Origin of the sequence: Neoalteromonas facilis (assembly GCF_002807665.1) — a bacterium.
GTDB classification, from domain to species: domain Bacteria; phylum Pseudomonadota; class Gammaproteobacteria; order Enterobacterales; family Alteromonadaceae; genus Alteromonas_E; species Alteromonas_E facilis.
Genome location: NZ_PEAY01000003.1, coordinates 346,029 through 403,572, shown reverse-complemented (window position 1 = coordinate 403,572; position 57,544 = coordinate 346,029). Strand labels below are relative to the sequence as shown.

The 57,544-nt window shown below is 46.1% G+C and carries 59 protein-coding genes and 1 other RNA gene (2 of these 60 only partly in view); 23 read left to right on the top strand and 37 right to left on the bottom strand.

Features of this window, described 5'->3' with window-relative positions:
- From gcvP to gcvT, 3 genes are all read right to left on the bottom strand, one after another.
- On the bottom strand, positions 1-44 hold the beginning of the coding sequence (gene gcvP, locus CSH93_RS10200; protein ID WP_100643134.1) for an aminomethyl-transferring glycine dehydrogenase. 2,860 nt of this gene lie to the left of the window's left edge; only the first 44 of its 2,904 coding nucleotides appear in the window; the start codon lies at positions 42-44; its stop codon lies off the left edge, out of view.
- A gap of 86 nt (positions 45-130) precedes the next feature.
- Entirely contained in the window at positions 131-520 is a 390-nt protein-coding gene (gcvH, locus tag CSH93_RS10195) for a glycine cleavage system protein GcvH (RefSeq protein ID WP_100643133.1), read from the bottom strand.
- 20 nt (positions 521-540) lie between these two features.
- Complete coding sequence (gcvT, locus tag CSH93_RS10190) at positions 541-1,629, bottom strand: glycine cleavage system aminomethyltransferase GcvT (protein WP_100643132.1); 1,089 nt, start codon at positions 1,627-1,629, stop codon at positions 541-543.
- 135 nt (positions 1,630-1,764) lie between these two features.
- On the opposite strand from gcvT, the gene CSH93_RS10185 reads away from it, so the two are divergent.
- Both CSH93_RS10185 and CSH93_RS10180 read left to right on the top strand, forming a co-directional pair.
- Positions 1,765-2,631, top strand: a complete 867-nt coding sequence (locus CSH93_RS10185) for a LysR family transcriptional regulator (RefSeq protein WP_100643131.1) — start codon at positions 1,765-1,767, stop codon at positions 2,629-2,631.
- 92 nt (positions 2,632-2,723) lie between these two features.
- A complete protein-coding gene (locus CSH93_RS10180) occupies positions 2,724-3,068 on the top strand; it encodes a hypothetical protein (protein WP_240615567.1) in 345 nt (114 codons plus the stop codon).
- A gap of 33 nt (positions 3,069-3,101) precedes the next feature.
- Here CSH93_RS10180 and CSH93_RS10175 read toward each other — a convergent pair whose 3' ends face one another.
- Entirely contained in the window at positions 3,102-4,193 is a 1,092-nt protein-coding gene (locus tag CSH93_RS10175; RefSeq protein WP_100643130.1) for an alkaline phosphatase D family protein, read from the bottom strand.
- Positions 4,194-4,239: 46 nt separating this feature from the next.
- Complete coding sequence (locus CSH93_RS10170; RefSeq protein WP_100643129.1) at positions 4,240-4,593, bottom strand: carboxymuconolactone decarboxylase family protein; 354 nt, start codon at positions 4,591-4,593, stop codon at positions 4,240-4,242.
- Positions 4,594-4,718: 125 nt separating this feature from the next.
- Here CSH93_RS10170 and CSH93_RS10165 point away from each other — a divergent pair, with 125 nt between their 5' ends.
- The 3 genes from CSH93_RS10165 (at position 4,719) to CSH93_RS10155 (ending at position 6,981) form a co-directional block, all read left to right on the top strand.
- The gene (locus tag CSH93_RS10165; RefSeq protein ID WP_100643388.1) at positions 4,719-5,000 is read left to right on the top strand and encodes an ArsR/SmtB family transcription factor; all 282 of its coding nucleotides are present in this window, start codon (positions 4,719-4,721) and stop codon (positions 4,998-5,000) included.
- A gap of 25 nt (positions 5,001-5,025) precedes the next feature.
- Complete coding sequence (locus CSH93_RS10160; protein WP_100643128.1) at positions 5,026-5,343, top strand: rhodanese-like domain-containing protein; 318 nt, start codon at positions 5,026-5,028, stop codon at positions 5,341-5,343.
- A gap of 78 nt (positions 5,344-5,421) precedes the next feature.
- A complete protein-coding gene (locus CSH93_RS10155; protein WP_100643127.1) occupies positions 5,422-6,981 on the top strand; it encodes an amidohydrolase family protein in 1,560 nt (519 codons plus the stop codon).
- Here the strand turns inward: CSH93_RS10155 and CSH93_RS10150 are convergent.
- Genes CSH93_RS10150 through CSH93_RS10135 form a run of 4 tightly spaced genes read right to left on the bottom strand, consistent with a single transcriptional unit; the run spans position 6,978 to position 11,301 of the window.
- A complete protein-coding gene (locus tag CSH93_RS10150) occupies positions 6,978-8,174 on the bottom strand; it encodes an FAD-dependent monooxygenase (protein WP_240615566.1) in 1,197 nt (398 codons plus the stop codon). The genes CSH93_RS10155 and CSH93_RS10150 overlap by 4 nt on opposite strands.
- Positions 8,140-9,417, bottom strand: coding sequence for an FAD-dependent monooxygenase (locus CSH93_RS10145; protein WP_164078342.1), 1,278 nt, complete (start codon positions 9,415-9,417; stop codon positions 8,140-8,142). The genes CSH93_RS10150 and CSH93_RS10145 overlap by 35 nt, the downstream gene beginning before the upstream one ends.
- Positions 9,410-10,726: a Xaa-Pro aminopeptidase gene (pepP, locus tag CSH93_RS10140; protein WP_100643124.1), complete on the bottom strand. Its 1,317-nt coding sequence runs from the start codon at positions 10,724-10,726 to the stop codon at positions 9,410-9,412. The genes CSH93_RS10145 and pepP overlap by 8 nt, the downstream gene beginning before the upstream one ends.
- Positions 10,727-10,737: 11 nt before the next feature.
- Positions 10,738-11,301 (bottom strand): UPF0149 family protein, encoded by a 564-nt coding sequence (locus tag CSH93_RS10135; protein WP_100643123.1) that lies wholly within the window; start codon positions 11,299-11,301, stop codon positions 10,738-10,740.
- 133 nt (positions 11,302-11,434) lie between these two features.
- Here CSH93_RS10135 and ssrS point away from each other — a divergent pair.
- The 6 genes from ssrS to serA all read left to right on the top strand — a co-directional run bounded on the left by ssrS (position 11,435) and on the right by serA (position 16,171).
- Positions 11,435-11,615: non-coding RNA, 6S RNA (ssrS, locus tag CSH93_RS10130), on the top strand.
- A gap of 21 nt (positions 11,616-11,636) precedes the next feature.
- A complete protein-coding gene (locus tag CSH93_RS10125) occupies positions 11,637-12,530 on the top strand; it encodes a ribokinase (RefSeq protein ID WP_100643122.1) in 894 nt (297 codons plus the stop codon).
- 22 nt (positions 12,531-12,552) lie between these two features.
- The gene (locus CSH93_RS10120) at positions 12,553-13,494 is read left to right on the top strand and encodes a nucleoside hydrolase (RefSeq protein ID WP_100643121.1); all 942 of its coding nucleotides are present in this window, start codon (positions 12,553-12,555) and stop codon (positions 13,492-13,494) included.
- A 4-nt stretch (positions 13,495-13,498) separates the two neighbouring features.
- Positions 13,499-14,083, top strand: a complete 585-nt coding sequence (locus CSH93_RS10115; protein WP_164078341.1) for a 5-formyltetrahydrofolate cyclo-ligase — start codon at positions 13,499-13,501, stop codon at positions 14,081-14,083.
- A 99-nt stretch (positions 14,084-14,182) separates the two neighbouring features.
- Positions 14,183-14,839 (top strand): ribose-5-phosphate isomerase RpiA, encoded by a 657-nt coding sequence (gene rpiA, locus CSH93_RS10110; RefSeq protein ID WP_100643119.1) that lies wholly within the window; start codon positions 14,183-14,185, stop codon positions 14,837-14,839.
- A 102-nt stretch (positions 14,840-14,941) separates the two neighbouring features.
- Positions 14,942-16,171, top strand: a complete 1,230-nt coding sequence (gene serA, locus CSH93_RS10105) for a phosphoglycerate dehydrogenase (protein ID WP_100643118.1) — start codon at positions 14,942-14,944, stop codon at positions 16,169-16,171.
- Between the two features lie 122 nt (positions 16,172-16,293).
- Here serA and CSH93_RS10100 read toward each other — a convergent pair whose 3' ends face one another.
- The 4 genes from CSH93_RS10100 to CSH93_RS10085 form a co-directional block, all read right to left on the bottom strand.
- The gene (locus tag CSH93_RS10100) at positions 16,294-17,028 is read right to left on the bottom strand and encodes a DUF481 domain-containing protein (RefSeq protein ID WP_100643117.1); all 735 of its coding nucleotides are present in this window, start codon (positions 17,026-17,028) and stop codon (positions 16,294-16,296) included.
- A gap of 73 nt (positions 17,029-17,101) precedes the next feature.
- The gene (locus tag CSH93_RS10095) at positions 17,102-17,908 is read right to left on the bottom strand and encodes a DUF481 domain-containing protein (RefSeq protein WP_100643116.1); all 807 of its coding nucleotides are present in this window, start codon (positions 17,906-17,908) and stop codon (positions 17,102-17,104) included.
- A gap of 13 nt (positions 17,909-17,921) precedes the next feature.
- Positions 17,922-18,749 carry an HDOD domain-containing protein gene (locus CSH93_RS10090; RefSeq protein WP_100643387.1) on the bottom strand — a complete coding sequence of 276 codons (828 nt, stop codon included), beginning with the start codon at positions 18,747-18,749 and terminating at the stop codon, positions 17,922-17,924.
- 104 nt (positions 18,750-18,853) lie between these two features.
- On the bottom strand, positions 18,854-19,138 hold the full coding sequence (locus tag CSH93_RS10085; RefSeq protein ID WP_100643115.1) for a DUF1289 domain-containing protein: 285 nt from the start codon (positions 19,136-19,138) through the stop codon (positions 18,854-18,856).
- 244 nt (positions 19,139-19,382) lie between these two features.
- On the opposite strand from CSH93_RS10085, the gene CSH93_RS10080 reads away from it, so the two are divergent.
- Together CSH93_RS10080 and CSH93_RS10075 are read left to right on the top strand one after the other, a co-directional pair.
- Positions 19,383-19,799, top strand: a complete 417-nt coding sequence (locus CSH93_RS10080) for a hypothetical protein (RefSeq protein WP_100643114.1) — start codon at positions 19,383-19,385, stop codon at positions 19,797-19,799.
- Positions 19,796-20,002 carry a helix-turn-helix transcriptional regulator gene (locus tag CSH93_RS10075; RefSeq protein WP_100643113.1) on the top strand — a complete coding sequence of 69 codons (207 nt, stop codon included), beginning with the start codon at positions 19,796-19,798 and terminating at the stop codon, positions 20,000-20,002. Before CSH93_RS10080 ends, CSH93_RS10075 begins: the two co-directional genes overlap by 4 nt.
- Positions 20,003-20,101: 99 nt before the next feature.
- Here CSH93_RS10075 and lpdA read toward each other — a convergent pair whose 3' ends face one another.
- The 6 genes from lpdA to ampD all read right to left on the bottom strand — a co-directional run bounded on the left by lpdA (position 20,102) and on the right by ampD (position 28,799).
- Positions 20,102-21,523: a dihydrolipoyl dehydrogenase gene (lpdA, locus tag CSH93_RS10070; protein ID WP_100643112.1), complete on the bottom strand. Its 1,422-nt coding sequence runs from the start codon at positions 21,521-21,523 to the stop codon at positions 20,102-20,104.
- A 132-nt stretch (positions 21,524-21,655) separates the two neighbouring features.
- A complete protein-coding gene (gene aceF / locus CSH93_RS10065) occupies positions 21,656-23,605 on the bottom strand; it encodes a dihydrolipoyllysine-residue acetyltransferase (protein ID WP_100643111.1) in 1,950 nt (649 codons plus the stop codon).
- Between the two features lie 20 nt (positions 23,606-23,625).
- Positions 23,626-26,298, bottom strand: coding sequence for a pyruvate dehydrogenase (acetyl-transferring), homodimeric type (aceE, locus tag CSH93_RS10060; protein ID WP_100643110.1), 2,673 nt, complete (start codon positions 26,296-26,298; stop codon positions 23,626-23,628).
- A gap of 87 nt (positions 26,299-26,385) precedes the next feature.
- A complete protein-coding gene (locus tag CSH93_RS10055) occupies positions 26,386-27,132 on the bottom strand; it encodes a GntR family transcriptional regulator (protein ID WP_100643109.1) in 747 nt (248 codons plus the stop codon).
- A gap of 248 nt (positions 27,133-27,380) precedes the next feature.
- Positions 27,381-28,253 (bottom strand): beta-lactamase regulator AmpE, encoded by an 873-nt coding sequence (gene ampE / locus CSH93_RS10050; RefSeq protein ID WP_100643108.1) that lies wholly within the window; start codon positions 28,251-28,253, stop codon positions 27,381-27,383.
- A 3-nt stretch (positions 28,254-28,256) separates the two neighbouring features.
- On the bottom strand, positions 28,257-28,799 hold the full coding sequence (gene ampD, locus CSH93_RS10045; protein ID WP_100643107.1) for a 1,6-anhydro-N-acetylmuramyl-L-alanine amidase AmpD: 543 nt from the start codon (positions 28,797-28,799) through the stop codon (positions 28,257-28,259).
- A gap of 56 nt (positions 28,800-28,855) precedes the next feature.
- Between ampD and CSH93_RS10040 the strand changes: the two genes are divergently transcribed.
- The 10 genes from CSH93_RS10040 (at position 28,856) to CSH93_RS09995 (ending at position 36,202) form a co-directional block, all read left to right on the top strand.
- Entirely contained in the window at positions 28,856-29,383 is a 528-nt protein-coding gene (locus CSH93_RS10040) for a retropepsin-like aspartic protease family protein (RefSeq protein ID WP_240615565.1), read from the top strand.
- 40 nt (positions 29,384-29,423) lie between these two features.
- On the top strand, positions 29,424-30,296 hold the full coding sequence (gene nadC, locus CSH93_RS10035; protein WP_100643106.1) for a carboxylating nicotinate-nucleotide diphosphorylase: 873 nt from the start codon (positions 29,424-29,426) through the stop codon (positions 30,294-30,296).
- A gap of 180 nt (positions 30,297-30,476) precedes the next feature.
- Complete coding sequence (locus CSH93_RS10030) at positions 30,477-30,884, top strand: pilin (RefSeq protein ID WP_205663274.1); 408 nt, start codon at positions 30,477-30,479, stop codon at positions 30,882-30,884.
- 108 nt (positions 30,885-30,992) lie between these two features.
- Entirely contained in the window at positions 30,993-32,201 is a 1,209-nt protein-coding gene (locus CSH93_RS10025) for a type II secretion system F family protein (protein WP_100643104.1), read from the top strand.
- A gap of 44 nt (positions 32,202-32,245) precedes the next feature.
- Complete coding sequence (locus CSH93_RS10020) at positions 32,246-33,133, top strand: prepilin peptidase (RefSeq protein WP_100643103.1); 888 nt, start codon at positions 32,246-32,248, stop codon at positions 33,131-33,133.
- Positions 33,130-33,744, top strand: a complete 615-nt coding sequence (coaE, locus tag CSH93_RS10015; RefSeq protein ID WP_100643102.1) for a dephospho-CoA kinase — start codon at positions 33,130-33,132, stop codon at positions 33,742-33,744. The genes CSH93_RS10020 and coaE overlap by 4 nt, the downstream gene beginning before the upstream one ends.
- 51 nt (positions 33,745-33,795) lie before the next feature.
- The gene (zapD, locus tag CSH93_RS10010; RefSeq protein WP_100643101.1) at positions 33,796-34,548 is read left to right on the top strand and encodes a cell division protein ZapD; all 753 of its coding nucleotides are present in this window, start codon (positions 33,796-33,798) and stop codon (positions 34,546-34,548) included.
- Positions 34,548-34,775 (top strand): DNA gyrase inhibitor YacG, encoded by a 228-nt coding sequence (gene yacG / locus CSH93_RS10005; RefSeq protein ID WP_100643100.1) that lies wholly within the window; start codon positions 34,548-34,550, stop codon positions 34,773-34,775. Before zapD ends, yacG begins: the two co-directional genes overlap by 1 nt.
- Positions 34,776-34,783: 8 nt before the next feature.
- A complete protein-coding gene (locus tag CSH93_RS10000; RefSeq protein WP_100643099.1) occupies positions 34,784-35,659 on the top strand; it encodes an aspartoacylase in 876 nt (291 codons plus the stop codon).
- Positions 35,660-35,743: 84 nt separating this feature from the next.
- Positions 35,744-36,202, top strand: coding sequence for a pilus assembly FimT family protein (locus tag CSH93_RS09995; RefSeq protein WP_240615564.1), 459 nt, complete (start codon positions 35,744-35,746; stop codon positions 36,200-36,202).
- Here the strand turns inward: CSH93_RS09995 and mutT are convergent.
- The 18 genes from mutT to rsmH all read right to left on the bottom strand — a co-directional run.
- Complete coding sequence (mutT, locus tag CSH93_RS09990) at positions 36,199-36,606, bottom strand: 8-oxo-dGTP diphosphatase MutT (RefSeq protein ID WP_100643098.1); 408 nt, start codon at positions 36,604-36,606, stop codon at positions 36,199-36,201. The two genes, CSH93_RS09995 and mutT, sit on opposite strands and share 4 nt — an antisense overlap.
- 12 nt (positions 36,607-36,618) lie before the next feature.
- The gene (gene secA, locus CSH93_RS09985) at positions 36,619-39,318 is read right to left on the bottom strand and encodes a preprotein translocase subunit SecA (RefSeq protein WP_100643097.1); all 2,700 of its coding nucleotides are present in this window, start codon (positions 39,316-39,318) and stop codon (positions 36,619-36,621) included.
- 119 nt (positions 39,319-39,437) lie between these two features.
- Positions 39,438-40,331, bottom strand: a complete 894-nt coding sequence (locus tag CSH93_RS09980) for a M23 family metallopeptidase (RefSeq protein ID WP_100643096.1) — start codon at positions 40,329-40,331, stop codon at positions 39,438-39,440.
- A gap of 178 nt (positions 40,332-40,509) precedes the next feature.
- The gene (gene lpxC, locus CSH93_RS09975; protein ID WP_100643095.1) at positions 40,510-41,421 is read right to left on the bottom strand and encodes a UDP-3-O-acyl-N-acetylglucosamine deacetylase; all 912 of its coding nucleotides are present in this window, start codon (positions 41,419-41,421) and stop codon (positions 40,510-40,512) included.
- 99 nt (positions 41,422-41,520) lie between these two features.
- Positions 41,521-42,678, bottom strand: coding sequence for a cell division protein FtsZ (ftsZ, locus tag CSH93_RS09970; protein ID WP_100643094.1), 1,158 nt, complete (start codon positions 42,676-42,678; stop codon positions 41,521-41,523).
- Positions 42,679-42,768: 90 nt separating this feature from the next.
- The gene (ftsA, locus tag CSH93_RS09965) at positions 42,769-43,998 is read right to left on the bottom strand and encodes a cell division protein FtsA (protein ID WP_100643093.1); all 1,230 of its coding nucleotides are present in this window, start codon (positions 43,996-43,998) and stop codon (positions 42,769-42,771) included.
- 2 nt (positions 43,999-44,000) lie between these two features.
- Positions 44,001-44,735, bottom strand: a complete 735-nt coding sequence (locus CSH93_RS09960) for a cell division protein FtsQ/DivIB (RefSeq protein ID WP_100643092.1) — start codon at positions 44,733-44,735, stop codon at positions 44,001-44,003.
- The gene (locus CSH93_RS09955; protein ID WP_100643091.1) at positions 44,732-45,691 is read right to left on the bottom strand and encodes a D-alanine--D-alanine ligase; all 960 of its coding nucleotides are present in this window, start codon (positions 45,689-45,691) and stop codon (positions 44,732-44,734) included. Before CSH93_RS09955 ends, CSH93_RS09960 begins: the two co-directional genes overlap by 4 nt.
- Positions 45,688-47,127, bottom strand: coding sequence for a UDP-N-acetylmuramate--L-alanine ligase (gene murC, locus CSH93_RS09950; protein ID WP_100643385.1), 1,440 nt, complete (start codon positions 47,125-47,127; stop codon positions 45,688-45,690). The genes CSH93_RS09955 and murC overlap by 4 nt, the downstream gene beginning before the upstream one ends.
- A 5-nt stretch (positions 47,128-47,132) precedes the next feature.
- The gene (gene murG / locus CSH93_RS09945; protein WP_100643090.1) at positions 47,133-48,266 is read right to left on the bottom strand and encodes an undecaprenyldiphospho-muramoylpentapeptide beta-N-acetylglucosaminyltransferase; all 1,134 of its coding nucleotides are present in this window, start codon (positions 48,264-48,266) and stop codon (positions 47,133-47,135) included.
- On the bottom strand, positions 48,259-49,506 hold the full coding sequence (ftsW, locus tag CSH93_RS09940) for a cell division protein FtsW (RefSeq protein ID WP_100643384.1): 1,248 nt from the start codon (positions 49,504-49,506) through the stop codon (positions 48,259-48,261). Before ftsW ends, murG begins: the two co-directional genes overlap by 8 nt.
- A complete protein-coding gene (murD, locus tag CSH93_RS09935; RefSeq protein ID WP_100643089.1) occupies positions 49,506-50,816 on the bottom strand; it encodes a UDP-N-acetylmuramoyl-L-alanine--D-glutamate ligase in 1,311 nt (436 codons plus the stop codon). The genes ftsW and murD overlap by 1 nt, the downstream gene beginning before the upstream one ends.
- 13 nt (positions 50,817-50,829) lie before the next feature.
- Positions 50,830-51,912, bottom strand: a complete 1,083-nt coding sequence (gene mraY / locus CSH93_RS09930; protein WP_100643088.1) for a phospho-N-acetylmuramoyl-pentapeptide-transferase — start codon at positions 51,910-51,912, stop codon at positions 50,830-50,832.
- On the bottom strand, positions 51,906-53,309 hold the full coding sequence (murF, locus tag CSH93_RS09925) for a UDP-N-acetylmuramoyl-tripeptide--D-alanyl-D-alanine ligase (RefSeq protein WP_100643087.1): 1,404 nt from the start codon (positions 53,307-53,309) through the stop codon (positions 51,906-51,908). Before murF ends, mraY begins: the two co-directional genes overlap by 7 nt.
- Positions 53,306-54,838, bottom strand: a complete 1,533-nt coding sequence (locus CSH93_RS09920) for a UDP-N-acetylmuramoyl-L-alanyl-D-glutamate--2,6-diaminopimelate ligase (protein ID WP_100643086.1) — start codon at positions 54,836-54,838, stop codon at positions 53,306-53,308. Before CSH93_RS09920 ends, murF begins: the two co-directional genes overlap by 4 nt.
- Positions 54,828-56,636, bottom strand: coding sequence for a peptidoglycan D,D-transpeptidase FtsI family protein (locus tag CSH93_RS09915; protein WP_100643085.1), 1,809 nt, complete (start codon positions 56,634-56,636; stop codon positions 54,828-54,830). Before CSH93_RS09915 ends, CSH93_RS09920 begins: the two co-directional genes overlap by 11 nt.
- Entirely contained in the window at positions 56,633-56,953 is a 321-nt protein-coding gene (gene ftsL / locus CSH93_RS09910) for a cell division protein FtsL (protein ID WP_100643084.1), read from the bottom strand. The genes CSH93_RS09915 and ftsL overlap by 4 nt, the downstream gene beginning before the upstream one ends.
- Positions 56,950-57,544: the 3' portion of a 16S rRNA (cytosine(1402)-N(4))-methyltransferase RsmH gene (rsmH, locus tag CSH93_RS09905; protein WP_100643083.1), read on the bottom strand. Its footprint extends 344 nt past the window's final position; 595 of the gene's 939 nt are visible here — the last part of the coding sequence; its start codon lies off the right edge, out of view; the stop codon is at positions 56,950-56,952. Before rsmH ends, ftsL begins: the two co-directional genes overlap by 4 nt.

Genomic DNA, 57,544 nt, shown 5'->3' with positions numbered 1-57,544 from the left:
TGAGGTTGCTCTAGTTGAGCCAAGGTCTGTGTAGTGTTTGACATAGTCTGGTACTGGTTTTAACTCGCAATGGATAAAAACGCACCGCGTACATACGCGGTGCCATTAATAAGAATGATGAGACAATCGATCAATCGTCTTCGATGCTGGCTTCATAACCTTCAGCATCCAACAGTGATTCAACTTCACTGGCGTCTTCCGCTTTAATTTTGAACATCCAACCGTCACCAAATGGGTCTGAATTCACCAATTCAGGTGAATCTTCTAACTCTTCATTTACCGCAACGATTTCACCACTGATCGGCGCGTATACATCAGAAGCCGCTTTAACTGATTCAGCGACAACAATGTCATCACCCGTGCTGACTTCATCGCCCACATCCGGTAGTTCAACAAACACCATGTCACCTAATAGGTCTTGGGCATGCTCTGTAATACCAACAGTAAATACACCGTCACGTTCTGGGCGAACCCACTCATGAGTAGCGGTATAACGAAGCTCTTTTGGAATGTTGCTCATAATCGTTCCTGCTTTGAATTTTAGTTATCAGTTAAAACACTTTTGCCATTGCGAACAAAACTGGGTTTCACTACATTTACTGTAACCCACTTTTTACGCATTTCCACTTCAACGGTGTCACCCACAGTTGCAGGAACACGCGCCATCGCAATTGAATGTCCAAGGGTTGGTGAAAACGTTCCCGAGGTAATTACACCTTCGCCAGCATCACAACGCACTGCTAAACCGCTGCGTAATACACCTTTCTCTTTCATGACCAAGCCTACAAGCTTGTCTGTACCTTGCGCTTTTTGTTGCTCTAGCGCTTTACGACCCACGAAATCTCGGTCTTCAGGCTCCCAAGTAATGGTCCAGCCCATGTTAGCCGCCAGTGGTGATACGGTTTCATCCATATCTTGACCGTATAGGTTCATACCCGCTTCAAGGCGCAAGGTATCACGAGCACCAAGACCACAAGGTTTAACGCCGGCATCTAACAATTGTTGCCACAGCGACACAGCATCTGTCTTATTAACGATGATTTCATAGCCGGCTTCGCCGGTGTATCCGGTTGTGGCGATGAATAAATCTTCTGCTTGCACGCCAAAAAACGGCTTCATCCCCGCAACCGCTTCTTTTTGAGCCGTTGAGAATACCTGCTGCGCCTTTTCTTTAGCGTTCGGCCCTTGAACCGCAATCATGGCAAATTCATCACGCGCATTGATACTCACATCGAACCCTTCAGCCTGCTTGTTCAACCAGTTCATGTCTTTTTCGCGGGTTGCTGAGTTAACCACTACGCGGTAGTTGGTTTCATCAAAATGATAAACAATCAAATCATCGACAACGCCACCCTCTTCATTCAGCATGCCCGAATAAAGTGCTTTGCCTTTTACCGTCAATTTCGCCACATCATTTGCCAACAAATGACGCAGATAGGCTTTTGCATCTTTGCCTTGTACGTCCACAATGGTCATGTGCGAAACGTCAAACATTCCTGCATCCTGCCTGACAGCGTGATGTTCTTCGATTTGCGAGCCGTAATTGATGGGCATATCCCAGCCAAAGAAATCGACCATTTTGGCACCTAGGTCGCAGTGAGCTTGGTAAAGCGCAGTTTGCTTATTCATGGTTAGCGTTGTTTGTCTGTTAGTTTGAATGATTACTGAGTATAGAAAGCGGATCTGCGACAAACAAATTTGAAATTTAAATCAATACATTTATATTTCTTATAACTTAAGCAAAACTCATTTAATAATATAATCATGAAACAGCTCTCAATGGATGCTTTACGTACCTTCGTCACAATTATTAACCAAGGAGGGTTTGCCAGAGCTGGCGATGTATTGGGGCGTTCACAGCCAGCAATCAGTTTACAGATCAAAAAGTTAGAATCGCAATTGGATCTCAAACTGTTTAGTAAGGTAGGACAACGTTATCAGCCGACCAATAGCGGCAATTGGCTATATAAGAAGGCTACTGAAATACTCGCATTGAATGATGAAGTGTTTCGTTTCAGTGACCAAGATCCGCTCAGAGGCCGCATGCGCTTGGGTATTCCCAGTGAGTTTGCTTCTATATTGCTGCCATCGATTATTGGTGAATTTTCCGCGCAATACCCCGATGTAGCATTGGAGGTCACATCTTCGTTGAGTAAAAACTTACTCAGTCAACAACAGCGAGATGCCTTCGATGTCGTATTAGCGCTCACCGACGATACGATGGCAGAAAAAGCCGATTATCATGTGCAAGATGAACTGGTATGGATCGGCACTCGCGGGCAACAACCGGATCAAGCACAAATTTCATTGGTATTAGCCCCTGAAGGCTGCATCTACCGAAGCCGTGTGATTGAGCGATTAAAACAACAAACCGTTCCGTGGCGCATAACCTACACCAACGCTGATTTAAGTGGTCTTAGTGCGGCGATGGCACAGGGGATGGGCATTACCGCATTGGCGAGGCGCAGTGTGCCGAGAAACCTCAGTGTGATACAAAAGCCTAATTTGCCGAATCTAGGCCGCGTCAATATTTGCCTGTTCGATTTCGCTAAACAACGAGAGCAAGCCAACCAAGCTGCAATCAGCCGAACATTAGTGCAATTTATCGCGGGTCGACTGCCACGATCTTGAAAAACTTGAGAAATTTGTAAACTGGCGTAAGCTGGGATTGTTGGAGTTGTATATCGGCTATGGATTGGTCCTTTCACTTAACAGGAATAATTATGACGTTTAAACACACACTATCAAAAACAGCTTGTTTAGCAGCTATTGTTGGATTGGGTTTTGTTGGTAACGCAACTGCAGATGACCACGAAGAAACTTATTCAACTGAAGCATACTGCCTATTACAAAAGGAAAATGTTGATCCGCGTTATATAGAAGCATACGCTGATCGCCTTGGTTTGGTGCCTTCTCGCAAAACCTGTCGTTCATTTCTAGAATTTGCAGAATCTGTAACACCTAAGGCTTGGGACTACCCACAAGGCCGTCCATACCCGGGCAGTGTGATCCGTCTAACTAAAGATCAAATTGAGAAAATTAAAGCTGCTAAAAACAGCGACAAATAATTATCTCTTGCACCGCGCACTGTCGGTGCGCGGTTACTCTCTTAAGCTTCCTAATCGAACCGATTGCTGATTTAACGCATTCCCTTCAATATCAAAAGCCGTCATCGTGATAGTGGTATCGCCAACCGGCGTTTGCCAATCAATTTTCACTGTTCCAAAATTTGCCTGACGGTGAACGCTTCCCTTCCTGAAGCTATTTACCTCATTGACCTCATTGTACTCATCGGTTAAACCACTCGCGGTAAAGTCCCACATTGGATACGGCACAGCACTACCCAATTGCCCTGCATCGACCGACACTTCGGTTAAATGCCGGTCACCACTAAGAAATATCACACCACTGGCATCCGTTTCATCAATCAGCTTAAATAACTTCTCGCGTTCATGCGGCATATTGCCCCAGGTTTCCCATGCATGTTCATAGGCTACAACCTGCACACTGCTGATGATAAAACGAAGATCAGCGGGTTGGCGCAGTTGCACTTCCAACCAACGCCACTGTTGTTCACCTAACATAGAGCGAGAGGTATCTGAGGTTGGTAAGAAAGGGCCCTTATTGGGCGGTCGGCCGTCGTCGCGTTTATCAATTCGGTCACGGTGATAACGGGTATCAAGCATGATCACCTGAACACGACGGACCTCATCAGCAAAGACGCGGGTGTTATAAACACCGGCCCGCTGACGTATGGGAGCATCCTCGGCAAAGTCAAAAAATGCCATAAACGCCTGTTGACTGGCATCCTTTAGAAGAAACTCTTTACCGCCATCATTTAAGCCAAAATCGTGGTCATCCCAGGTCGCCATAATTGGAACCTTGCGCCTAAACGCGTCAAACTCTGAATGAGCGGCTAACCGTTGATAGGCTGCAGTAATAAGTGCTGGATCCGATATGGAAACCGAATGTGATTCCCCCTGCTCATCAATCCAAGCATCCGCATACACATTGTCACCAATAAACAAAAACAGTTCGGGCTCTGTGTCAGCGATAGAGTTCCAAATCGGTTGGGGTTGTCGGTCTTTGGCACAAGAGCCTACGGCAAAGTGAGTAAGGCCCTTAGGCCAGTGGGGTTCAGCAAGCACATTACAAGTACTCAGTATGCTCACGAGTGCTACAACAAGGCGCATAGTATGACTCCCACGTTGGGCCTAAGACGAAAAAATATGGTTTATATTAGCCGTTCTTCAATTCACTAAATTGTTCAAAAGCCAACATTGCATCAGCAGCATACATCAATGAAGGACCACCGCCCATGTAAATCGCCATACCTAAAGTTTCTTCTATTTCTTCTCTGGTCGCGCCTAAATCCACCAAGGCTTTGACATGAAATCCAATACAGCCATCACAGCGAGTGGAAATACCGATCGCAAGCGCGATCAGTTCTTTGGTTTTTTTATCCAATACTCCATCGGCAGTGGCAGCTTTTGCCATTGCCGAAAAACCTTGCATGGTATCGCTGATATCTGAACGCAATGCCTTCAGGTTTGATGATATGCGATGTGTAATGTCTGGATAAGATTTGCTCACGGATATACCCTCTTTTAATTTAGTACTTGTCGATTCAAACAACTAACACTATATTAGTTAAATCTAATATAAATTCAATAATTTCGATTCTAAACGCTATGTTATTTGCAGAAAAGTCTGATGCTATGATTGACAATACACAACAAGCTGAACGCTTATTGAAGGTATTGGCCAATCAACATCGCTTAAGAATTTTATGCTGTTTGCTACAAGGCGAAAAAACAGCCGGAGAACTTGAGGAAGCTTCAGACTTGGCGCAGTCAGCCGCCTCACAGCATTTAGCCAAGTTACGTAAAGAAGGGATCGTACATTGTCAACGTCGAGGACAAAAGGTGTATTATCAACTGGTCAACATAGAGGCTCATGCGATTTTAACCACCTTGTACCTTGCCTACTGCAAAGAATAAGCAACATCTAATACAGGAGATAACCATGCAGGTTGAAAACGTATCAGTGGATACCGTAAAAGAATGGGTGGACAACGGTGACGCCATCCTTATTGATGTCAGAGAACCTAACGAATTTAAGCAAGTCCACATTCCGGGTGCCACTTTGCTACCTTTAGGCAGTATCACGGCCAGTGACTTACCTAATGTAGACGAAAAAATTGTTATCTATTGCCTCAAGGGCGGAAGAGGCAGCCAAGCCTGTGTAAAAGTCGCAACGGAAGGCAAGGCAACTGTATTCAATCTTGAAGGTGGCATCGAAGCGTGGGTTAAGGCTGGGTTACCCGTCAATCAAGACGCGTAATTCGAATTAGAGTTTCACACCTAGGCGAACGCTATTGTTGTGGTAAGGTATAGCCACCTTAACATTGCAGGGTCGCTCATGAAATCCACAGCAATAGCATTAGTCACTTTATTTTTTTCACTGTCAGCCATTTGCGCACCGGGAGCCTCAGCGCCTGAGCGCGATGGGGATGAAGGCAAAGGTCCTTATTCTCAACTGATCCTTCGCGGCGCTACCGTTATCACAGGTGAAGGTGCTCCGCCACAAGGGCCGGTTGATATCGTCATCGAAAACGATCGCATAGTCGATATTGTCAGTGTTGGTCACCCAGGCGTGCCAGTAGTCGCCAGCCGTCCAGCACTTGCCAAAGGCGGTGTCGAAGTGGATGTTTCCGGACACTATGTGCTACCTGGCTTTATTGACATGCACGGCCATATTGGTGGTTCAGCCGATAATATCCCCGCAGAGTACGTATTTAAACTATGGTTAGCGCATGGCATCACCACTGTGCGCGAGCCCGGCAGTTTTAATGGTCTCGATTGGGTGATGGATCATGTTAAACGCAGCGAACAAAATAGCATTGTCGCGCCCCGCATCATTCCTTATCTTGGCTTTGGTATGGGATATGACAAGCCCATTTCTACCGCTAAACGGGCCCGTGATTGGATCAAATTTGCAGCCAAGAAAGGCGCAAAGGGCGTCAAATTTTTTGGCGCATCGCCCGACATTATGCGTGCAGCGCTTGATGAAGCGCAGAAGCAATCGATAGGCACTATGATGCACCATGCACAATTGAATGTGATGAGCATGAATGCGCTTGATTCAGCACAGCTCGGTCTAACGACCATGGAACATTGGTATGGGTTACCTGAGGCATTGTTCGATGATGAAATCATTCAAGACTATCCGGTTGATTATAACTATAACGATGAACAACACCGTTTTGCCGAAGCTGGCCGGTTGTGGCTGCAAGCGGCAGAGCCGGGAAGTGAAAAGTGGAATAGCGTTCGCGATGAACTTATCTCACTCGATTTTACCATTAATCCAACCATGACCATTTATGAAGCCAGCCGTGACCTGATGCGAGAGCGCTTCGCAGAATGGCATGATGAATATACTCTGCCAACTCTGTGGGACTTCTTTACTCCTAGCCGCTATGCGCACGGCTCGTATTGGTTTGATTGGACGACGCAGCACGAGATTGATTGGAAACACAACTTCCAGCGCTGGATGAGCTTTCTCAACGATTATAAAAATCATGGGGGCCGTGTCACTACAGGATCGGATTCTGGTTATATTTATAAAATCTATGGCTTCGGCTACGTGCGCGAACTGGAACTCTTGCAAGAAGCCGGCTTCCACCCGCTGGAAGTGATCCAAGCTGCCACATTAAATGGTGCAGAAGCCCTAGGTTTAGACGCTGATATTGGATCTATCCGGATCGGTAAAAAAGCTGACTTCGTTGTGGTAAAAGAAAACCCACTGCAGAACTTCAAAGTGTTGTACGGTACAGGGCATTTTAAACTCAATGAGCACAATGAACCGATACAAACAAACGGCGTCGTGTATACCGTGAAAGACGGCATAGTCTATGATGCACAACAACTACTATCGGATGTAAGAACAATGGTAGAACAGGCCAAGCAGGCAGAAAACTAAGCGCCCATTGCTTGTTGTATTAGCATACGTTTGGCTGTGGGTAACTTATCCGCAGCCGACATGCCCAAACCCCGTACCAGCTTTTGCAGCGGATCATTGCCAGCAAACAGACGTTTAAAGCCTTCCATGGTTGCAATCATTTTCACTGCTTCACTTTTACGTGCTCGTTCAAAATGCCTTAATGGCTGTATCTTGCCCAGTTGGGACTTATCCAGATTTTTTAACGCTTGTGCAAGCGCTATGCTGTCTTGAAAGCCTAGGTTGACACCCTGCCCCGCCAGTGGGTGGATGGTATGAGCAGCATCGCCAATGACGACTGCGCGGTGAGACACCCATTTACGCACATAGCGCATGGTAAGCGGTATACACATGCGCTTATTTAGCAATTCACATGTGCCGAGCTGCATATCCAATGTCGTCGCTAGCTGCTGACAAAAAATGTCATCCGTCAACGCCATCAACATGTCAGCACGGGATGTGTCTTGCGACCACACAATAGAGCACTGATGCGGATCGTTTAACGGCAGAAAAGCCAATGGACCAAACGCCGTAAACGCCTGCCGAGCAGTTTTCTGATGGGGTAATTGCGTATGTATGGTTGCCACAATAGCGCTGTGATCATAGTGCCAATGCGTCATGGGCAACTGCAATGTGCGTCTAACCACAGACTGCGCGCCGTCAGCACCAACAACCAACGCTGTTGAGATCACATCACCGTCTTGTGAAGTCAATACCGCACAAGGTTCCGTTATGTTGATCGTAGATAATGCAAAGTTGTCAATAATGCGCACATTTGATTGCTGACTGACAACACTAAGCAAGGCATTAATGATATTTTGATTTTCAACTATGGTTCCGAGAACATCATGTGATGTTTCCGTTGCTGCGAAATGAATGTTCGCAAAGCTATCTTTTTCCCACACGTGCATGTCGGTATAACCACACGTGCGCAACAGATCGACATGTGGCCATGCGCCTACCTCATCGAGCATTTGCTGCGATGCAATATTGAGTGCCGACACCCGACTATCTGCAACAGTAGGAAGCGATCTAGCGATAGGATCGCGATTGATCAACGCAATTGATAAGCCGCTATCGGATAATTGTGCTGCGAGGGCTAAGCCAACCATGCCCGCCCCGACAATAGTAATATCGGCACTAATCAAAACGATACCCCATCGCGCGACGCGCAAAGGCCTGTTTCATTGGTGACATCATATTCATAGCGGTTAAACCTATGTTCCGCCCAACTACGAATGGCCAGTATAAATTGGAAAAGCAACGAACCAATGTGTCGGTACTGTTCATGATCAGTTTTCTATCTGCATCCCGTTTGTCTGCGTAGCTACTCATACAGCGCCAATCTGCAAGCTGTTCACTTGGTGTTTCATTTAATATCGACACCAGATCCATTACATCTCGCAGACCTAAATTAAATCCTTGGCCTGCAATTGGATGCAACGTTTGCGCAGCGTTACCAATCACCACGCTGCGGTGCTGATGTACTGTTTCACTGTAGCGTAGGCTTAAAGGATAACTGTCACGTTTACCAACGCGAATACAACGCCCATGATGATGCCCAACCATCCCCTCAAGTTCACGCCTAAAAAATGTTTCATCATTCATTAAGCGTTGATTGTAGTCGCTGTTTTGTCTATCTACCGTCCAAACAAGCGAGTAGTAACCACCACTTTTATCATCGGTTTCTGAGAACTCTAGCGGTAACAGCGCAACCGGCCCCTGTGCAGTAAATCGCTCATAGGCCCAATGCTCATGCGGTTGGTTAAACACCACATTGGCTATGATCGCATCTTGTCCATAATCTTGATGATGGTCGCAAAAACCTAACTGTGACTTAAATGGCGAACGCCCCCCATCCGCTAACACGAGCAGCTTCGTTTGCAAGGTCTCACCAGTGTTTAAACTCAGTGAGTGTCCCTGCTCATGGCTAACAATAGAACTGATCTCAGATGGGCAATACAACGACACACGTCCATCGTTGCTATCAATATTGTGTTCTAAAGCCTGTAACAGATTGCGACCGAGTAACTGCAGTGGCGCAACAACACCGAGGTGATCAGTAGCAAAATCATCGGCACTGAGGAAGCATTTACCCGCAAATCCTCGATCTGACACCTGAATATGTTCAATGCTGCAGCAATTTACACGCGTGAGTGTGTGCGGAATATCAGAGACCAAATCGAGCAAATAACTAAACGTCGTCGCACCTAGTGCTAAACTACGACTATCAAATGCAGGATGACTGTCATGCTTAATAGCATGCGGTTCAATCAATGCTACCGATAAATCGGTATATTTATGCAATGCCAGCGCAAGAGACACGCCCACAATGCCAGCCCCGACAATTGTTACATCTACGCGGGGTACATTATGCTGAACGTCACTGTGTTGCTGTAATGAGCGCGTTTTAGCCACGTTGAATAAGCGCCTCAATGTCTTTTATAGTTTTGGGCACACCGCTTGTTAAGACTTCATGCCCACCGTCTGTGATGACGATATTATCTTCGATGCGTATGCCAATACCTTGATATTGATCAGGCACTTGTGTTGTTGGGCCGAAATAAAGTCCTGGCTCAACTGTCAGCACCATACCGGGTGTAAGCGGTCGGTCGCTACCTTGGATTTTATAATCGCCCACATCATGCACATCTAGCCCTAGATAATGGCCAAGGCCATGCATAAAATAGGCTTGATAAGCCTTTTCTTGGATCAATGTATCTCGCTCACCGTGTAAAATTCCAAGCGATATCAACCCGTCTACAAGCACGTTTAAACACGCTGTCATTGCGGCTGATAGCGTGCTTCCTGGCACCAGCTTTTGCATCGCGGCAAGCTGCGCATCCAACACAATCTGGTAAACCTCGGCTTGGGCCTCAGTAAACTTGCCGTTGACCGGAAAGGTTCGGGTAATATCAGCCGCATAACCGCCGTATTCAGCACCTGCGTCGATTAACACTAAATCTCCTGGCGTAAGCGGGTCGGAATTTTCGGTATAGTGCAAAATGCACGCGTTTTCACCACTGCCAACAATCGTATTGTACGCTGCGTGCCGCGCACCGTTATGGGCAAACTCATGTAATATAGCGGCTTCTAGTTGATACTCGTATTTGAATTTAGTGACTTCACGCATCGCACGGCAATGTGCGTCAACGCTGATGTCAGCAGCTTTGCGCATTAACGTTAATTCTTCTGCCTGCTTGAACAAGCGCATCTCGTGCAGTAGTGGTCGTACGTCAACAATATGTTTAGGCGCTATTTTACTTTGCTTTGGCGCTTGTCGCAGTTTTGCCAAGACTTCCAGAACCATTTCATCCGCTTGGTCATTATGACCCAAGGCAAAATACAAATAATCATGACCATCGACTAAATCATGTAATGCCCATGGTAACTGCTCAAGCGTGCAACTATCATCAAAAAGAAACTGTTCTCTCGCTACATCAGGCCCTACTCTGCGTCCATGCCATATTTCGGCCAACTCTTCCTTTTCCAGACACGCTATCAGACTAAACTCGCCCTCAAAAGCCTGACTGTTCGAGAGCAATAACCACGCATCAGGCTCGTGAAAACCGCTTAAATACCAGAAGTCGCTATCCTGACGAAACAAGTACTCTGTATCGTTGCTGCGTGTTTTAAGATGGGCTGCTGGGACTACACATACGCTGTTATCAGGTAACTGTTCTAATAACCGACGTCGTCTTTGCGCAAATACACCTTTATCCAACATTGCTTTCTCGCTTAATGAACCGTTGGCGGTGCCTGGCTATCATCCAATGGCGAATGACCCAACTCACTAAAGCACAACATGGTGGAAACCCGAATATACTCCTGTACTTCAAAGAGCGCTTTCTCCGACTCTTCGTCTTCAGTCATCGCATCTTCAAGTTTGACGATTTCAGCAAAATCTTCCAACGCTTCTTTCACATCGGCAGAGCAATTGGTTAGGTCGTTTTGGTGTAAGCCAAACCCTGTCATAAAGCCTTGTACATAGTTGATCAAAGCCGAGCCTCTTTCGTTAATTGGCGCCGCATCATCAGGCAGCATTAAGGTGAGCGCGAAGTCTCCGTCTACCATTTGCTGACTCGTTTTATCAAATAACGTTTGTAGTGCGTCTGCTACTTCAGGTGCCATCGGCTCGCCTGCGTTAAACATATCCGCGATGGCTGGCTGCCATTCTCTATCACTCAGAGACATACCACCAGCCATCATGCCACACAGGATACCTTGCAGCTCTGCCGCATCGGCTGTCACGTTATTACGCCCCAACAGTGCCGACAAGGTTTCATAATTTAATTCGTTCAAGAAGCTTCACCCAGCTATAAATTTCCTTGATATGCTAGCAAAAATTTCATCTAACTGCCCATCAGAAATATGATCTACTTCCTACTTATGGGCGTTTGCGATACCCTATCACGTCGGATATTGATTCAATCAATGTCTCCTGGAGTATTTGCCAGTTCATTCATGTCCCTGGCCGATGCTTTTTACCAAGGAAGTTGATTCCACTGCTTTTGTGCAAGCTCGGCTCGGATCGAGAAGCCTGCGGCAGTGATGACACTTCCGCCCTGAACTTTCGGTTCACGGGCGAAAATGAACAGCGGTACTTTGGGAGACGCCATTCAGTTAACAGGAAAAAAATGGCTGTTATTAATTTTGGTTCGATCAACATTGATCACGTATATCAGGTTGATCACTTTGTTCAGCCCGGTGAGACTTTAGCTTCTCATCACTATCAACAGTTGTTAGGTGGAAAAGGGGCTAATCAATCTATTGCACTAGCGAAAGCGGGTGCTGAAGTTAAACATGTAGGGCGCATTAACAATAATGACGCGCACATCAAGCAAACGCTGATCAAGCACGGCATCGATTGCAAACATGTTCAATGTACTGATACGCCTTCAGGCCACGCGATTATTCAGGTAACACCATCGGGCGAAAACGCCATCGTGTTGTTTGGCGGTGCTAACCAAGAGCTTGATAGCAAGACGGTGATGGCCGCCTTAGATAGCGTCAAGTCGACCGATTGGGTACTCACTCAGAATGAAACGTCAGCTATCGAAGATGCCTTACAACAAGCAAAAGAAAAAGGCTTGAAAGTCGCTTTTAACCCTGCCCCAATGACAGAGTCAGTAAAGTCTTTGCCATTAAACTGTATCGACTTACTTATAGTGAATGAAGTAGAGGCTGCTGAATTTGCTGGCACTAGCGACATGGCTGAGATGGAAGCATACTTCCATGAACACTGGCAACATGGTGAGGTTATCATCACATTGGGCAAGCAAGGCGTGGTTATGCTCAGAAAAGGGCAGAAAATTGAAGTCCCCGCGTTTGTAGTGGATGCAATTGACACGACAGCAGCAGGCGATACCTTCATCGGCTATTTCTTAGCAGCTTATGCCGGCCATAGCGACGCCAAACAAGCATTAACAAGAGGCTGTGCAGCATCCGCATTAGCAGTCACCGTCGAAGGTGCGGCACAATCAATTCCTGATGTAGAAAAAGTAAATCGTTTTCTAGCAAAACATAGCTAGGTTTTAACACTGGACACACACAATGGCAGAAAAAATAATTCTAGATACGGACCCGGGTATTGATGATGCAATGGCAATCTTCTTTGCATTTCAATCTGCGGACATAGAAGTACTTGGTTTAACCACAGTTTTCGGTAACGTGCCTGTTACCATGGCGGCAAGAAACGCCGTCACGTTATGTGATTTGGCCGGTCAAGATATCCCGGTAACGCAAGGTGTTGGTATGCCATGGGTAGGACCAGAATCGACCTATGCGCATTTCGTGCACGGTGACGATGGATTCGGCAATATCCAATTCCCAGCATCCGATAAGCCGCTTGATCCGCGCAGCTCTGCACAGTTTATCGTAGACACAGTACGCGCAAACCCAGGCGAAGTAACCCTTGTCGCAATAGGACCGTTAGGAAACCTTGCTTTGGCTCTGCGTCTTGATCCGGAATTACCGAAACTGGTCAAAAGCGTCAAGATCATGGGCGGCGCAGCCTTTGTTCGCGGTAACGTTACACCAGTAGCAGAAGCAAATATCTGGAATGATGCATTTGCGGCCGATATTGTGTTCTCTGCCGATTGGGATATCACGATGTTTGGTTTAGATGTCACCAATAACGTACCTTTTGATCCAAGCTTTATGGACATATTGGCTGAGAAAAACCCCAAATTGGGCGGTTTCGTGCAGCAATCATCTCAGTTCTACACTGATTTCTACTCACAAAATCGAGACGACCGAGTGTGCTTCTTCCATGACGCATTCCCGCTCGCCTATATGATTGATGAGAGCTTATTCGAGATCACCGAAGGCCATATTAGAGTCGCCACTGACCCACTGAATCGCGGTCAAACGGCTGTTGCACCTGAGGGTACTACTGCAAGTCCGTTGTGGTTAGATGCGAAGAAGATAAAAGTGGCCACGGGTGTTGATCACGCTCGTTTAACGCAACTTTTCATCGATACATACGCAAAATAAGTCTTTGAATAAAGAACTTAAGAGAGCATTACGTGCCCAGTACCGAGCAGCACGTAATGCTCTCACTGCAGATCAACAGTCGCATGCGGCACAGCAGTTATGTTTACAATTTACGCAGGCTATTCAACTTCAGTCTGAACAGCATGTTGGCGTCTACATTGCCAACGATGGTGAACTCAGTCTTAGTGCCGTTATTACGCAATGCTGGGCAAAGGGTATCAATACTTATTTACCCGTTTTGAACACCCAACAAGATGGCTTTCTCTATTTCATTCATTATCATCAAGATAGCCCAATGCAAATCAATCGCTTTGGTATCCCCGAACCGGAATTTGATAAAAACAGCTGCATCACCGTTGAAAACATTGATGTTTTGCTGATGCCCTTAGTTGCATTCGATACACAAGGCAAACGACTCGGTATGGGAGGCGGCTTCTATGACAGAACGTTAGCAGAGCTCGGCCAAAGCAATAAACCTTCACTTATAGGGATTGCACATGATTGCCAAGAAAGCGAATACATTCCTGATGAGCCTTGGGACATTCCGTTAAACCATATCCTTACACCTACTCGCTTTCTCACTTTTTAACAATATTGCACAAAAAATCATCCTCAACGGCTCTTATCTAACGTCAAGATAGGCTACACTTACGCCCCATTCTATAGTGTTCAATACATGGAACCTGCAATGAACCAAGACGATAAAAAGAAGGCAGTGGCAGCTGCTGCAGTATCTTACATCACCGATGACAGTATTATTGGTGTAGGAACAGGCTCTACGGTAAACCATTTCATCGACGCGCTAGCACCGATTAAACACAAAATTCGTGGCGCAGTATCAAGTTCAGATGCGTCTACTGCCAAGCTACGGTTACTTGGTATCGACGTGATGGATCTCAATGCAGTTGATGACTTAGACATCTATGTTGACGGTGCCGATGAAATCACCGAGCACAAACATATGATTAAAGGCGGTGGCGCTGCGCTGACACGGGAAAAAATCGTCGCAGCAGTGGCCAAACGCTTCATCTGTATCATTGACGACACTAAACAAGTACCTATTCTGGGTAAATTTCCACTGCCGGTAGAAGTGATCCCCATGGCACGCTCATATGTTGCCAGAGAAATCGTCAAGCTTGGTGGTGATCCGGTGTATCGTCAGAATGTCATCACAGATAATGGCAATGTGATTTTAGATGTCCACAACATGACAATACTTAATCCACCTGAGCTAGAAGAGAAAATTAATAACATCGTTGGTGTAGTCACCAACGGCTTATTCGCGCATCGTGGCGCAGATATAGTGCTAGTAGGCGGAGAAAATGGCGTAGAAACGCTTAAATAACGCAAATAGTGCTTTTTATTTAATGAGACATCTGGTATTTTCCAGTCTCTTTTAGACGTCTAGATGTCTCTTAAATAACGAATTGCAAGAGAGCCGATCACCATGAGTAAAGTTTCACTGCCCAAAGAAAAGATTAAAATTCTATTGCTAGAAGGGCTACACCCAAGTGCCGTCGAGACACTTGAAAGTAACGGCTATCACAATATCGAGAGCCTAAAAACGTCTTTACCTGAAGATGAGCTGATTGAAAAAATTAAAGACGTTCACTTTATCGGTATTCGTTCACGTACCCAATTGACGCAAAAGGTTATCGATGCGGCCAATAAATTGGTTGCCGTCGGGTGTTTTTGTATCGGTACGAATCAGGTCGACTTAACGGCGACTCAAGCACGCGGTATTCCGGTTTTTAACGCACCTTTTTCCAACACACGTTCGGTTGCAGAGCTTGTATTAGGGCAAATTATTTTGCTCCTTCGTGGCATCCCTGAAAAGAATGCAAAAGCGCACCGTGGTGAGTGGCTGAAAAGTGCTATAGGCAGCTTTGAAGCGCGTGGCAAGACCTTAGGGATCATTGGCTATGGGCATATTGGTACCCAACTAAGTATCTTAGCCGAGCATTTAGGTATGCGTGTACAATTCTTCGATATTGAAGATAAGTTGGTACTAGGCAACTCAACTCAAGTGAAAAGTTTGAAGAAGCTGCTCAATACATCAGACGTTGTGACCTTGCATGTGCCCGAAACCCAGCAAACCATGAATATGATTGGGGAAAAAGAGCTGTCAGAAATGAAAGACGGCGCCATTTTGATCAATGCAGCACGTGGCACCATTATAGATATCGACGCCCTTGTTAATACACTAAACAATAAAAAACTCAGTGGCGCGGCGATTGACGTTTTCCCTGTAGAGCCTAAATCAAACGACGAAGAGTTTGAGTCTCCTCTTCGTGCCTTTGATAATGTTATTCTTACTCCTCATGTTGGCGGCAGCACGCAGGAAGCTCAAGAAAACATTGGTATCGAAGTCGCGGGCAAGTTAGCGAAATACAGCGATAATGGCTCGACCCTTTCAGCGGTTAACTTCCCTGAAGTATCGTTACCGGCGCATACTGATACGTCACGCCTATTGCATATCCACGTCAACCGTCCTGGCGTACTGACCCAAATTAACCAAGCGTTCGCTGATAAAGGGATAAACATTCTCGCTCAGTACCTACAAACGAACGATAAGATAGGTTATGTCGTTATTGACGTTGAGGCAGATAGAGCACTTGAAGCCTTCAGCGAGATGGAGAAGATTGAAGGTACTATCAAAGCGCGTGTTCTTCATTAACGATGACAGATACGATCCTACCTTTTTAATATACGGTTAAAAGGTCGCTTCGTTATATCGAGAGGATCAGTACAAATAAAAAAGGAGAGCGATGCTCTCCTTTTTTATTTACTCAACCGTGCTTAGAAAAAGCTATACACCAAGGTCACTGCAGTTTCAGTGTCGAGGTTATCAACGCCGTCTGCAACGTCGCTGTTGTGGTCTAATTTAAGCGACAATTTCATCGACAACGCACCACTAATGGTTGCTGTCAGTGCCGATTCTGCTCGCGACTTGGTATTGTCTGAGCCGATTTCAGTACTGAATGTTTGGGTAAACTTGGCAGTGTCTGAAATCATCCATTTGTAATTGAATGCACCACGTAAAATGACGCTATCAAGATCTTCACCGTCTTGGCTTTCTGCGAATGAATAACCTGGACCCACACTGTAATCAAAGCTGCTGGTATCATCTTCCCATAGCTTTTGGTTCCAACCACCGGCTACAGTCGCCTGATATTTAAAGTTACTGAATCGGTCATCTTCATAAGAACTAAAAGCAAACAAACGATGATCGGGGTTTTCTAGTTTGTAATTTCCCTGCGCCGATGCGAAGAATTTTTGCGCAGACGTTTGATCGACTTCTTCACCCAGAGCATTCGTAATTTGATCTTGCTTGTAGAGCCCTTCAATTAGATATTCATTGCTCCACTGTTCTAACTCTTGCTTTGCGTTTAAACCCGCGCTTGCAGATGTCGTTTCTGTATTACCCGTTGTAAAAATGAAGCCAAACTCTCCATCCATAGTGAAAGTTTTAGCGTCCTTTGCTACCGCATTAAATGATGCAAGTAGCGCTGTTGCGATAAGCAATTTTTTCATGTGTTTTCCTTTATGTCGCAATACAAGATCTTAGTCAGTACGTCCCGCCGCAAAAGCGGTTCACTTAAGTGTGTTAAAAGAACTGGTAAACTAATGCCACTGAGGTTTCAGTATCCAAGCTCTTCTTATCAGCATCATTTACGCTGCTGTTGTAATTCATAATAAACGATAACTTCATCGCCAAAGAGTCCATTATCTTAGCAGAAATGGACGTTTCTGAGCGTGAACGAGTACTCGCATCATTGGCCTCGGCACTCAAAAACTGACGTAGTTTCGCCACTTCAGACAACTGATGTTTATATTCCACTGACGCGCGCAATATAAACCCATGTTTGTCTTCGTCAACATCACCATCGTGCTCAATGGCCACGCCATAACCAGGGCCTATGCTATAACGAAATTGGTAGTTGTCTTCATTTATCGCTTTTTGCGCCCAGCCAGCCGCGATAGCCGCTTGGTATTTATAAGCACTAAAACGGTTATTGTCGTACTCTCCAAACACAAACAAACGGTTATCCGGATCATTTAGCTTATAATCCATTTGCGCCGTTGCATACATACGCTGAGCCGTCACATCCGTCTGATTACCTTCGTCGGTTGCGACAGTGCTTTCTTTATACAGCAACTCAACTCGGTATTGGTTACTCCAATTCACCGTTTCTTGAGAAGCGTCCAAGGCACCTTTAATGCTAGAAGTGTTGGTGTTGCCTGATGCGATGAGAAAGCCAAACTCGCCATCCATTTCAAACGCTTCTTCTATGTCAGCATCATATTGGATCTCGAAATCCCCCTCATACAAGGATTCCATAATATCAACTCGCGCTAGCGCGGAATTGCAGGCAAAACACCACGCCCCCAAAATAATGAGATTATACTTCATGTAAAACGTCTTCTTAGCTTAAAAGTGCACTTGCAATGCGTGCTGTATCGCGGTTTGTCATGTCGATAATCGATGAAATAGTATCATCATCCAATCCGAGCGCGGGTTGCGTATCATCAGCCCATAGTTTTATCGCTTGGTATTTTTGCTTATTGCTTTGCCACTCCGTTAGCTGTGCGGCAAACGTCATAATGGCTACGTCGGTATCCTGATCAACACGCGCAGTATTATGCATTTGTGCAATGGGATAATAGATGGGTAGTGGTAGCTTCCAGCGCTCTAAAATTGCTCCACTGCATTGCGCAAACACAAATCCCAAAACCTGACGTTGACGTTGCCAGGGCACTCCGCTAGTACTCTTGGCTACAATTTCTGCATACTTTTCAGGCGCATTCTTAGCAATTACTAATTCAGCCAAGCCCTGTAAAATCCCCATTGCAAAGAAACGCTCTGACGCACGCTTTTTTAATGCCATGGCTGTATTCTTAGCTGCCATGCCGCAATACACTGAATTGTGCCAGTGATTATTCATATCAACGAGACTGTTATCGAAGTGTTTAAACGCTAATGACGCGGTTTCAGCCATTACAATGTTGTACAATGCTTCACCACCGATGACACTTATTGCCTTAGTAACCGATTCAATCTGACTAGGGAATCGAAACAATGCACTGTTAGCCAAACGCAATACTTTTCCACTGAGGTTTGCATCAATGGATATCATACGAGCAATATCGTCTAGATCATGTTTGCCATCATCTAACATTCCACGCAACTTCGTACAAACTTCTGGCATGGTAAATGACTCGGATGCGGAGTCAGCAAAAGATTCGATCGACATGTAGTACCCCAATGCAAGTGTTGCGGCAATTATAGACACATTAGCCTTATGAATTAAGGTTTTTTTCCGTTTATCTCGCTATATTCAACGTTTTTCGAGTCGACTTAATCCGAAGATTTTGCTGAGTCAAACATATCGACTTGAATGGGCGTCTCAGAATCAATTTCCTTTGCTTTTCTCAACTGTGCCCTTGCTCTTCGTTTACAGTTCTCAATGATTATTTTGCGTGCTGCATCTGATATTTTTGCCCAGTAAAGTCGTTCCTCTCGACTTCTAAAGCAGCCTTTGCAAAACCCTTTTGCATTAACCTCACACACACCAATGCACGGACTGGGTACCGAAAACATTTCGATCTGCTGCAATTGTGGGTTTGGCTTTGGCGAACTCATCTTCTATTCATCGCGCAATGTGTCCGTCGACACAGCGCTCACTGTTAACCGTTGACGAATAATACCTAACCACCTCCTAACTCCACAATCCTTCTATTACTCAATTCATCAAAGATCAAATGTATAAGGCTCTAAAGTAAAGTTTCATTTAATTAATGTAAAACCCACTTGACACCAACAGAAAGGAAAGCTAGCCTTACACAAAGTCAAGTTAAGCTTACTTTCATTATTCAAGGAGAATGTCATGGTAAATACAGAAAATAACACTTTAGATCAGCGTATGCGCAAGGGTAATCGCGGAATCTTCATATGGACGAGTGCGTGGGTTATTACATTGGCTATTGTCGCGTTTGGCCCCAAATTTTTGTGGGACTTCGCGCCAAACTTCAGCCTTATCGCAATCGCCATCAATTTATTTATGGGTTATCGCATGATCATTGCACACAAACATCACTTAGATGGCATGGATGAGTTGCAACGTCGCATTCATTTCAATGCAATGGCGATATCGTTGGGAGTAAGCATGGTATTTGGGGCTATATATGGCTTATTAGAGCCGGTTCGCCTCATTAGCTTTCCACCCAGCCCTTCCAACATATTATTCGTCATGGGAATTAGTTACATAATCAGTGTGTTTATCGGGATTAGGAAGTACCAATGAAAAACAGACTTAAGGTGCTACGCGCAGAGCGAAGCTGGACTCAAGCCGATTTAGCGAAGGCCCTAGACGTTAGCCGTCAAACTATCAATGCAATTGAGACGGGAAAATTTGACCCCAGTTTACCGCTGGCATTTAAGGCCTCTCGGGTATTTGGCTGTGCCATTGAGGAGATATTTGACGATGAACAAGAGTACAGTCAGTAGAAATACCCAATCTTAATTAGGCTATCGATTCAAGATATCTAACATGAGTCGTGCACAAAAAAGCCAGCGTAAAGCTGGCTTTTTAATAGGTTCTTTGAATTAACGCTTCTTCGCTTTCGGGTTTGGCATATCAGTGATGCTACCCTCGAAGATTTCTGACGCAAGGCCAATGGATTCATTCAATGTTGGGTGCGCGTGGATCGTCAATGCAACATCTTCCGCATCGGCGCCCATTTCGATGGCTAAACCAATTTCACCTAACATTTCGCCCGCATTGGTACCCACAATGGCACCACCAATCACGCGGCCAGAATCTTTGTCAAAGATCATTTTAGTTAAACCGTCAGTTGCCGCAGATGCGATTGCGCGACCTGAAGCCGCCCACGGGAACGACGCGGTTTCATAATTGATACCTTGTTCTTTGGCTTCTTTTTCTGTTAAACCAACCCAAGCAACTTCTGGCTCAGTGTAGGCAACTGAAGGAATACAACGCGGATCAAAGTAATGCTTCTTACCTGCAATCACTTCTGCTGCTACATGGCCCTCATGAACCGCTTTGTGCGCCAACATCGGTTGACCAACCACATCACCAATAGCGTGAATGTGAGCTACGTTAGTGCGCATTTGTTTATCAACGTTGATAAAGCCGCGTTCGTCAACATTTACGCCAGCTTTTTCCGCATCAATTAACTTACCGTTTGGTCTACGGCCTACAGCAACCAAAACCTTGTCATAACGCACGGGTTCTGCCGGCGCTTGTTTACCTTCAAATGAAACATACAGACCATCTTTCTTCGCTTCTACCGCGGTTACTTTGGTCTCTAGCATAACGTTAAACTTGTTTTTAAGTGTCTTGGTGTACACTTTTACAATGTCTTTGTCTGCCGCAGGGATCAATTGGTCCAAGAACTCAACAACGTCGATTTGAGCACCGAGTGCATTGTATACCGTACCCATTTCAAGGCCGATAATGCCGCCACCGAGTACCAACATTTTCTCAGGGATATCAGCCATCTCTAACGCGCCGGTTGAATCAATTACGCGTGGATCGTCTGCTGGAATAAATGGTAATGATACTGGCTCAGAGCCTGCTGCGATAATCGCATGTTCAAAGGTAATCGTTGTTTTACCATCTTTACCTTCAACCTCAAGGGTATTCGCACCGGTGAACTTACCATAGCCTTGTACATGTTTTACTTTGCGCATCTTAGACATGCCAGCCAGGCCTTTGGTCAACTGACCCACAACACTGTCTTTCCAAGCGCGGATCTTATCGAGATCGAACGTCGGCTCACCGAAGGTCACACCGTGTGCAGATAGATGTTTCGCTTCTTGAATAACCTTTGCTACGTGCAATAGCGCTTTCGACGGGATACAACCCACATTCAAACAAACGCCACCAAGGGTTGCACGGGCATCAACCAACACCGCATCTAACCCTAAGTCCGCAGCACGGAACGCAGCTGAATACCCACCAGGGCCTGCGCCTAAGACTACTACCTGAGTTTTTATTTCGCTCATTACGACCTCAAATTAAGTTCAAATCTACAAGCCATCGACTATGGCTTCTGTATGCGCAGATTCTAATGTTCTGCGCATCTGAGTGCAAAAATAATCGGCAAATTATTCAATAAATTCGCGCTTTTGCGGGTTTTACAGCAATATTTGACGTAAATCGCCAAGAACATTACTTAAGTGCACAGCAAATCGCGCTGCGACCGCGCCGTCAATAACACGATGGTCGTAAGACAGCGACAATGGCAACATTAAGCGCGGCTCAAATTCTTTGCCATTCCATTTCGGCTTCATTTCACTTTTCGATACACCCAATATGGCGACGTCTGGCGCATTTACAATAGGTGTAAACGCGGTTCCGCCGATACCGCCTAAGCTCGAAATAGTGAAACAACTACCTTGCATATCAGCCGCTTTCAACTTGCCATCGCGTGCTTTGATACTGATCTCTGTCAATTCACGCGAAAGCTCTAAGATGCCTTTCTTATCCACATCTCTCACCACTGGCACAACCAGGCCTCCCGGCGTGTCCACCGCGATACCAATGTGGTAGTACTTTTTCTGGATCAATGAATCCCCAGATTCTGATAGCGACGTATTGAAGACAGGATAAGTTTTTAATGCGTCAGCACAGGCTTTCATCATAAACACCAGTGGTGTAATTTTAACCCCTAGCTTGCGCTTCTCTGCAATCGCATTCTGCTCTTTGCGGAACGCTTCCAAGTCAGTGATATCAGCTTCTTCAAACTGAGTCACGTGAGGAATGGTTACCCAGTTGCGATGCAAGTTTGGTCCAGAAAGCTTCTGAATGCGCGTTAATGGCACTTCCTCAACGTCACCAAATTTACTGAAGTCAACTTTAGGTGGCGCAAGTACTTGCAAGCCGCCGCCACCCGAGGTCACATTGGCCCCAGGGGTCAACTTAGGGCGTGACAATTCATACTTCACATAAGATTGCACATCTTCTTTTAAGATACGACTTTTCGCCCCCGTGCCATTCACTTGGGTTAAATCGACACCAAACTCTCGGGCCATTCGGCGCACCGACGGCGAGGCGTGCACTTTACCTGACTTAGGCTTTTCACCCGCTGACGGGTGATGTGGCACTGGTGGTGGTTTTGGTGCAGAGGCCGCCACTTCGTTTACTTCAGTTTTCGGCGCTTCACTCTGAGGCACAGAAGTAGTCTGTGCAGTCGCTGCAGCAGCAGACACTTCCAACATTAGCACCAATGTTCCTTGTGACACTTTGTCACCTACCGCAACCTTTAACGATTGGATAGTGCCAGCTTGAGGGGCCGGGACATCCATAGTCGCTTTATCGGTTTCTAATGTGATCAGGCCATCTTCTTCAGCGACGGTATCACCTTCTTTGACCAATACATCTATGACGTCAACATCTGTTGCACCACCAATGTCAGGCACGGTCACTTCAATAACACTGGAGCCTGCAGGTGAAGGCGCAGTAGATTGTGCAGCCGGTCCTGCGGGCTCGCTTAATACAGCAGACTCCGTAACACCAGACGCTTTAGTCGTCATGTCTAACACCACAGAGCCTTCAGACACTTTGTCGCCAACTTTCACTTTTAGCGACGTCACCACCCCAGCTTGCGGCGCAGGGACATCCATGGTCGCTTTATCAGTTTCTAATGTGATTAAGCCATCTTCTTCGGCAATTTCATCACCTTCTTTGACCAATACATCAATGATTTCTACATCAGTCGCGCCGCCAATATCCGGCACGGTTACTGTAAAGGTATTGCTGCCCCCAGCCTGTGGCGCAGCAGATGGCGCAGATGCAGGCTCTTCGACAGGAGTTGGTGCTGGTTCAGCAGGTGCAACCTCTGTGCTGCTGTCAGACGCGTCTAGCTCTGCTAACAAGTCACCTTGCTTAATTTTATCGCCCACTTTCACTTTCAACGATTTAAGCGTGCCGGCAAACGGGGCCGGGATGTCCATACTGGCTTTATCACTTTCAACCGTTACCAATGAACCATCGGCCTCAATGCTGTCGCCCTCGGCAGCACAGAGTTCGATAACTTCGACTTCATCGTCGCCAACATCAGGTACAAATACTTCTTTAATAGCCATTGCTTATTCTCCCTGTCAGCTTATGCGTAAAACGGATTCGGTTTATTCGCATCAATGCCCAATGCATCGGCTGCTTTTGCCAATGCTTTTGCATCTAGCGATCCCGCTTTATACAACTCATAAAGCGCAGCGTAAGCAATGTGTGCGCTATCAACTTCAAAGTGACGACGCAAGTTTGCTCGACTGTCTGAGCGACCGAAACCATCGGTTCCCAACACGCGATATGGCCCCGGCACAAAAGCACGCACTTGATCAGCGTAGTTTTTAATGTAATCCGTCGCCGCAATCGTTGGACCTGAAAACCCTTCTTCTAATGTTTCAGTAATATACGGCTTAGCCTGTTTCGCATCCGGTTTGAGCATATTGTCACGCTCAACATCATTGCCATTCCTGGCTAACTCGTTAAATGACGTGACGCTGTATACCTGACAAGCAACACCGTAATCATCATGTAAGATTTTGGCGGCTTCTTGAACTTGCAACAAGATAGTACCTGAGCCTAGCAGGTTGACTTGTTTCTTCGCATTGGCATTACCTAAACGCTCAAGCGGGTACATACCTTTAATAATGCCCTCTTCACATCCTTTTGGCATTTCAGGCTGAATATAGTTTTCATTCATGACTGTCAGGTAATAGAAAACATTTTCCTGGTTTTCTAGCATACGACGGATACCGTCTTGCACGATCACCGCAACTTCGTAACCAAATGTCGGATCATAGCTTATACAGTTCGGGATCAGGCCAGCTTGAATATGGCTATGGCCATCCTGATGCTGCAAACCTTCACCATTCAATGTTGTTCTGCCTGCGGTACCACCAACTAGGAAGCCACGGGTTTGCGAGTCACCTGCGGCCCAAGCCATATCACCAACACGCTGGAAACCAAACATGGAATAGTAGATATACACCGGTAACATCGGTAAATCATTCAATGAATATGACGTACCAGCGGCGACGAACGACGACATTGCACCCAATTCGTTAATACCTTCCTGCAATACTTGGCCTTTCTTATCTTCGCGATAATAGGCGACTTGGTCTTTATCTTGCGGAATGTATTTCTGGCCTGAGTTACTATAAATGCCCACTTGGCGGAACAAGCCTTCCATACCAAAGGTACGGGCTTCATCCGGAATAATTGGCACAACGCGCGGCCCAATTTGCTTATCTTTCAGCATAACCGTAAGCACGCGTACGAAGGCCATCGTAGTTGAAATTTCACGGTCTCCAGAGCCTTTTGTTACGGCCTCAAATGCCTTGATAGGCGGTGCTGGTAATTCTTCGCTGCTGTTTTCACGGCGTACCGGCATATAGCCATTTAGTGACTCACGGCGCGCGCGCAGATACTGCATTTCTGGGCTGTTTTCATCAAACTTGAAGTAATTCAGCTCAGCACAATCCTGATCACTTAATGGAATATTGAAGCGGTCACGGTATTGCTTAACCGATTCGGTATCCATCTTCTTAACGTTGTGAGCGATATTCTTACCCTCGCCGGCTTCACCAAGGCCGTAGCCTTTTACCGTCTTGGCCAAAATAACCTGCGGACGCCCTTGGGTTTCAGTGGCACGTTTATATGCTGCGTACACTTTCACTGGGTCATGACCACCACGATTCAATCGCCAAATGTCTTCATCCGACATATTGGCCACCATATCTTTCAGTTCAGGATACTTGCCGAAGAAATTGTCACGCGTGTAAGCGCCGCCTTTGGCTTTGTAGTTTTGGTATTCGCCGTCCACGGTCTCATTCATCACATCCAGCAGCTTGCCTGATGTATCACGCGCCAGTAACGGATCCCAATAACGACCCCAAATCACTTTGATCACTTCCCAGCCAGCGCCACGGAATGTGCCTTCTAGCTCTTGAATGATTTTGCCATTTCCACGTACAGGACCATCCAAACGTTGCAAATTACAGTTAATAACAAATGTCAGGTTGTCGAGGTTTTCACGTGAGGCCAGGCCAATTGCCCCCAAGCTCTCTGGCTCGTCCACCTCACCATCGCCCATAAAACACCACACACGCTGGTTTGAACAATCTTTTAAACCGCGATTGGTGAGATACTTTAAGAAACGCGCAAGATAGATGGCCTGCATCGGACCTAAGCCCATCGAAACCGTTGGGAACTGCCAGAAGTCCGGCATCAGTTTAGGGTGTGGATAGGACGAAACCCCTTTACCATCGACTTCTTGGCGGAACATATCAAGCTGATCGGCACTTAAACGACCTTCAATAAATGCACGTGAATAAATACCCGGTGAAACGTGACCTTGAACAAACAGGAAATCACCACCATTGTCGTCAGTCGGTGCCCTGAAGAAATGATTGAAGCCCACATCATAAAGCATTGCTGATGAAGCAAAACTTGAAATATGCCCGCCCAGTTCTAAATCTTTTTTAGAGCCACGTAGCACCATCATCAATGCGTTCCAGCGAATCGCGTTTCTGATTTTGGTCTCGATGGTCTGGTCGCCCGGCATTGTAGGTTCTTGACCCGCAGGGATGGTGTTGATGTATGCCGTAGTTGCGTCATACGGCAAATGCGCCCCATTACGACGTGCCTTTTCAATCAAAGACTCAAGTAAAAAGTGGGCACGCTCAACACCTTCATTTTCTAGAACCGACTCTAACGAATCGATCCATTCCTGTGTTTCTTGAGGGTCTTGGTCGTGCTGCATCATTTCTGACATGGTGCCGTCCTATCGTTTACTAACTATGTTAATCATTATCGAATAAGCCTAGTCCACTTACACATATTTGTGAGAGTGATTTAGGCGCTATTCCATCTCTATTCTTCTTAACGCACGCTGCATGCGCAGATCACGTTGATTTATCTTTAATAACGTAGCCTCAATAAAGGCTAGGTGAGTATTACTTGCGGTTCTTGCTAAATTTGGATCGCGCTTAGCAATCGCTGTTACAATTTTATGTCGCTGCTGTTTAATGTCGTCGTCCACATCCGGTTGCTGCGCCAACATTTCTAAGTTGCGTCGAATATTGTCGATCAACATTGATTGCATGGTACGCATTACATGCATCAACACCATGTTGTGTGATGCCTTCGCCATGGTTAGGTAAAAATCACCCAGCACCTGTGCTTGTCCTGCCTTGTCATCAGCAGCCGACGCATTCACCTTTTCAAGGGCCTGCTCTAACGCTAATACATCTTCCTTTTGACCACGCAACGCTGCGTAATACGCTGCCATTCCTTCTAGCGCATGACGAAACTCAAGCAAATCAAATTGCGTTTCAGGGCGTTGTGCCACTAACGCTAACAACGGATCTGTCATGGCAGAATTTAGTTTACGGTTTACAAACGTACCGCCGCCTTGTTTGCGCGTTACAAGCCCTTTTGCCTGCAAATTCTGAATCGCTTCACGCAGTGATGGACGAGATACTTCGAATTGTTGTGCAAGTTCACGCTCCGACGGTAGCTGCTCACCCGCTACCCACGATCCTTCCAGGATCATGCTTTCTAATCGTTCCGTGATCACATCAGAGATTTTCTGCCGCACTTGCAACATGCTCGCCGCCCACTTTATCTACACAAAAATGTTAAAATTTATACAACTTTTAGCCAATTGGTAATACCATTTAACCTATTGCTGCGTAAGTTTAGGCTACCCCATGCGTTAGGTAAATGTTTTTTCAATAAAAAAAGCGCCTTTGAAAGCGCTTTTTCTTTACAGATGAGACAAACAGGGGGGTTATGAAGAGATCCGACCTGATAGGTTTCGGGGCAGAATTTGCACCCTTTTGGGGGCTAGTTTATCTACAACCAGCCACCTAAGGTTAAAACGGAAATAACCATGACAATCAAAACCATATTACGTTTGGCTAAACGAACCAGTAATTGTGGCTCGCTTCCCCATTGATAGACATCTTCGCCACGCTCTTTGTCACCGGCATCTGAATCTTCTGCGGCATTAGACACTTTGCACAGTAATCGCTTGGCGCACACCTGCGTATCAAATAAATACCCTCCCCACACTGTAAGCGCTCGACCAAAATGGCCGACAAGTAAAAAGCCTAACGCGGTCATGCGCACAGGGAGCCAATCAATCCAATGCATCAATTGTTGAGTTGATACCGGCTCAACACCGCTATCGTCTGCGTTCTCCATAAAATGCTGCTGAGCATATTTTTGTAGGCTGATTGCAACAACATAAAACACTGCACCTGCTGCACCAAATAAAGCAAAGAACAGTACTATCGCGGCATAGTGAGTATAGTTTAGCCATACCAAATGCTGACCAAACGTGTCGGCATCTACTGCTTGGCCATGCTCATGGCCCAACGCTCGGGCGTGAAGTTCACATGCCATTGCATCTCCCCTATTGGCGGCATGTAAAAAACCTTTGTAAGCAGAGCGAACGTGGGGGCAACCAAGACACAAAAATAAAATTGCCGTATTAAACAGCAGCCCAAGAAAACCATGGCCTACAATCTCAGCCACAATATCAGTGAGAATAGCGGGGAGTAGACAAAACAAAAGCAAATAGAGCGCAGATGAGGTCGCTGTGAACCATTGGTTGTCATCTAACCACTTCACGTAACGCTCTACATGATATTCAGCACGCCATGCTTCCGTTTTCGTAGTTACACGTTCAATTAATAATGCAAAAAGCAAACTCAATAGCGTCATAACTTAATGTCCTAGTCCTTGTCGAAAGTAACCCCAATTGAAGTACGGGCCTGGATCTGTTTTTCGGCCTGGGGCGATATCATTATGCCCTACGATACGCCCTAACGTTATCGCGGGATAGGTTTTTCTTAGACACTGCGTTACCGATAGCAATGCAGCGTACTGTGATGGCGTGTAATCCGTTTCATCGGTGCCTTCCATCTCTATGCCAATCGAGTAGTCGTTGCACCTTGCTCGGCCTTGAAAGCTCGAAACACCGGCGTGCCATGCTCTTTTGGTGAAAGGTACAAACTGAATGATACTGCCACAACGGCGAATAAAAAGATGTGCAGACACGCGTAAGTGCGCGATTTCTGCAAAAAATGGATGTTTATTGGCGTCTAATGCCCCAGTAAACAAATCAATGACATCACGAGTACCAAACTGTTTGGGGGGCAACGAAATGTTATGGATCACCAGAAGTGATATCACTGTATCAGGTCGATCATCAGCGTGCGGCGACAGAATATGCTCACAGTCGCTAAGCCAACCATCCGCAATTTTCATCACTTTTGTCTCAATTCCCGTATAGTGTATTAAAGCATGACGTTTACAAGATAAAGATGCAACAACTACCCCCAACCAATCAAACAAATGATGGTGTTACTAAATGGATGGTCATTCTTGCATGGATTGCTGGCTTGGGACTTATTACGTTTGTCTTTGCCGAACTATTGGAACAGCAATTTAACCCCAATCAATCGCCAGACTCCTATCGACAAGCAGGAAGTATAGAGGTTCGACTCGTCCAAAACAGAGCTGGACACTATGTAGCCAGTGGTAGCATTAACCAACACCCTGTGGTTTTCCTCGTTGATACCGGCGCGACAGATGTCTCAATCCCAGCCCACTTAGCAGATAAGTTAGGACTGCTCGCTGGCCGGCGTGCCTATGCACAAACAGCCAATGGCGTCGTTCCGATTGCGGAAACACGCATTAACGAAATAGCCATAGGTGATATCAAATTGTTTGATGTCGAGGCAAATTTAAACCCCAGTATGCAAGGCAATGAAATATTGCTAGGAATGAGTTTTTTGCGACAAATAGAATTCACGCAAAAAGGTAACGAATTAATTTTACGTACATTATAATCGCGCCCCAGATTAGTTTTAGATAGAGATCGCACGACCTATGGAATTGCCTGATTACATCACTAACGATGATATTTCCCGTCTTGTCACTATAAGCCTAGAGGAAGATCTCGGTGGTATGGCGAACGCCGACAACGACATTACGGCTAACTTGATTAGCGAAAATACACAAGCATCAGCAACGCTTATCACGCGCGAAGACATGATTGTATGCGGCATTCCTTGGGCCAATGAAACGTTCAAACAAGTCGACCCCTCCTTGACCATTCATTGGCATGTGCAAGATGGTGATGTATTAGCGGCTAATCAACCTTTATTAGAAGTTAGTGGTAGCGCTCGTTCAATCCTTACTGCAGAACGCACGGTGATGAATTTCTTACAAACGCTCAGCAGTACTGCAACCCAAACCCATCGTTACGCCTCGTTGCTAAGCAAAACTGCCACCACGTTGCTGGATACTCGCAAAACCATTCCGTCATTGCGCATGCCACAAAAATACGCAGTGCTGTGTGGTGGCGGGAAAAACCACCGCCTAGGCCTATTCGATGCCTTTCTCATTAAAGAAAATCATATTGCCGCTTGCGGCAGTATTCAGCTTGCGGTCACCAAAGCCCGCGATATTGCACCGGGCAAGCCAGTAGAAGTGGAAGTTGAATCCATCGAAGAATTGACTCAAGCCTTAGAGGCAAAAGCCGATATCGTGATGTTAGACAATTTCCCATTGCATCAGATCCAGCAGGCAGTTGAGATCAATCAAGGGAAGTGTAAGCTTGAAGTGTCTGGCAATATTACTGACGAAGATTTGCAGTTGTTATCAGCGACGGGCGTAGACTATATTTCTAGTGGTGCACTAACAAAGCATGTAAATGCTATAGATTTATCGTTACGCTTATCCATGGGAAAGCCGCAATAAACAAGGCCTGTTGTGTTTGATAAACACAGGTATGCGTTTACATACTTGTCAGTTGCGCTAGTCCATCTATACTTTGAATCAAGTACCGAGGCGCGAAACCCGATAACGGCTTAGGTACCTTTTAAACTTTACAAACACAAAGCGTTAGACGGCGCGCGGAGATATACCATGAAAAACTCGATGACTAACAAAAAAGGTTTTACACTAATTGAATTGATGATCGTTGTTGCGATTATCGGTATTTTGGCAGCAATCGCATTGCCTGCGTACCAAAACTACACTAACAAAGCACGTTTCGCTGAGTTGACGAACGCGTCAGCAAGCGTTAAGTCACAGGTTGAAGTATGTGCACAATTAAACGGCGCGGTAGCAGGTTGTTCAGACGCTGCTAACGGTATCCCAGCGGCAATTTTAGCAGATGTGGGTGTACCAGGCGTATCAGTGACTGACGGTGTTATTACAATCTCAGCACCAACTGATGCAACAGGCGCATTGATCGGTGCCACATACATATTGAGACCTCAAGTACAAGCAGCGTCTGGCGTTGTTACTTGGCAAGAAGAGTGTGCACCAGCTGACCTATGCTAATTTAGCAGTCAGAAATGAATCAACAAAAGCCCAGGTAAACTGGGCTTTTGTGTTTAAACCAGCTAATAATTATAACAGTGCAGATTTCAACAAAACAGGTAGGCACGCATGGCTAAAGCATTAGACACCTTTACATACAACGGCGTAGATCGTCAGGGTAATGCTCGAAAAGGCGAAATCAGCGCCGGCTCAATTAAAGATGCGAAAAATTTACTTCGACGTCAGGGCATTTCCGCATCTAGGGTGAAAAAGCTCAGTAAGCCATTATTTGGCGGCAATAATAAGATTACTGCAGCTGATATTTGTGTTTTTTCTCGCCAAATAGCCACTATGCTAGGTGCGGGCGTTACATTAATCCAAAGTCTTGAAATGATTGGTCAAGGCCATGCCAAGCAATCCATGCGTAAAATGATTGGCGAAATCACACGTGACGTTCAAGCCGGTAAACCATTATCGAGTACATTGCGGGGACATCCAGAGTATTTTGACGATCTCTACTGCGATTTGGTTGAAACCGGAGAACAATCCGGTGCACTGGAAACCATCTACGACCGAATTGCGGTCTATATGGAAAAAGCCGAAGCGTTAAAATCGAAAATTAAAAAAGCCATGTTTTACCCAGTGGCCGTTATTGTGGTGGCATTTATTGTTACGACCATACTATTAATATTCGTTGTACCGCAGTTTGAAGAGATATTTTCCAGTTTCGGCGCAGAATTACCCGCCTTTACTCAGCTTGTATTAGCCATATCCCGCTTTGTTCAGGACTACGGAATTTATATTGCCATCGTCATGGGTGTATCTGGTTATGCCTTTATGCGAGCGCATAAGAAATCACTAGCCTTACGTGACAAAGTAGACAAAAAGATACTTACGATTCCGGTGATTGGGGAAATCCTCAAGAAAGCGGCCATCGCCCGTTTTACGCGTACCCTTTCAACAACTTTTGCAGCTGGTGTACCATTAATTGGCGCTCTAGAGTCAGCCGCGGGTGCTGCAGGTAACGCAGTATATCGAGATGCCATCTTATTTATCCGTAAAGAAGTCTCAGGTGGTTTACAAATGCATACTGCTATGCGAGCGACTGGCGTATTCCCCGATATGGTCAATCAGATGATAGCAATTGGTGAAGAGTCAGGTGCAGTCGATGACATGCTGAGTAAAATTGCGACAATTTATGAGGCTGAAGTTGACGACATGGTTGACGGTTTAACCAGCTTACTTGAACCCTTAATCATGGCAGTACTCGGCGTGGTTATTGGTGGCTTAATCGTAGCGATGTACCTACCAATCTTCCAGATGGGTAACGTTGTTTAATAAACTCTGGTAGGCTTAGCCAACTTTACTTTCAGGACGATTTTATGTCGGCGGTATTCGACCTTTTACAGCAGTCTACAGCGTTCTTCTTAACGCTCGTGTTCATAGTTAGTCTAATGGTAGGGAGCTTTCTAAACGTTGTTATCTATCGCCTCCCCGTTATGATGGAGCGGCGTTGGAAAGCTGAGTTTAATGACTACTTTCAGGCTGATCCTGATACGAAAACCGACACCGACTCTCCAGCTCAATTCAATCTGGTTAAGCCTGATTCAACCTGCCCAAAATGCGGGCATGCTATCCGCGCTTGGGAAAATATTCCGGTATTAAGCTGGCTATTTTTGCGCGGAAAATGTTCCAGCTGTAAAACCCCTATTAGCATTCGCTATCCTTCTGTGGAGTTAGCCACAGCATTGTTATCACTATGGATAGCAAGCGTATTCGGTTTTAGTGCTGCGGGCCTACTAGCCATTGTTGTTACTTGGTTACTTATTGCCCTGACATTTATTGACGCAGACACGATGTTACTGCCAGATGAAATTACTTTACCCATGCTATGGCTAGGCTTGATAGCGGGTGTGTTCGGTGTATTTGTGCCGGCAGAACAAGCCATCATCGGTGCTGCAGCCGGCTATTTATCGCTGTGGAGCGTATATTGGTTATTCAAGATTGTCACCGGTAAAGAAGGAATGGGATACGGCGACTTCAAGCTGCTTGCCGCGTTAGGGGCATTCACTGGATGGCAAGGACTGCCCGTTATTATTATTTTGTCGTCATTTGTTGGCGCCATAGTCGGCATCGCGATGATCGTGTTAGGCCGCAATGAGTCTGGACAAGCGATACCCTTTGGTCCTTACCTTGCTGTCGCTGGCTGGCTGACGCTAATGTACGGTGACAGGATCCAACAAACGTACCTAAACTGGGCGCTCGGATGAGCCACTATGTGGTTGGCCTGACCGGCGGTATTGGTTCAGGCAAGACCGCCGTTAGTGATGCTTTTGCAGAGCTGGGTATAAACATCATTGACGCCGATATTTGCGCGCGCGACGTAGTCGCCATCGACTCACCCGCCTTGGCTGAAATCAAGCAAAAGTTCGGTAGTAACATACTCTGTGAGGACGGTTCATTAAACCGTCCACGATTAAGAGAGCTGGTCTTTGCTGATGAAACAAAGAAGCAATGGTTAAATTCATTACTTCACCCATTGATCAGACAACGAATGCTCGATCAAATTACAAAAGCCTCCTCTGCCTACTGTGTATTGGCGGTCCCGCTCCTACTCGAAAACAAAATGCAAGCGATGGTAAATAGAGTCTTGGTTGTGGATGTGCCTGAAAAGTTACAGCTTGAAAGAGCGGTAGCAAGAGACAATAGCCAAAAAGAAACCATTCAGGCAATTATGCAGTCTCAACTTGATAGACCCACTCGCTTGTCTCTGGCTGATGATGTAATTACCAATACCGGCACGTTAGAACAGTTGAAATCGAAGGTACAAAACCTACACCAGCAATACCTAAAACTCGCGCTAAATCCATCAAACACTTGAAATTTTGTGCTTTTTCCTGTGTAGTGCCAGTTCTTATACTGGGGAGTAGTTATGTCATTAGCGGTCTATGAATTTCCGCTCAACGAGAAAGTGCGAAATTATTTGCGAATAGAACAACTGTTGCAGCAATGTCACTTGAACGCCGAAATTCACAACAATACGGCTAATACTCATTTCTTCGAGGACTTATTCACCCTGTTAGATCTCTTGGAGCGCTTGGATGTGCGCACTGATATTATCAAAGATATCGATGCGCAAGAGCGCAACCTTGTGCACTGGTCCCAACACCCCAAAATCAATAACGAAGCATTGCAACAAACGCTGCAGACCATCATTCGTTTGCGCGAAGTGTTAAAAAATAGCAAACGTGTCGGCCAAGACTTAAAAGATAACCCTTTTATTGCCTCCATTCGACAACGTTTTGCTATCCCAGGTGGTTCGTGTAGCTTTGATTTACCCAACCTGCATTTCTGGGCCAATTTACCTGACGAACAAAAGGCAAAAGACAAACTGCACTGGTTGAGCAGCCTCCAAGTCATTGCTAACGCGATTGAACTCACATTGTCGTTCCTGCGCCAACGTGGCAACTTCCAAACGGCCATTGCAAACAATGGTTTTTTCCCTGGACTATCAGATGACCGAGGCGAACTTATTCGCATCCGTTTAGATGTAGAGAGCGGTTGCTACCCAACATTGAGCGGCAATAAATACCGTTATGCTCTTAGGTTTATGCACTTTGGGCATGGTGAATCAGCCAGCAAGCCTGTTGATACTAACCTTTCATTTGAAATAGCGAGCTGTTAATGCAAGTCAACTGTCCGACCTGTAATAAGTCTGTGACGTGGTCAACCGACAATGAATATAGACCTTTCTGTTGCAAAAAATGCCAACTCATTGACTTGGGCGACTGGGCTACCGAAAGTCACGTAATATCATCGCCTGCGAACGAAGCAACCTCTTCATTAGAATTAGATGAGGAAGCGATTGCAGAGGCATTTGAACGACAACAGCAAGACTTCTTTAAATCGTGAGTACATAGATGACTGCAATCCATTCCATACTGATGGTTGGTGGCACGCATGGTAATGAATTGACTGGCGTGCGCATAATAGAACAGTGGCCAGCACTCGCTTCTCAATTTACTCGAGACGGGCTCGACATTAGCCCCTTGATGGCTAATCAACGAGCGGTAGATCAACGTGTACGTTTCGTTGAAGAGGATTTAAACAGACAATTTGTGGACAACAAAGAGTGTTCACCAGCAAGTAGTAACCACGAAGCAATGTTGGCGGCTTCAATTAAAATGCAGTTTGGCGCTGGTACCCAACAACAACCTGATTTAGTCATTGATATTCACAACACAACGAGCCATATGGGCGCAACGCTCATTTGTGTTGATGATGACCTCTTCAACCAGCAACTCGCGCGCTTTGTTAAAAACAACCTCCCCAACACGAACATCCTGCTTGAGAACGAAAAGACTGTAAGTGAACACCCCTATTTATGTACCTTAGGTAAAAAAGGCATCATGATTGAAATGGGCGCCCAACCACAAGGTGTATGCCGTGCAGACTTAATGCGCGACAGTATAGACTTGCTCAACACTATTTTAGACTTTTGTCAGATTTGGAATAGCGATAGTGTTGCCGAACTCCCCCCTTGTGAAACGTACCAATTTGTTGAAAACATCTCATTCCCGCTAGATGACAGAGGGCATGTCGCGGCTATGGTTCATGAACACCTTCAAGATAGGGATTTCTGTTCACTACAGAATGGCGAACCAATCTTTCGCGCGTTTGATGGTTCCACTATTTATTGGCAAGGAGAGAATGCCGTTTACCCGCATTTCATCAATGAGGCAGCCTATCAGGGGCAACACGTCGCCTTCGCCACCGCGCGTAGGATTCTTTGGTAACCCATTTGCTCACGGTTTAAAGGAAATCCGATGAAAAACAATAATAATCAGGGATTTACATTAATTTAGTTAATCATTGTCATTGTGCTAATTGGCATTCTCGCTGCGACAGCTGCGCCACGTTTTTTAGATTTGTCGTCAGACGCTAAGATTGCCGCGCTTAACGGTATTAAAAGTGAATTACAGGCAACCATTACACTCGCCCAAGCCAAAGCGCGCGTCAGCGGCCTACGTCCAGCGGCAGCCAACCCTGGCGGTAGCTTACAAACGGGGTATATTGTCGATTTTGGTTTTGGCTCTACCGAGGTTGATTGGCGGAATTTGTGCCCCGAAAGCCGCGCTGAAGCAGGAGACCAACTTGAGATGTTGGACTTCATCAATATTTCAGGTGACGACTTAGAAAGTCGTGTGACTAACCAACATACACTTTTTGGCTATGATGTACCTGCGGCAGGAACACCGACCAATCAGGGCTGTTACATCCTTTACGATTCGTTTGGTAACCCGGAATGTACGCTTCAGGTGGTAACGGCGGACTGTTAATCCAGCGCTTGTCGCCAACGGCCGTCTTGCAGGGCCTCTAAGATAGGCTGATTGGCCTCTGGAAAGGTGAGCGTATGCAAACGTTCGATGGCTACCCACTCAACCGGCTGCCCTTCTTTTCCGTGAGGCTCACCACTGAAGGCGGTTACGATACTCATGTGCAAGTTAACGCACTTCTCGGGGTATTCAAAATACAACGAGAACCAAGGTGTTTGCTGTTCAACAACAATCCCTAGTTCTTCGTCAAGTTCACGTTTAATCGCCTGGTGAAGGGTCTCACCAGACTCAAATTTACCGCCGGGGAATTCCCATTTATCACCTTGATGTAAATGTTTTGGGCGTTTCGCTAAAAGTACCTCAGTGCCGTTAACGATAACGCCTACGGCAACATCAATCGCTTTCATCGATGGCTAAACTTAACTGAGTTTGCCATGACATTGTTTATACTTCTTACCCGAACCACAAGGACATGGTTCATTACGCCCGACTTTCGGCCCTTGTCGAGTTTGCGTTGGTGATTTCGCTTCAGGCTCATTGGGTGATTCATGTTCAAACTTCTTAGACATAGCCTCAGCCTGCTGGCGACGTTGCTCTTCGACCGCCTCAACATCTGACTCTGCTTTAACTTGAACCTTACTCAAGATAGAAATAACTTCTACTTTTAGCGCTTCTAGCATGCCCGAGAATAGCTCGAAAGATTCACGCTTATACTCTTGCTTAGGGTTCTTTTGTGCGTATCCGCGCAGGCCAATACCTTGGCGCAAGTGATCCATTGCAGCCAAATGTTCTTTCCAATGGCTATCCAAATTCTGCAACATTACTGCTTTTTCGAACTGGCGAAGCACTTGAGGACCTACAACTTCTTCTTTTGCTTGGTATGCGCTAGTGATCTCAGCCAAGATACGCTCACGTAACTTTTCTTCGAACAACTTGTCATCATCATCCAGCCATTTCTGGATCGGTAAGTCGACAGCAAAGTCACCCTTCAGGCGCACTTCCAGATCAGCAATATTCCACATTTCTTCCAATGATTGAGGCGGAATATATTCATCGATAACGCCATTAACAACATCTTCACGCACCGCTTCAATGGTATCGCTAATATCGCCTTCATCTAGTAATTCGTTTCTTTGCTCGTAAATAACCTTACGCTGATCGTTTGCCACATCATCGTATTCAAGTAGCTGCTTACGAATATCAAAGTTGCGCCCTTCAACCTTGCGCTGAGCATTTTCAATAGCCCTTGTTACCCATGGATGCTCGATTGCTTCACCGCGCTCCATACCCAAACGCTTCATCATATTGCCCATTTTCTCAGACGCAAAGATACGCATGAGAGCATCATCAAGTGATAGATAGAAACGTGAGGAACCTGGGTCACCCTGACGACCAGAACGGCCACGTAACTGGTTGTCTATACGGCGAGATTCATGGCGTTCAGTACCGATGATATGTAAACCGCCTGCATCAAGCACTTGCTGATGGCGCTCCTTCCAATCCGCTTTAATTTTCTCAACGGTTTGAGGTTTGGGATCATTGATAGCATCAATTTCAGCTTGTAAATTACCACCGAGTACAATATCCGTACCACGACCCGCCATGTTAGTCGCAATGGTTACTGCGCCTGGCTTACCCGCTTGCGCAACGATATCAGCTTCTTGTTCGTGGAATTTCGCATTCAATACCTTGTGCGCAATTTTTTCTTTCTTAAGAATACGTGAGAGTAACTCGGAGTTTTCAATTGACACCGTACCAACCAGTGTTGGCTGACCACGTTTTACGCAATCTTTGATGTCTTCAACGATAGCTTCGTACTTTTCTTCTGCCGTAAGGTAGATCAAATCCGGCATATCTTTACGGATCATCGGTCTATTGGTTGGAATAACGACCGTTTCTAACCCATAAATATGTTGAAATTCAAATGCTTCAGTATCAGCAGTACCGGTCATACCGCCTAACTTATCGAATAATCTGAAGTAATTCTGGAATGTGATAGATGCAAGGGTTTGGTTTTCGTTTTGGATCTTCACGCCTTCTTTAGCTTCGACAGCTTGGTGTAATCCTTCAGACCAGCGACGCCCTTCCATTGTGCGGCCAGTGTGCTCGTCAACTATGACAATCTCACCGTCTTTGACAATGTAATCTACATCTTTGCTGAATAACTTATGTGCACGGAGTGCAGCATTAACATGATGCAGCAAAGAGATATTTTGTGCTGCAAACAGCGATTCGTCTTCAGGTAGCACGCCTTCACGCTGAAGGATCTCTTCTACGTGTATCTGACCGCGCTCAGTGAGGTGGATCTGCTTACCTTTCTCATCAATCGTAAAGTCACCATCACCCTCTTGGCCTTCTTCGTCCTCTTTTTCCTGACGAATTAATTCGGGGATGATTTTGTTTATTTTAATATACAGTTCAGAACTGTCTTCCGCCGCGCCAGAAATGATTAGTGGCGTACGTGCCTCATCAATGAGGATAGAGTCTACTTCGTCAATTACCGCGTAATACAAATTACGCTGGACACGATCTTGCGGACTAAACGCCATGTTATCGCGCAGGTAGTCGAAACCAAATTCATTGTTAGTACCGTAAATGATATCGCTGCCGTAAGCTTCTTTCTTCTGCGGCGGGCTCATACCCGGTACATTGCAACCAACGCTTAAACCAAGAAACTCAAATAACGAGCGGCTCCAATCGGCGTCACGACGAGCCAAATAATCATTTACGGTGATGACGTATACGCCTTTACCGGTTAGTGCGTTTAAGTAGGTCGGTAAGGTTGCAGTTAAGGTTTTACCTTCACCGGTACGCATTTCTGCAATTTTACCTTGGTGTAGCACCTGCCCACCTAACATTTGCACATCAAAGTGGCGCATACCGTAAACACGTTTACTTGCCTCACGCACGACTGCGAAGGCTTCAACCAACAACGCATCGAGCGTTTCACCTTGTTCAATACGCTGTTTAAATTCACCAGTTTTTGCTTTTAACTCGTCATCTGACAGCTTTTCTAATTCGGCTTCTAGGCTGTTGATGGCTTCAACCGTTTTACCCATCTTTTTCAACAAACGGTCGTTGCGACTTCCAAATATCTTTCTTGCAATACTGGCAAACATGTTTTTTTCCAAATTTATCTAATCGTTATTTACCTTGCTCCGCACACGGAGCAATGCACTTTATATTTTTGTGATTGCTTGGCCTGACTCGAACCTAAGACGCCTATTGAGCGAGAACCTCAATAAACAAAAGGTAGCGGATCTATCTGTTGTCCTTGACGCAATACTTCATAATGTACGTGCGTGCCGGTTGACCTGCCCGTACTTCCCATAGTGGCAATTTGTTGACCCTTAGTTACAACATCACCCATAGTGACTTGTAAACCAGCATTGTGTCCGTATCGTGACACGAGGCCATTGCCATGATCTATCTCTACTAAATTACCATACCCGTAGCGCTCACCGGCCCAAGTCACAAGCCCAGCAGCAGTAGCTATAACGGGGTCACCATCACTGCCCGCGAAGTCAATTCCTTTATGCATAGCGGGCTCGCCCGTAAAGGGATCATCGCGCATACCATAATAGGAAGAAAGCCAGCCGCTTTTTACCGGTCGACCTGCAACCTCACTGATATCTTGGATATGGTGACCCAATAAGACACTTTCAAGCGCATCCAACTGTTTAACTTGTTGTAAAAGTTGTTCATTCACCGCCGCGATGGAATCAACCAATGGGGACACGAGGGATTCATTGTCAATATTAACTGTAACAGTTGCTGCATCAGCAACGTGATTAACGTTAGGATCTTGAATATCGATACCGCTACTGGTGGCCAAATGCTGGTTGCGCACACTGATTTCAAGCAGCTTTGCTTGAGTTTCAGCAATTTGCTGTTTAACCACTGCCAACTCGGACAAGGTTTGTTTTTGTAGTTGGGCGACACGTGCTTGCTCGGTCAACAACCCTGACTTCACGACATGAATGCGTGCGATATATTCATCTATATTCTCAGTTGGGCGGCTTGAAACAAGCACGACCAAGCTCAACAACACTGTCATACTGACGAGTGTTCTCGCTTTTATGTGCTTCACAAGCTTAAAGCGCTTGCTGCGAATTAATAAGGTGAATTTCATAGTGTTAGTTTTGACCAAACGCTGGGCTATTTTACCGCGTAGATTGAATCTCACAATCCCCTTTTTCAAACAGCCAGCAACAATATTTAACCCATTGTTTTGGCTTACTTTTAGTCATCTGGAAGTTCAACTGAAAATAACAACGCATAAAAAATGCCGCAATAAATGCGGCATTTTTTTAAACCAGTGCAGGTTGTGTGAATCTGATTGGCGCTTCGTCCGCAGATTCGTAAGATACAAACTCCCATGCACTCTTATCGAGTAACATGGCATTTAGCAATTTATTGTTCAGACCGTGGCCTGTTTTATACGCATGCAATTCGCCAATGATACTGTGCCCGCATAAATAAAGGTCACCGACCGCATCTAGTATTTTATGTTTAAGGAACTCGTCCTCGTAACGTAACCCTTCGGGGTTAAGTACTCTGAATTCATCTAAAGCAACAGCATTCTCCATGCTACCGCCTAAAGCTAAATTATGTGCGTTCATATATTCGAGGTCGCGCATAAAACCAAAGGTGCGCGCCCTGCTCACTTCATTGACATAAGAAGCAGAATCAAAGTCCATCACCATGTGTTGACGGGTTTGGCTAATCACAGGGTGATCAAAATCGATTTTAAAATCTACTTTGAACCCATTAAACGGACGTAACTCAGCCCATTTGTCGCCATCTTCAACTCGAATGACTTTGTTAACCTTGATGAAACGCTTCGGCGCTTTGAGCTCTTCAATTCCAGCTGATTGCAATAAGAAGATAAAAGGACTTGCTGAACCATCCATAATAGGAAGTTCATGGCTGTCCACTTCAACAATAATGTTGTCGATCCCCAAACCTGCTAGCGCAGAAGCTAAGTGTTCAACCGTATGAATGCTAACGCCATCGGCATTGCTTAAGCAGGTACATAGCATAGTATCCCCGACTGCGTTCGCACGCGCAGGGATGTCAACGTGAGGAGAAAGGTCAACACGCCTAAACACGATACCCGTGTTCGCTGGCGCTGGCCGGAGAGTCATTGTGACCTTCTCTCCCTTATGCAAGCCGATGCCCGTTTCCTGCACCGCTTGTTTTATTGTACGTTGATTAATCATAGCTTCATGTACCTAAAAATCGGCCGCGAATTATATAGCATTGTCACAAAACTGTCAAAAAACAGGTCTGACAAGCTTGATAAATCCCGAGCGTTTTGCTTAATCAGCCTGCTTACGTAAAAATGCTGGAATATCAAGATATTCCAAATCACTGTTTGGCTGAGCCACTTCATCAGTTTTTAATGCTTGATTGCCATCCGTAGATTGCGTCGACGGCACCTCTCGCGACTGTGTAAAGTTCTTCGCAGAGCTGGTTAAGCGCGAACCTTCGCTACTCACCAACGAAATATCAGGCTTACGTTCAGCACCGATACCTGTCGCGACAACTGTCACTCGCAATTCGTCCGTCATATCCATATCGATAACAGTACCAACCACAACCGTTGCATTTTCTGACGCAAAGGCTTTCACAGCATTACCCACTGTTTCAAACTCATCGATTGCGAAGTCTGGACCCGCTGTAATATTAACCAAAATACCGCGTGCACCCGACAAATCGATATCTTCCAACAACGGACATGCAATAGCTGATTCCGCGGCTTCTTCTGCGCGATCTTCACCGCTTGCACGGCCACTGCCCATCATCGCAGTACCCATCTCAGACATAACTGTCTTAACGTCTGCAAAGTCAACGTTTATGAGTCCTGGACGTGTAATAAGTTCAGCAATACCCTGAACGGCGCCACGCAAAACATCGTTAGCAGCGCTGAAAGCTTGAAGCAGCGGCGTACGAGGCCCCATTACTTTTAGCAATTTTTCATTCGGGATAGTGATCAATGAATCAACATGCTTCGATAGCTCTTCAATGCCTTGACTCGCAAAATCACTTCGTTTGCGGCCTTCAAAGGGGAAAGGCTTAGTCACAACCGCAACCGTCAAGATCCCCATTTCACGCGCAATTTTTGCAACTTCAGGTGCGGCGCCCGTACCTGTACCGCCGCCCATACCGGCTGTGATGAACACCATATCAGCGCCATCAAGGCTTTGACGGATTGTTTCACGGTCTTCACAAGCCGCCTCACGACCCACATTAGGATCGGCACCAGCGCCTAAGCCTTTGGTTACATTTGTACCAATTTGTAATGTGACGTCCGCTGAAGAACTTCTCAGTACCTGAGCATCGGTATTGACGGCAATAAACTCTACGCCTTCAATACTTTGAGACACCATGTGTTCGATAGCATTACCGCCACCACCACCAACACCGATCACTTTGATGACTGCGTCTTCGCCGTGACTATTCATTAATTCAAACATACTTACTCTCCGGTTTTGTACGTTTATGATGCTTACCCAATCTACTTAACCGTCCGAGGTTTGATGAGGATTGTGTAAACGCTTTAACGCTTAAAATTCACCCTTAAACCAGCTCTGAACACGACTTAACATGCCCTCGCCAGACTTACTTTTCTTTGTCTTTTTATTATCTACATGTAGCTTCCCGTACTGTAGTAGTCCCACTACAGTCGCAAAGCTCGCATCATCTACATATTCAGATAGCCCTTTTACGCTAAGCGGCTTGCCAACACGCACGGGCATTTGGAATATTTCTTCAGCAAACTCAACAGCGCCTTCCATCTTGGCTGTTCCGCCAGTTAATACAAGCCCTGCTGCTATTTGCTCAGCTAACCCACAGGCCTGGATCTCTTCGTAAATCAGTTCAAACAACTCCTGATAACGGGGTTCTATCACTTCCGCGAGCGTGTGTCGTGACATCGCTCGCGCAGGTCGTCCGCCGACGCTTGGCACTTCAATAGTCTCTTCCATGCTGACCATGTCTTTAAGTGCACACGCATAATTCACTTTAATTTCTTCCGCGTTGCTGATCGGCGTACGGAATATCTTTGCAATATCGCTAGTGATTTGATTTCCAGCGACAGGGATAACGGCGGTATGGCGTATCGCGCCATCTGTGTACACCACGATATCAATGGTACCGCCACCGATATCCACTACACAGACACCAAGTTCACGTTCGTCATCGGTCAATACCGCATAACTCGATGCTAGGGCAGAGAATATCAGTTGGTCCGCATGCAAATCGCATCGTTCAACTGATTTAACAATATTTTTCGCCATGTCATCGGCACAGGTAATGATGTGAGCGTTTGCCTCCATCCTTACGCCAGACATACCGATAGGATTTTTAATGCCCTCTTGGACATCAATCGTGAATTCCTGCGGTAACACATGCAACAAACGTCTTTCAGCCGCAATAGGAACCGAACGCGCCGCATGAATAACATTATCCACGTCTTCTTGTGTTACTTCCTGATTGTTGATGGGTACCATGCCATTTTCATTTTGGCATTGAACATGTCGCCCAGACACAGCTAAGAACACAGATGAAACACGGCAATCAGCCATCAGTTCCATCTCATTGATAGCCCGCTGCACAGACTGTACAACCAGGTTCAAGTCATTAACACCCGCTTTATCCATGCCTTTTGATGAGTGAGTACCGACACCGACGATGCTCAACGAATTATCATCAAGCAATTCGCCTACCACCGCTTTAATTTGGCTAGTGCCGATGTCTAACCCGACTATTAGGTTTCTATCCATTGTTTTGGACATACTTAAACGTTCTCACTCATGTTGCTTGCATCAGACCACCCCACGGCAAGTCCAGTGTCATAGCGTAAATCAATATACTCAACCGCTCGTTGCTGCTGTTTTATCAGTGGAAACACATCCACAAACCGCTGCAACCGGTCGATAAACTCTTGTCGACCTAAATTCAATTTAATGCTGTTTTTAAGTGTTAATTGCCATGCAAAGCGTTCACTTAAAAACAATTCATCAATAGGCAATGCTGCGCCAGCCAATATGGTTTGCATCGCGTTAAACCCTTGCAAAGCCGTTTTTTCACTGCCACCTGGTCCATATAACTTCGGTAAACCAGTAATATCATTGCCGCCAGCAAAAGTCTCACCGTAAGGGTTTAACAATAAATCGTCGTTCCAATGCGCAACAGCCTGTTGTTCAACTACATAAATCGTCAAACGATTCGGCCATTGTTTACGCACCGATGCGCGATACACCCAAGGTTGCTCTTCTAGCAACGCATAAACTTCATTGACATCTAAGGCAAAAAAACTTCCCGGTTGATGCTGTCTGATCAGCGCTTCTAAGCGCTTTTCATCAATGTGCTCACGTTCACCCTCAAACACAATCTGTTGTACAGGCAACGCTTGCGCGTCATTCAACCAGCGATACACACTCGCCGCAGTCGCCCCACCAACAATCAATACCAGCAGCAAAAACACTACTCCGGCCCAAAAAGTTGTCGAGCGCGTTGCAGGCGTTGTCATTCAGACTCCCGCGACAAACTCGTCGCCAATATCGCGACAACCAGCTGCTGAAATCCGATACCGGCTGCCGCAGCGGCCTTAGGTACCAAGCTTTTTTCCGTCATTCCAGGCACGGTGTTGGCTTCTAACAAGAAGAATTCACCATGCGTATCCTGCATCAAATCTATACGTCCCCAACCGCTGCATGACAGGGCATCGAACGCCTGCGAAGATAACGCGGCTATGCGCTGTTCTCGCTCTTCAGATAAGCCACTCGGGCAAAAATACTCGGTGGTGTTATCCTGATATTTGGCAGAATAATCATAAAACACATGAGGGGTAGACATACGAATGGACGGTAGTACCTTGCCATCTAAGACGGCGACCGTGTACTCCGGACCATCAATGAACTGCTCTATTAATACATGTCGATCATAGTCGAACGCTTCTTTTACGGCAGTTTCTAATTGTTTAGCGCTTGTCACTTTTGCCATCCCAATACTCGAACCTTCTCGAGCTGGTTTGACCATGACGATGTTCCCCAACTCATGCATTATAGCGCCGCATGATCCAACGTCAAAGTGCCTTTTATCAGCAATTTTATATTTTGCTGTTGGCAAGCCTAAACATTGCCAAATTTGCTTCGTATGAACCTTGTCCATAGCCAGTGCAGATCCCAAAACACCACTGCCTGTGTAGGGGATATTTAATTGCTGTAATGCCCCTTGCAAAGAGCCGTCTTCTCCACCTCTGCCATGCAACATGATCATCACACGATCAAATTGTTGAGCGACCAGCTCCGTTAATGCATGTTCCGCCGGATCGAAGCCATGAGCATCAACCCCCTGACTGAGCAACGCGTTCAACACAGCCTTGCCTGAGTTTAACGAAACCTCACGCTCCGCTGAATTACCACCATACATCACGGCTACTTTGCCGAAGACTTCAGGCGCAGGCATGTTTTGCGTAGATATCATGAGGACAACCTCCGCGACAACTCAACGGGATCCATTGCCGATGCCTGTAAATTTTTAGCCAGTGCTCCAACGCTACCCGCGCCTTGAGTCAGTAGGAGGTCTTCAGGCTGCAGAACATTTAAGAGTAATTCTGGAAGCTTGCTCACGTTACCTACATAAATCGGTTCAATTTGTCCGCGCATGCGAATTGAACGACACAAAGACCGACTGTCTGCGCCTTCAATGGGGTGTTCGCTCGCCGCGTATACATCAAGCATGAGGACTACGTCTACTGTAGATAAAACATCAACAAAGTCTTCATACAAGTCACGTGTTCTCGAATAGCGGTGAGGTTGAAAGATCATCACTATGCGCTTGTTTGGCCAATTATTTCGCGCAGCTTCTAACGTAGCTTTAACTTCCGTCGGATGATGGCCGTAATCATCAATCAGCGTAACTTTGCCATTTCCAAGTGGGAACTCCCCTAAGTGCTCGAAACGTCGACCAATGCCAGCAAAGCCTTTTAAAGCCGCTTGTATATGATGTGCCGCGATACCTTCATCTTGAGCGACCGCAATCGCCGCCAACGCGTTCAACACGTTATGTTGGCCAGATAAGTTCAGCGTGATCGGCAAAGGAGCCTTACCTTCTTGAACAACCTCAAACAACATACCGCCAGGTACTGCTTTGATATTTTGCGCAATCAAATCATTGTGAGGCTCAATACCATACGTCAGAGTGTTGCGACCTATGCGTGACTCAAGTCCTCGAATAACCGGATCATCGCCACACACAATGGCGCGACCATAAAATGGCAAATTATGAAGAAACTGAATAAACGTGTCTTGCATCCGTTCAAAGTCACCGTGATAGGTTTCCATGTGGTCGGGTTCAATATTGGTCACCACGGAAATCATCGGTTGTAAATGCAAGAAAGATGCATCGGATTCATCAGCTTCAGCAATCAAAAAGCGACTAGAGCCCAATTTTGCGTTGGTACCGGCACCATTTAGCAAACCGCCTATCACATAGGTAGGATCGAGTCCTGCCTCGGCAAAAATGGTGGCAATTAAGCTTGTAGTAGTGGTTTTACCGTGCGTACCCGCTACCGCAATACCATGCCTAAAACGCATGATCTCAGCCAGCATTTCAGCCCGTCGAATAATGGGAATACGCTTCTCGGTCGCGGCTTGTATTTCAGGATTTTGTTGGTCAATTGCGCTTGATACAACAATTACGTTCGCACTTTCTATGTTTTTGGCCGCGTGGCCAATATACACATTTGCGCCTAGCCCGGACAGACGCTCAGTCATCGCGTTGTTTTGTATGTCAGACCCACTGACCTGATAACCTTCATTGAGTAAGACTTCTGCAATCCCGCCCATACCTGCGCCGCCTATACCGACGAAAAAGATATGTTGGATCTGCCTCATTTGAGGATTCTTAAACGGTGTCATATCACTCACAGTACAGCCCCCCTAGATGAGAAGCGTTTTTTATTTTCTATCGCTAACTCACATTGCGTTGCCACTTGTTTGGCCGCATCGCTGATTGCACAATCAAGCGCGTTTAGGCGTATCTCTTCGAGCTGACTGGGATGGTCAATAATGTCTTTTAATAGTTGTGGTAATTCGTCTTGCATATTCGCTTGTTTAATTAAATATCCGGCTCGTCTACTGACCAACGACTGTGCATTGGCAGTTTGGTGATCATCGACTGCATGTGGAAGTGGAATAAAGATTGCCGCGATGCCCGCCAATGAAACTTCCGTTACCGTTATTGCACCAGCCCTGCAAATCACTAAATCTGCCCACTGATAACATTCACCGATATTGTCGAGAAATTCAGTCACTGTAAGATCAGCAGTCCTGCCGGCGTGACGGTACGCTTCCTCAACAGCCTGACCATTACCCTTACCGGTTTGATGCACAATTTCACAATTGCTGAAGCGAGCCAAGATGGCAGGTAATGCTTGATTGAATGGTCTTGCGCCGAGACTCCCGCCTACGATTAATATTTTAAGTGGCAATTGCGCAGTGACGTCAGTTTGTTTTGCCAGTTGCCCGATACTTGCTCGTATAGGATTGCCAGTCACGACTACATGAGACGCATTGCCCAATTGCCTAGCTGCTGAGCCAAAACCCAACATTACACGATTGGCTATTTTAGCTAACCAACGGTTAGTTAACCCCAAAACCGCATTTTGTTCATGCACAAGCAAAGGTACGCGGCATATTTTGGCGGCTATCCCGCCCGCACCACTGGCATATCCACCCATGCCGAGAACAGCATCAGGTTTAACTTTACGAATAATACGCATCGCCTTGAAAATTGCGGTAAAGAGCCGCCAAACGGATTTGATTTTCTGCCCTATACCCTTACCACGCAGTCCGCTGACTTCTACAAAGTGCAAAGGGATACCATGCTTTGGTACTATTTGCGCTTCCATATGGTCGGGTGTTCCGAGCCAGTGAACCTGCCAATCATGTAGTGTTAAATACTCAGCCACAGCGATCCCAGGGAAAATATGCCCACCAGTACCACCGGCCATTATCAATATCGTTTTCGTTGGGTTTGTCGATGCTGTGCTATTCATCGCCACCTCCAACGTTGCTACTTTCCGGCTGTGTTAAACGGCGTTTAACCTTTGATTTGTTGCTACCGAGCGCTTGTACACCACTGACACGCAATTCAAAATCAATCCTAAGTAATATAGCCGTTGCAACCATCATGGTTATCAAGCTGGAACCACCGTAACTGACTAATGGCAGGGTTAGCCCTTTGGTTGGTAGGATCCCCGCACTTGCACCAACATTGATGGCTGTTTGAAAACTAAACCAGATCCCAATAGCATATGCTAAGAATCCATCAAATGGGCGCGCCTGACTAATGGCTCGATTGCCTATACGCAGCGCTTTTACCACCAGCACTAAAACCAGTGCTAAGACACTCATGACCCCCACAAAACCCAACTCTTCGGCCAATATAGCGACAATAAAGTCAGTATGGGCTTCAGGCAAAAATTCGAGCTTTTGTAAGCTATTGCCAAGACCTTGGCCAAACCAATCTCCACGACCATAGGCCATCAATGATTGGGTTAACTGATATCCGCTGCCAAACGGGTCTGCCCAAGGGTCTAAAAATGATGTAATTCGGCGCATCCGATATTCTTCAAACACGATCAACGCAACTACCGCAAGCAGCCCAACAAAAACAAGTGCAAAGAATTGCCATAAACGTGCACCTGCCAGAAATAACAAACCAATGGTCGTAACCAACATTACGACCACAGTTCCCAAGTCAGGTTGCAATAGCAATAAAAGCGCTAAAACGAAGAAAACCACCAGCGGCTTAACGAACCCTTTAAGGTTTTCGGTGACTTCTTCATAACGTCTCACTAGGTAGCCAGCCAAGTAGCAGAAAAAGAACAGCTTTGCTGGCTCTGCTGCTTGGATCGTAATTGGACCCAACACCAACCATCGCGTACTACCATTTACGCTTCGCCCGACAAGCAACACCGCAACCAACAGCCCTATCGCGGCTAGCAATAAATAAGGATTTGTTACTCGCCAAAACTGCATGGGAACCTGAAGTACTATAATGCCAGCAGAAATAGCCAATCCAAGGTAAATGCCATGGCGTATGGCGAAGTGAAATGGATTATCAAACAAGCGAGCAGCTACGGGCATGGATGCTGAGGTAACGATGACAAAACCTATTGCCATTAGTGCTAACGATACCAATACAATCGTCAGATCATAATAACGTGCAGGCACATCATCATGTTGTCTTGAAAACAATTGGGCTAGAGAGGTCTTGTTTGCAGCTAAGCTCATCATGCCGCCACCTCTTGCACGGCAGAAGCAAACACATCACCACGCTGTTGATAATTTTCAAACATGTCTAAACTGGCACAAGCAGGTGCCAATAGCACGATATCGTTTGGCTGAGCCATCGCTGACGCAATCTTTACGGCTTGCTGCAAAGAATCAACGTACACACTATTAGGCTGCATACTTAAAAATTGTCTTCCGTCACGTCCGAGCGCAACAACGTACTTCACATCAGCTAGAGCGTCGGCAAGTACTGACATATCAGCACCTTTTGCATCTCCGCCCACGATCACGATAAGCTCTGCTATTGCCTGCTGTTTAGCGGCTTTTATACTGGCAAGTGCTGCGCCAGGGTTGGTTGCCTTGGAATCATTGATCCAGATAACATCTGAAGCAGATGCTACACGTTCATAGCGATGCGCAATGCCTTTAAATTGTTCAATGGCAGCACTGATTGTTTTAGATTCAATCCCTGCAAGGTAGGTAATTAAATAGGCCACTTGCACGTTAAGGACGTTATGTTCACCAATCAATTGGCAACGTGAATAGTCAATAACCGCTACACCATTGTGATAAATCTTTTGGTTCGCCGCGTTCCATGACATTCCGACAGGCGAAGGAGACAACGCAAACGTAATTGCGTGATCAATCTGCGCAGTGCGACAAAGCGGATCATCTCGATTCACTATGCAATGCGTGGCACCATCATAAATGCGCATTTTAGCAGCACGATAGGCCTCCATTGTACGATGGCGGTCGAGGTGGTCTTCCGTAATATTGAGCACCGACGCGATATTTGCTTTAAGCGAATGCGTGGATTCCAATTGAAAACTCGACAGTTCCAACACATACCAATCCAAGGGTTCATTGGCATTTGCCGAAAGGGCATCTAATGCAGGTCTGCCAATATTACCAATGACTTCCGCTTTTAATCCGGCTTGTTTGAAGATATGTCCGATTAATGACACGACGGTGGACTTGCCGTTCGATCCGGTTACAGCGATTAAGGGTACGTCATTGGCTTGCACAAATAACTCGATATCTCCCACAACCGGTACGCCATTATCCAAGGCGTTCTGGATAGCAGTAGTTTGCAAAGAAACGCCAGGACTGACAACAACCATGTCGAAACCGACTAACGCGTCTTCTGCGACAGCGCCCCATATGATGGTTTCATTGGTACCAATAGCACCACTATCTCGAGTATCAAAGATGGTTAAAGATGCCCCCTGCTGACGTAAATAACGCGCACACGACTGACCGGTAAGGCCAGCACCAATGATTGCGATATGTTTGTCTGCAAAACGCTTCATTTAAACTCCTAGGCTAACGCAATTTCAGCGTCGCTAGCCCAACTAACACGAGGATCAGGGACACGATCCAAAAACGCACGATCACACGCGGTTCTGGCCACCCTTTTAACTCATAATGGTGATGGATTGGCGCCATTCTAAAAATGCGTTGTCCGCGCAATTTAAAGGAACCTACCTGTAATATCACCGACAAGGTTTCTATCACGAACACCCCGCCCATAATAATTAATACAATTTCCTGTCTGACCAGTACTGCCAAGATCCCTAATGTTCCCCCAAGCGCCAGTGAGCCAACATCGCCCATAAATACTTGAGCGGGATAAGTGTTGAACCATAAAAAGCCCAAACCGGCTCCAACAATTGCAGTACACACAATCATCAGTTCACTGGTTAATGGGATAAAAGGAATATTAAGATAAGCTGAGAAATTAGCATTGCCGGTAACATAAGCAAAAATCGCCAGGGCCCCAGCCACTAAGATAGTCGGTACTATTGCCAGACCATCTAGCCCATCGGTTAAATTAACCGCGTTACTGGTGCCAACAATAGCGAAATAAGCAATCACTAAATACATAGCACCGAGTTGTGGCATAACTTCTTTGAAGAAAGGCACAATCAATGCGGTTTCAGCATCCAATGTGGCTGTATTGTATAAATAAAATGACACGCCAATCGCGACCACTGATTGCCAAAAATACTTCCAGCGTGCGATTAAGCCTTTGGCATCTTTTCGGATCACTTTACGGTAATCATCGACAAAGCCGATGACACCATAGGTAACGACCACGGCCAATGTTGCTAACACGTATCGATTGGTTAGATCAGCCCACAATAAACTGCTAATCAGGATCGCTGCCAGGATCAGTAACCCTCCCATGGTCGGCGTGCCGGCTTTTGACAAATGAGATTGTGGACCATCGTCACGCACGGTTTGACCGATTTGTAGACGCTGCAGCCAGCGGATCATCTTCGGCCCAATGAGAATCGCGATCAGCAACGCTGTTAATGTGCTCAATATGGCTCGCATCGTAAGATACGAGAATACGTTAAATCCAGTATCAAACTGGGTTAGCCACTCCGATAACCAAATCAACATGCGATTTTCTCCCGCCGGCGTTCACGCTTTCCCAACGGTGATGCCTCTATAGCGGCCGCGACGCGTTCCATTTTCGCACTGCGTGACCCTTTAACGAGCAACGTAATATCACGCTGTTCTGTGAGTAAATGTTCGTTCAAGTGCTCGACCAATAATTCATAATCATTGAAGTGATAGCCATTGTCCCCCATCACTTCACTCGCATGCTGACTTAGCACGCCTAATGTATACACCTGTTCGATGCCATGCACTTGCGCATATTCTCCAATTTCTTGGTGATAGGCTCTGGCTTTATTGCCCAGTTCTGCCATATCACCCAAGATGAGAATTCTTCGACCGGAATAGCTTGATAATAAATCGATACCGGCCTTAACTGACGCCACGTTGGCATTATAAGTGTCATCCAGCAACCGGATTTGATTGGACAACTGCTTCACGTTCAAGCGGCCACTCACTTCTTGCATGCTCGCTAGGCCATTTCTCACATCTTCGAGCGTTGCGCCGACATTCATAGCCAAAGCAGCGGCCGCAAGTGCATTACCAACATTATGAACACCTGGTATCGCCAGGTTTATCCCGGTTGAACCTTGTGGCGTCACCATATGAAATGAAGCACAACCATCTAAACCTAATGTGACATCGGTTGCATAAAAATCGCTATTTTGGTCGCCTGCCTGACTAAACATTTGTACGTTGTGACGTTTTAGCTTGCCTTGCCAGTATTCAATAAACTGACTGTCAGCATTCAGCACTGCCATGCCATGTTGCGTAAGGCTTTTAAATATTTCACTCTTTGCTCGTGCGACCCCAAATAGACTGCCAAAGCCTTCCAAGTGAGACGCCGCCGCATTCACGATAGTGGCAACATCGGGTTTAACCAAATCAACGGTATAAGCAATTTCACCCAGATGATTTGCACCCAGCTCTAACACCGCGAAGTCATGTTGTTCTTCCAAACGCAATAGCGTTAAAGGAACACCAATGTCATTATTAAAGTTACCTGCTGTAGCCAGAACACTGCCGCGACGCTGTAAAATTGAGGACGTCATCTCTTTTACGGTTGTCTTACCGCTGCTACCCGTGATCGCAACAGTTTTTGGCGCTACCTTTTGTTTAACCGCAGCGCCTAATTGCCCCAACGCTAGATGTGTATCTTCCACCACGATTTGCGGTAAATCGGTATCAACCTCACGGTTAACGATCACAGCACTTGCGCCCTTCTCTTGCGCCTGTTGAATAAAGGCGTGGCCATCAAAATTAACCCCGCTTAATGCTAAAAATACTGAGCCTTCTCCCAATTGACGTGTGTCTGTGGTCACTGAATTGATGACCAAATCAGCCCCTTTTAACGTGCCATTGACGTGATCAGCAATCCATTGAAGTGAAACCGAAATCATGCTGAAAGCTCCTTTATTATTTTTCTTGCGAACGCACGCTCGTCGTAATCGAGACGCTGTCCGTTTACTTCTTGATAAGTTTCATGGCCTTTCCCAGCCAAAAGAATAATGTCGCCGGGTTTAGCCGTTTTGCACGCATAAGTAATAGCGTCTTTACGGTCATCAATAACAGTGACATCGTGGTCGCCTGATATACCCGCTTGTATATCGCGGCTAATGTCACTTACGTCTTCATTGCGCGCATTGTCGGCAGTCAACACGATATGATCGGCCATATCTGCGGCGACTTTGCCCATTTGTGGGCGTTTACCTTTATCGCGTTGTCCGCCACAGCCAAACACACACCAAGTATCACCTTCGGTATGCGCCTTGACGGCCTCTAAGGCATGGGCGAGTGCATCAGGCGTATGGGCGTAATCCACGACAATGCTAGGTTTCCCCTTTGCACTGAAGAGTTCCATGCGTCCAGGTACTGGCACAAGACGACTTAAACCGGAGAGTACATCTGCTAAACGAGTACCCAAAGACAGCACGACAGCCGCTGCCGCAAGTGCGTTATAAACATTGAAACGCCCAACCAATTGCAGTTGTACCTGACTATTGCCCCAACTGCTGTACAACTCAAAGCTTGTGCCTTTAGAACTGGTTTTTACATTTCGAGCACAACAAAAGCGCTGATTTGCTGCGAATTGCGTACTATCAGAGTCAATTCCATACCAAGAAATTTCAGCATCGCTGGGTGCGAATTTCGCCCAATTCTGACTTTCAGGGTCGTCTGCATTTAACACAACATGTTGCAATGCTGGTTGCTCTAGCAAACGACGTTTGGCTGCCCCATAGGCCTCCATAGTACCGTGGTAATCAAGGTGATCGCGCGTTAAGTTGGTAAAGACTGCGACATCCGTCTTAACTTGATTTAAGCGCCCTTGCACCAATGCATGAGAGGAAGCTTCAAAAGCGACTTGATGCACATCTTGCTGGGCCATTTCTGCCATGATGTATTGCATATTCAGCGCATCAGGCGTTGTATTGCGCGACTGCGTCAGCGAATCAGGTGAAAAAGGCGCGTTGAACAACCCGTAGCCGAGCGTGCCAATCATGCCGCATTTCATTCCCAGCGCGTGACGCAATTGGCTAAGCAACTGCACAACCGACGTTTTGCCATTAGTGCCTGTAACAGCAATACTGGTCATTTTACTCGCTGGATAATCATAAAATGCAGCGGCAAGTGCAGACAGAGATTGTGATAAGTTAAAGAATTCAACAATCACTGTATTTTGTCGCATCGAACAATGGCCATGAAGTGACTCATCATCAGTTTCACTGATAATAACCGGAGCGCCGAGGCTAATCGCCTGAGGGATAAATTCACGCCCATCCAGCTCATGCCCTTTGATGGCCAAGAATGCTGTTTTGATCGAGACATCTCGACTATCCAGCACCAAGCGCTCAACGCGCACGTCAGGTGCATGAATACCAAATTTAACTAACAAGGGTTCAATACTTTGTACGAAGTGACTAATGACCATGACTTTGCGCCTCCAGCCATTGCACTTGGCTAACATCGCCACCTGTAGCATCAGGGGCAACATTGAGTAGGCGAAGTGCTCCGCCCATGATTTCAGAAAACACAGGGGCGGCAGTATCCCCAGAATGATATAAGTCTCCACCGGGCTCATTAATCAATACCACAGTCACTAACTGAGGGTTTGAAACTGGAGCCAGTCCTGCAAAGATGTTTACGTATTCATCACCGTAGCCACCGGCAATCGCTTTTTGACTAGTACCGGTTTTCCCGGCAATTCGATAGCCATTTACGCCCGCCTTAATACCTGAGCCGCCCTCGTGGGTAACACTTTCCATCATTGCAATAAGTGCTTGAGTATTCTTCTTAGAAACCACACGCACTTCGTCTTTAAACGCCTCGGGACGTTGCTCATTTAGGATAATATTAAGATTCTTTTTGATCCCGCCATTTGCGATAGTCAGGTACATCCGTGCTAGCTGTGCAGGTGTTACTGAGATCCCGTAACCAAAACTCAACGTCGCTAATTCGAACTTAGACCAGCGGTTACGCTCATGAAATAACCCCGAACTCTCGCCCGCTAGCAAAGTCCCAGTATCAGACATCAATCCCATGTTGTAATAGGTATCGATTAAGAATTCCTTTGGTACCGACAATGCCAGCTTGGAAGTGCCCATATTGCTTGATTTTTGAATAACAGTTGTTAGGTCTATTTCGCCGTAATTGCGAGGATCAGAGACGAAACTCCCGCCCAAACGCATGCGTCCTGGTGAGGTATCGACCATGGAATCAGGATGAACGATGCCAAACTCTAATGCCGCTAGAACCGCTAATGGTTTCAAAGCAGAGCCAGGCTCAACCGGATCCGTAATGACACGGTTTCGCACTCTGTGGGGAGCCACCGTGTCTCTATTATTTGGGTTGAACGAAGGACTGTTGACCATTGCCAAGATATCACCTGAGGCAACATCTACGACAATAGCTGACGCCGACGCAGCCGCATAGGTTTCAGTCGCTTGTTTAATCGCTTTGTACGCCATTGACTGAATACGCTGGTCGATGGTTAATTGCAGGTCTTGTGCCTGCTCCCCATTCGTTTGCTCGAGTATCTCAACCTGACGCCCCTTCGCATCTCGTCGGATCGTGCGACTCGAGGGTGTTCCGGTCAATAAATCGTCATATAACCGCTCTAATCCCTCAATACCTTTATCATCTACATCAGTAAAACCAATCAGATGAGCAGCCACTTCACCTGAGGGGTAATAGCGACGAGATTCATTGCGTAATCCTACGCCCGGAATATCCAATTGCTCCACGTACTCTGCCATGGCAGGAGATACTTGGCGCTGTAAATACACAAAACGGCGATTAGGATTATCAACCTTTTCCAACAACTCGCTGATGTCCTGCCCCAATACTTCGGCAAGCGCTAACCAACGACGACGCTGGTTGAAGGCATTTTCTTGATGAATAATTTTCGGATCTGCCCAAATTGCTCGCACCGGAACACTTACCGCCAACTCTTCACCATTGCGGTCGATTATCAATCCACGGTGAGCAATTGAATTGCGCGTACGTAATGTGCGGTTGTCGCCTTGTTCTATCAGTGCATCAGGCGAAATCACTTGGATGTAAGCTGCACGCATCGCCAAAACGACAAACACACAGACCACTGAAACCAAAACCACTAAGAAACGCCAGTTAATTAAATTCGGCGCTTTATTTTGCTTAGCGCCTGAGCCGCCACGACGTTTGGCCGGACTCTCGATTGAACGGTCGTGAGATGTAATGATCGCGCTCATTTCAACCTCACCACAACTTCATCAGCAGGCTCTGGTCTGCGCATGCCTAAGTCTCGCTTAACCAAGCTTTCGATACGATTATGCTCAGTCAGTGCACCTTGTTCTAACAGCAAGTGGCGCCATTCAATATCCAGTCTGTCTTTCTCTTGCATCAATTGTTCACTGGCAATAATCACCTGACGATTCATGTGTGCACTTAGAATCACGGCGATGGCACTGAGGATCACCAATAAAAACAACAAAACCCGCAAGGGGTGGCGGGCTGCATCAGTCAACATAATAGTGACTGGATTGAAATTGGTTGGCACGTTTGTCATAGCTTCTCTGCCACCCGCAGTACTGAGCTTCTCGCTCGCACGTTGTCGTTTAATTCAGCTTGATCGGGCTTTATCGCCTTACCGATTAACCGCAGCACTTTATCAGCATCAATTTCAGCCTGAGTCACGGGCATGCCTGGAGGTAGATCTTTGCCTTTGCTTTGCTCACGCATGAATCGCTTAACTAAACGATCTTCAAGCGAATGAAAACTGATAACCGCCAAGCGCCCCTGTTGTGCAAGCACTGCCGTAGCAGCTTTAAGCCCCTCTCTTAATTGGTCTAATTCCGCGTTAATATAAATACGAATGCCTTGAAAGCTGCGCGTTGCCGGGTGTTTGTGCTTATCTTTTACCGGCATCGCTGCATCAATAATTTCAGCCAGCTGTGATGTCGTTGAAATTGGAGTATGTTGGCGGTATTGCACAATTGCATGCGCGATACGCTTACCAAAGCGCTCTTCACCAAACTCCTTAAGCACTTGAGTTATATCTTGTTCTTCAGCTCGCGCGAGCCAATCTGCAGCACTGATTCCGCGAGTAGTGTCCATGCGCATATCTAGCGGTCCCTCACGCATGAAACTGAAACCGCGA

What these genes read in the sequence shown, in the direction of transcription:
- gcvH (WP_100643133.1), bottom strand. Translation starts at nt 520, where the DNA reads ATGAGCAACATTCCAAAAGAGCTTCGTTATACCGCTACTCATGAGTGG.
- gcvT (WP_100643132.1), bottom strand. Translation starts at nt 1,629, where the DNA reads ATGAATAAGCAAACTGCGCTTTACCAAGCTCACTGCGACCTAGGTGCC.
- CSH93_RS10185 (WP_100643131.1), top strand. Translation starts at nt 1,765, where the DNA reads ATGAAACAGCTCTCAATGGATGCTTTACGTACCTTCGTCACAATTATT.
- CSH93_RS10180 (WP_240615567.1), top strand. Translation starts at nt 2,724, where the DNA reads ATGACGTTTAAACACACACTATCAAAAACAGCTTGTTTAGCAGCTATT.
- CSH93_RS10175 (WP_100643130.1), bottom strand. Translation starts at nt 4,193, where the DNA reads ATGCGCCTTGTTGTAGCACTCGTGAGCATACTGAGTACTTGTAATGTG.
- CSH93_RS10165 (WP_100643388.1), top strand. Translation starts at nt 4,719, where the DNA reads ATGATTGACAATACACAACAAGCTGAACGCTTATTGAAGGTATTGGCC.
- CSH93_RS10160 (WP_100643128.1), top strand. Translation starts at nt 5,026, where the DNA reads ATGCAGGTTGAAAACGTATCAGTGGATACCGTAAAAGAATGGGTGGAC.
- CSH93_RS10155 (WP_100643127.1), top strand. Translation starts at nt 5,422, where the DNA reads ATGAAATCCACAGCAATAGCATTAGTCACTTTATTTTTTTCACTGTCA.
- pepP (WP_100643124.1), bottom strand. Translation starts at nt 10,726, where the DNA reads ATGTTGGATAAAGGTGTATTTGCGCAAAGACGACGTCGGTTATTAGAA.
- CSH93_RS10125 (WP_100643122.1), top strand. Translation starts at nt 11,637, where the DNA reads ATGGCTGTTATTAATTTTGGTTCGATCAACATTGATCACGTATATCAG.
- CSH93_RS10120 (WP_100643121.1), top strand. Translation starts at nt 12,553, where the DNA reads ATGGCAGAAAAAATAATTCTAGATACGGACCCGGGTATTGATGATGCA.
- rpiA (WP_100643119.1), top strand. Translation starts at nt 14,183, where the DNA reads ATGAACCAAGACGATAAAAAGAAGGCAGTGGCAGCTGCTGCAGTATCT.
- serA (WP_100643118.1), top strand. Translation starts at nt 14,942, where the DNA reads ATGAGTAAAGTTTCACTGCCCAAAGAAAAGATTAAAATTCTATTGCTA.
- CSH93_RS10100 (WP_100643117.1), bottom strand. Translation starts at nt 17,028, where the DNA reads ATGAAAAAATTGCTTATCGCAACAGCGCTACTTGCATCATTTAATGCG.
- CSH93_RS10095 (WP_100643116.1), bottom strand. Translation starts at nt 17,908, where the DNA reads ATGAAGTATAATCTCATTATTTTGGGGGCGTGGTGTTTTGCCTGCAAT.
- CSH93_RS10090 (WP_100643387.1), bottom strand. Translation starts at nt 18,749, where the DNA reads ATGTCGATCGAATCTTTTGCTGACTCCGCATCCGAGTCATTTACCATG.
- CSH93_RS10085 (WP_100643115.1), bottom strand. Translation starts at nt 19,138, where the DNA reads ATGAGTTCGCCAAAGCCAAACCCACAATTGCAGCAGATCGAAATGTTT.
- CSH93_RS10080 (WP_100643114.1), top strand. Translation starts at nt 19,383, where the DNA reads ATGGTAAATACAGAAAATAACACTTTAGATCAGCGTATGCGCAAGGGT.
- CSH93_RS10075 (WP_100643113.1), top strand. Translation starts at nt 19,796, where the DNA reads ATGAAAAACAGACTTAAGGTGCTACGCGCAGAGCGAAGCTGGACTCAA.
- lpdA (WP_100643112.1), bottom strand. Translation starts at nt 21,523, where the DNA reads ATGAGCGAAATAAAAACTCAGGTAGTAGTCTTAGGCGCAGGCCCTGGT.
- aceF (WP_100643111.1), bottom strand. Translation starts at nt 23,605, where the DNA reads ATGGCTATTAAAGAAGTATTTGTACCTGATGTTGGCGACGATGAAGTC.
- aceE (WP_100643110.1), bottom strand. Translation starts at nt 26,298, where the DNA reads ATGTCAGAAATGATGCAGCACGACCAAGACCCTCAAGAAACACAGGAA.
- CSH93_RS10055 (WP_100643109.1), bottom strand. Translation starts at nt 27,132, where the DNA reads ATGTTGCAAGTGCGGCAGAAAATCTCTGATGTGATCACGGAACGATTA.
- ampE (WP_100643108.1), bottom strand. Translation starts at nt 28,253, where the DNA reads ATGACGCTATTGAGTTTGCTTTTTGCATTATTAATTGAACGTGTAACT.
- ampD (WP_100643107.1), bottom strand. Translation starts at nt 28,799, where the DNA reads ATGAAAATTGCGGATGGTTGGCTTAGCGACTGTGAGCATATTCTGTCG.
- CSH93_RS10040 (WP_240615565.1), top strand. Translation starts at nt 28,856, where the DNA reads ATGCAACAACTACCCCCAACCAATCAAACAAATGATGGTGTTACTAAA.
- nadC (WP_100643106.1), top strand. Translation starts at nt 29,424, where the DNA reads ATGGAATTGCCTGATTACATCACTAACGATGATATTTCCCGTCTTGTC.
- CSH93_RS10030 (WP_205663274.1), top strand. Translation starts at nt 30,477, where the DNA reads ATGACTAACAAAAAAGGTTTTACACTAATTGAATTGATGATCGTTGTT.
- CSH93_RS10025 (WP_100643104.1), top strand. Translation starts at nt 30,993, where the DNA reads ATGGCTAAAGCATTAGACACCTTTACATACAACGGCGTAGATCGTCAG.
- CSH93_RS10020 (WP_100643103.1), top strand. Translation starts at nt 32,246, where the DNA reads ATGTCGGCGGTATTCGACCTTTTACAGCAGTCTACAGCGTTCTTCTTA.
- coaE (WP_100643102.1), top strand. Translation starts at nt 33,130, where the DNA reads ATGAGCCACTATGTGGTTGGCCTGACCGGCGGTATTGGTTCAGGCAAG.
- zapD (WP_100643101.1), top strand. Translation starts at nt 33,796, where the DNA reads ATGTCATTAGCGGTCTATGAATTTCCGCTCAACGAGAAAGTGCGAAAT.
- yacG (WP_100643100.1), top strand. Translation starts at nt 34,548, where the DNA reads ATGCAAGTCAACTGTCCGACCTGTAATAAGTCTGTGACGTGGTCAACC.
- CSH93_RS10000 (WP_100643099.1), top strand. Translation starts at nt 34,784, where the DNA reads ATGACTGCAATCCATTCCATACTGATGGTTGGTGGCACGCATGGTAAT.
- mutT (WP_100643098.1), bottom strand. Translation starts at nt 36,606, where the DNA reads ATGAAAGCGATTGATGTTGCCGTAGGCGTTATCGTTAACGGCACTGAG.
- secA (WP_100643097.1), bottom strand. Translation starts at nt 39,318, where the DNA reads ATGTTTGCCAGTATTGCAAGAAAGATATTTGGAAGTCGCAACGACCGT.
- CSH93_RS09980 (WP_100643096.1), bottom strand. Translation starts at nt 40,331, where the DNA reads ATGAAATTCACCTTATTAATTCGCAGCAAGCGCTTTAAGCTTGTGAAG.
- lpxC (WP_100643095.1), bottom strand. Translation starts at nt 41,421, where the DNA reads ATGATTAATCAACGTACAATAAAACAAGCGGTGCAGGAAACGGGCATC.
- ftsZ (WP_100643094.1), bottom strand. Translation starts at nt 42,678, where the DNA reads ATGTTTGAATTAATGAATAGTCACGGCGAAGACGCAGTCATCAAAGTG.
- ftsA (WP_100643093.1), bottom strand. Translation starts at nt 43,998, where the DNA reads ATGTCCAAAACAATGGATAGAAACCTAATAGTCGGGTTAGACATCGGC.
- CSH93_RS09960 (WP_100643092.1), bottom strand. Translation starts at nt 44,735, where the DNA reads ATGACAACGCCTGCAACGCGCTCGACAACTTTTTGGGCCGGAGTAGTG.
- CSH93_RS09955 (WP_100643091.1), bottom strand. Translation starts at nt 45,691, where the DNA reads ATGATATCTACGCAAAACATGCCTGCGCCTGAAGTCTTCGGCAAAGTA.
- murC (WP_100643385.1), bottom strand. Translation starts at nt 47,127, where the DNA reads ATGACACCGTTTAAGAATCCTCAAATGAGGCAGATCCAACATATCTTT.
- murG (WP_100643090.1), bottom strand. Translation starts at nt 48,266, where the DNA reads ATGAATAGCACAGCATCGACAAACCCAACGAAAACGATATTGATAATG.
- ftsW (WP_100643384.1), bottom strand. Translation starts at nt 49,506, where the DNA reads ATGAGCTTAGCTGCAAACAAGACCTCTCTAGCCCAATTGTTTTCAAGA.
- murD (WP_100643089.1), bottom strand. Translation starts at nt 50,816, where the DNA reads ATGAAGCGTTTTGCAGACAAACATATCGCAATCATTGGTGCTGGCCTT.
- mraY (WP_100643088.1), bottom strand. Translation starts at nt 51,912, where the DNA reads ATGTTGATTTGGTTATCGGAGTGGCTAACCCAGTTTGATACTGGATTT.
- murF (WP_100643087.1), bottom strand. Translation starts at nt 53,309, where the DNA reads ATGATTTCGGTTTCACTTCAATGGATTGCTGATCACGTCAATGGCACG.
- CSH93_RS09920 (WP_100643086.1), bottom strand. Translation starts at nt 54,838, where the DNA reads ATGGTCATTAGTCACTTCGTACAAAGTATTGAACCCTTGTTAGTTAAA.
- CSH93_RS09915 (WP_100643085.1), bottom strand. Translation starts at nt 56,636, where the DNA reads ATGAGCGCGATCATTACATCTCACGACCGTTCAATCGAGAGTCCGGCC.
- ftsL (WP_100643084.1), bottom strand. Translation starts at nt 56,953, where the DNA reads ATGACAAACGTGCCAACCAATTTCAATCCAGTCACTATTATGTTGACT.